This window comes from Streptomyces sp. NPDC039736 (assembly GCF_055596485.1).
This window is the reverse complement of record NZ_JBVIUQ010000001.1, coordinates 344,656-401,020: the sequence shown is the minus strand read 5'-3', so window position 1 is coordinate 401,020 and position 56,365 is coordinate 344,656. Positions and strand designations below refer to the sequence as shown.

Genomic DNA, 56,365 nt, shown 5'->3' with positions numbered 1-56,365 from the left:
GCCCGCTCCCGGCCGACCCGCAGGCGCAGCGCGCACTCGTCGGGGTCGGCGGCGCCGGGCGAACGGAGCCCCGGCCGCGCCTCCACGAGCGCGGTGAGCCTCGGGTCCGCCCCGAGCCGTTCGTCGACGGCGTACGGGTCGGCGTCCAGGTCGAACAGACGGCGCAGGCGCTGCACGGCGGTGGTGAGGTCGCGCAGGTCGGAGAGGCTGACCCGGGCGTCGAGCCAGCCGGGGCGCGGAGCCTCGTCCACGGAGACGACCCCGGTGCCGTGCGGCAGCCGCAGGGTGCGCCGGTAGGTGCGCGTGCCCGGCTCGCCGAGTACCTCCTCGATCCGGGGCACGGCCTCCGCCGCGAGGAGGTCGAAGGTCTCGCGGGCGGCACAGGGGCCCCGGTAGGCGAGCCGGAGGGGGACACCGGCGACGAGGGGGTGGCCGGGAGCCGTGCCGTCGGGGGCGGGGCAGGCGAGCCGGGTGCCGCGTTCGGCGCGCAGTTGGGTGGGCGTACGGGCGTAGATCCCGCGCACCGTGTCGTTGAACTGGCGCACGCTCCCGTAACCCGAGGCGAAGGCGATGTCGGTGACCGGGAGCCGGGTCGTCTGAAGGAGGACGCGCGCGGTGTGCGCCCGCTGCGCGCGGGCCAGGGCGATCGGCCCCGCCCCCAGTTCCGCCGTGAGCTGGCGCTGGACCTGCCGGGAGCTGTAGCCCAGCCGGGCGGCGAGGCCCGGGACGCCTTCCCGGTCGACCACTCCGTCGGCGATCAGCCGCATCGCCCGGCCGACGGCGTCCGCGCGGACGTTCCACTCCGCCGACCCCGGCACCGCGTCCGGGCGGCAGCGGCGGCACGCCCGGAAGCCGTGGCCCTGGGCGGCGGCCGCCGTGGGGAAGAAGCGCACGTTGGCCCGCTTGGGGGTGACCGCCGGACAGCTCGGGCGGCAGTAGATGCCGGTGCTGGTCACCGCGAAGAAGAACACCCCGTCGAAACGGGCGTCCCGGCTGCTCACGGCCTCGTAGCGGGTGTCGTCGGCGGCGTTCATGCCCCCAGTGTGCGCCGCCCCGGCCCCCCGGGCTCGCGGGATTCGGACATCGAGTCCGGGGAGCCGGGGAGGGCGGGGCGGTCGCGTCGTACGGCCGGAAGAACCCCCGGGGCGGGCGCTACCGGATGCGCTGCCCGCGCTTGAGGGCGCCGTTGGTGCGGCCCTCGGCTCCCATCTGCTTCCAGTTCTTCAGCATCTCCTGGCGCAGCCGGGCGTCGGTCTTGGCGACGATGCGCCGGTTCTCGCGCATCAGCTTGCGCCAGCTCTCCAGCCGGCGCTCGGGCAGCGAGCCGTCCTCGATGGCGGCGAGCACGGCGCAGCCCGGCTCGGAGACGTGCCCGCAGTCGTGGAAGCGGCACTCCTCGGCCAGTTCGCCGATCTCGGAGAACACCTGGCCGACCCCGGCCTCGGAGTCCCACAGCCCGACCCCGCGCAGCCCGGGGGTGTCGATGAGGACTCCCCCGCCGGGCAGTGCGAGCAGGTTGCGGGTGGTGGTGGTGTGCCGCCCCTTGCCGTCGACGTCACGGGCGGCCCGCACCTCCATCACGTCTTTGCCCAGCAGGGTGTTGGCCAGCGTGGACTTGCCCGCGCCGGACACGCCGAGCAGCACGCTGGTGCCGCCGGCGACGATCGCCCCGAGGACGTCCAGGCCCTCCCCGGTGGCGGAGCTGACGGCCAGCACCTGGACGCCGGGCGCGGTGGTCTCCACGTCCTCGACCAGGTAGGAGCGCCCGGTGGCGTCCGGGACGAGGTCGCTCTTGGTGAGGACGACCAGCGGCTGCGCGCCCGACTCCCAGGCCAGGGCGAGGAAGCGTTCGATGCGCCCGAGGTCCAGCTCGACGGCGAGCGAGACCGCGATGACCGCGTGGTCGACGTTGGCGGCGAGGATCTGCCCCTCGGACCGCTGGGAGGAGGTGGACCGTACGAACGCGGTGCGGCGCGGCAGCAGCGCACGGATCAGTTGCGGATCACCGGCGGGCTCGACGGCGGCCCAGTCGCCGGTGCACACCACGCGCAGCGGGTCGTGCGGAGTGACGAGCGCGGTGTCGGCGCGGACGAGTCCGCCGGCGGTGACGACATCGGCCTGCCCCCGGTCGACCCGCACGACACGGCCGGGCAGCAGGCCCTGCTCGGCGTACGGGGCGAACTCGGCCTCCCACCGCGCGTCCCAGCCGTACGGCGAGAGCGGGTGCGAGGACGCGGAAGCGTGGAGCGGGGAAGCGGAAGCAGACTGCGGGAAAGCAGCAGAAGACAAGGTGGGACCCTTCAGGGACGGCCCCGGCACCGCGTTCACGGACGCGGAAGGTGAAGCAATTCAGCCGGTGGCCACGGAGGTGGTGGGGAGAACGGGCTTCCGGGTGCGCGCGGCACCCATGACGACGACGGCAGCCATCGGGCCCACCTCCTGCCTTGTTGCGACCGGCTGACCGGCAGCGCTTGAGCACCACCGGAGGAACAGGCTGAACCATAACCGCACCCTCCGGCGGCGCGCCACAGGTTTTCTCCCGGGTTCCGTCACGGCCGCCCGGCGGGCGGCTGCCCCCGGCGGTGGGCGGCGACGCGTTCGCGGGTGGCGCAGCGGCGGGAGCAGTAGCGGCGCTCCGGGCCGCTGCCGTGGGCGAGGTAGACGTGCGGGCAGCGCGGGGAGGCGCAGAGTCCGCCCGGGGGCGCCTGCCGGTCCCACAGGAGCACGGTCAGGGCGAGCACGGAGGAGGCCAGGAACCATTCGCCCCAGGGTGCTTCGTCGTCGCTGTCCAGGTGCGGATGCCATCCGGTGCCGCCGTCGTGCGAGGTGAGCCGCAGCCGGCCCCGGACCTCGCCCAGCAGCCCGTTGAGGGTGGCGGCCGCGGTGTCTGCGTCGGTGGCGGCGAACACCTCCCGCAGGGACAGGGCCGCCGCGCGGAGGCCGGCGAGGTCTCCTTCGTCGAGGCCGAGCGGCTCCGTCTCCCCGTACTCCAGGAGGACTTCCGCGACCGCGTCCACCGCGGCGGCGTCCTGCCCCCGTTCGCTCAGGACATTGATCAGGGCCACGGTCCGCCGGGCGGTGCGCATCGTCAGCATCCGTCGAATGTAACGCTACTGGTGCGTCTTTGCGTTACCGACGTAACGTGCCCGCCATGCCGAAGCGTTGCTCCCTGGAGTTCTATGCGGCCGGGGCCGTCCTCGCCCGCACCGGTGACGAGATGTCAGGCCCCGCCCTCCTGCTGCTCGCCCTCGCCGTCACCGGTTCGTCGTCCACCGCCGCGTCCCTGCTGGCGGCGCTGACGGTCGCGGCGGCGCTGGGCGGACCGCTGTTCGGGGCCCTGCTCGACCGGGCCCGCCGGCCGGGACGGCTGCTCGCCGGATCGCTCGCGCTGTACGCCGCGGGGTTGGCGGCCGTCCTGCTGACGCTGGGCCGCACCCCCGCCCCGGTTCCGCTCCTGCTGGCCGCCGGGGCCGGGCTCCTCGGCCCGGCGCTGTCCGGCGGCTGGTCCTCCCGGCTGCCCGACGCCGTCCGGCGGTCCGGGCTTCCCCGGGCCGGCGCGCTGGACGCGATGACCTTCGACGCGGCCGCGCTGGCGGGTCCCGTCCTGGCCGCGGGAGTCACGGCGGCCGCCGGGGCGGAGGCCTCCGTCGTCGTGGCGGCGGCGCTCGTCGCCGCGGCGCTCCCGGTGGCATGGCGCTTCCCCGCCTCCCCGGACCGCACGAGGACCGGTACGTCCGTGGCGGCGGGCCTCGCCGCCGGATTCCGCGTCCTGCTGCGCCGCCGTCCGCTCGCCCGGGCGACGGCCGCCTCCGTGCTGTCCTGCGCGGGCGAGGGCGTGTTCGTCGCGGTGACACCGCTGCTCGGGGCGTCGGCGCTGGGCGGAGCGCACCGGGGCGCCCTGCTGCTCTCGCTGTCCGCCGGCGCCGCGCTCGCCGCCAACGCGTCACTGGCCCGCCGCCCGCTCCCGCCGCGGCCGGACGCCGTGCTCGGGCCGAGCGCGGCCCTGCTCGCGGTCGCGATGCTCCTCGCCGCGACGCGGCACCCGGGGCTCCTCGTCGCCGCCGCCGTACTGGTGGGCTGCGCGACGGGGCCGCAGCTCACCGCACTCTTCGCGATACGTCACCGGGAGGCCCCCGAAGGGCTGCGCGGCCAGGTGTTCACGACCGGGGCCAGTCTGAAGATCACCGGGTTCGCGCTGGGCGCGGCGCTCGCCGGGCCGGTGGCCGCACGGTCCGTCCCGGCGGCGCTGCTGGCCGCGGCGGTGTTCCAGGCACTGGCCGCGCTGGTCTGCCGACGGCGGGCCCTTCAGTGATGGCCGGTGAAGACCTGGGCCATCATGTCCAGCGCGGTGTGCAGTTCGAGCAGTTCGGCGGCTTCGATCACCGGGTCCAGCGCCGGGTCGCTCGACGTCACCGTGATCCTCTTGTCGCCCTCCCCGATCTCCATCCGTACGTCAACGGACCGCCCCGTGGGGAGGGCGAGGGTGACGGTGGCGGCCGTGGCGATCGGCCGCAGGAAGGTGATCTCGGAGTCGGCCCGCTTGATCTGCTGGGTCAGCTCGTGGGCCGTGTTGCGCGAGGCGCGGTACACGTGCGAGTGGTGCAGCGCGATCTGGAGGAAGTCGGAGAGCTCCTCCCCGGTCTCCAGCCGGGCCTCGGCCGGCAGGTCGTCGAGCAGGAGGGCCGCGATGCTGCGGTAGGCCCCGGACAACTGGTGGGCGACCGTGCTGAGCGGTCCGGGGTCGGCGGTGTCCTCGACGAAGGGTTCGGTCAGCTCGTGTGTCGTACGGGCCGCCTTGTCGGCGGCTTCGGCGGTGAGCGCGTCCGGGCGCGGGACGGGGGCGGCCTCCCAGTCGTTCCAGTCGATGCCGCGTGCCGCGAGGACCTCGTACACGGCGTCGCGCGAGAGCTGCGCGTGCGATCCCAGCTGGGTCGCGTTGCGGACTCCGGCGCGCCAGGCGGCTTCGATCAGGTCCTCCCGGTTCTCCGGGGTGCTGTGCGCGAGGGCCTGCACCGCGTCGAACCGGGAAATGTGCGATTCCTGTCCATTCTTGGTCATAACGGCCAAGGTAGGGCCAATCGCCCAGCGGGTCCGGCACCCACACCGCGCCGCCCGTGCGGCGACCACCCCGGTGCGCGCGCCGGCGCCGCCACGGCACGGCCGCAGCGCGTGCCGGGGCGGCGCCGGTCACCCGTCGCCGCCACGACGGGTCACCGCGGGGCCCTCCCGGAGGCCCCGTCGCCCGCACCCCGCAGGAGGTGCGGGCGGGTCCACGGGTGCGGACGGAACCGAAGCCCGGGAGCACGCCCGACCGCCCGCGCGCGGGCGCACCGGAACGCCGGGGCTCAGCCGCGCGAGCCCTCGTCCGCCCCCACCGCGTGCAGGAAGGTCCGGAACTTGGCCCCCGTCTCCGCCGTCTCCGCCTCCGGCTCGGACGCCGCGACGACGCCCGCGCCCGCGTACAGCCGCAGCATGCGCTCCTCGGCCTCGGCGCACCGGATGGTCACGACCCACTCGCCGTCCCCGTCCGCGTCGCCCCAGCCGATCATCCCGGTGAAGAACCCCCGGTCGAACGGCTCCGTCTCCGCGATGACCTGACGTGCCGTCAGCGTCGGGGTGCCGCACACGGCCGGCGTCGGGTGCAGCGCCGAGGCCAGCTCCAGCGCGGAGGCCGCGCCCTCCTCGGGAAGGGTGCCGGTGACCGTCGTCGACAGGTGCCACATCGTGGCGGTACGGATCAGCGTCGGCTTGGCCGGCACGTCGAGCGACGTGCAGTACGGAGCCAGCGCCCCGTGCACCGCGTCGACGACCACCGCGTGCTCGTGCAGGTCCTTCGCGGAGGCGAGCAGCGCCGCCGCCCTGCGCACGTCCTCCGCGAGGTCCTCGCTGCGCGGGGTGGACCCGGCGAGCGGGTTGGCGACGACCTTGTTCCCGCGCCGCGAGACCAGCAGTTCGGGGCTGGCCCCCAGGAGCGTGCGCCCCTCACCCGTACGGACGGCCCCGTCGGCCTCGACGCCGGTCGGCAGCGCGAAGGTGTACCCCGAGGGGTCCCGCCGCGCCAGCCGCTGGAGCATCACCGGCAGGTCCAGCGGCGCGTCCGCGGTCAGCTCCAGCGTGCGCGCCAGCACCACCTTGCTGAACTCGCCCCGCCACATCCGTTCCACGACGGCTGCGACCCCGGCCCCGTACACCTCGGGCTCCGGCACCGGCCGCACCTGCCACGTCGCGGCGGTGGGCAGGTCGGCCGGGAGGGCTATCAGCGGGTCGTTGGCGAGCGGCGGCCCGTCCTGGACGAACTCCGGCACCGCGAGGGCGGCGGGCGCGCTCTGGTCGAACGGCACCGCGCCGATGACGACCGGCCGGGGCTGCCCGTCGCGCCGGGCGGCCGCCAGGGTCTCCGCGACCCGCTCGCTCAACGGCGCTTCCCCGTGCGGGACTTCACGCGCGGGACCGTCGGACAGCAGGGTCCTGGTGGGAGTGGCGAGGAAGCGCGCGCCGGGGGTGTATGCGTCCAGCAGCGCGGTGGCCGCACCGACGGCGGGGTGTGCCGCACCGGCGGCGGGGAGTGCCGTCCCGGCGGGGCGGCCGGGGCGCGGGGCGGGAACCGCAGCGGTGGCGGAGGCGATTTCGGGGGCCGTCGACACGGTGTCCACGGGTTCTCCAATGCTCGTGAGGATGTGGGGGCGGGAGCGAGAGAAGGGCGCAACCAGGAAGAACCAGGAAGAGGGAGGGAGCGGGCGGGCCGGTCAGCGCAGGGTCGCGCCGCCGTCGACGTAGATGTCCTGCATGGTGATGTGCCGCGCCCGGTCGGACGCCAGGAAGAGCACCGCGTCGGCGATGTCCTCGGGCTGGGCGATCCGCCCGAGCGGTATGCCGTTCTTGTACGAGGCGAGGTCGCCGTCGATCAGGGCGCGTTCGGCGTCGGGCCGCCCCTCCCCCATGCCGCGCAGCATGGGCGTGTCGGTGGAGCCGGGCGCGACGACGTTGCAGCGCACCCCGCTGCGGGCGACCTCCAGGCCCAGGCACTTGGTGAACATGGCGGCCGCGGCCTTGGAGGCGGCGTACGCGGCCATGCCGGTGCGCGGTATCCCGGCGGCGTTGGAGGCGACGGTGACGACGCACCCCTTGCGGCGCTCCGCCATGCGGGCGGCGGCGGCGCGCGAGGTGTGGAAGACGCCGGTGGTGTTCACGGCGAAGGTGTCGGCCCAGTCCTGGTCGGTGAGTTCGGTGGCGGGCGCGGTGCGCAGGATTCCGGCGACGTTCACCAGCAGGTCCAGCGGCCCGAGTTCGTCCTCGGTCCGGGCGACGACCGCGTCCACGGCTGCCGCGTCGGTGACGTCGAGCCGGTACGCCACCACCCTCCCCGGGCCGCCCGCACCGGCCAGCTCCGCGGCCAGGGCCTCGACGCCCGCCGCCGCGCGGTCGGTGGCGGCGACTGTCGCACCCCGCGCCGCCAGGGCCCGCACCACCGCTTCACCGATGCCCTGTCCCGCGCCGGTGACGAGCGCGACACGGCCGGCGAATTCGCCGTGGCCCGCGAACTCACCCGGGGCGGACGGCGATTGCGACGGTATGTGCTCAGGCATGCAGAATCCTTCCGGGGTTTTGTTAGGTGAGCCTAACCTAATGCATGATGAAGATCGACAATACTCGACCCAGTGAAACTTAGGCTAGCCTCACCTTACGATCACCCGACACGGGGGTGCCACCGTCGTACCCGCCACCCCTGGCCGCCGCGCGGCCGAAAAACCCCGGGTGAGCAAAGCGGTCAGAACCACCGCAGACCGGAACAGACCTCCCCGTCGGCCCTGTTCGGGCGGGCCGCCCCGACCGGGGTTTGCCGTTCCGGCAAGAACCTTTGCCGCAGCGGCGGAGGCGGGCGGAGGCTGTGGGCACGCAGACAGCGACCCCACTTCACTTCGCGGAGGCACCCGATGACGACCCCCGACAACACCCAGGACCCGACGCGCACGGACTCCACGGAATTCTGGGACGGCCGTTACGCGGAGAGCGACCGTGTCTGGAGCGGCGAGGCGAACGTGGTCCTGGTCCGGGAGGTCGCCGGGCTGACCCCCGGGCGGGCCCTGGACCTGGGCTGCGGCGAGGGCGCGGACGCGGTGTGGCTGGCCCGGCGGGGCTGGCGGGTCACGGCGACGGACATCTCCCGGGTGGCCCTGGACCGGGCCGCCCGGCACGCGGCGGAGGCGGGCGTCGCCGACCGCGTCGAATGGCAGCGCCACGAACTCGGCAAGACCTTCCCCGAAGGCGAATTCGACCTGGTCTCCAGCCAGTTCCTGCACTCCCCGACGGAACTGCCCCGCGAGGAGATCCTCCGCCGGGCGGCGCGGGCGGTGGCCCCCGGCGGCCACCTCCTCGTCGAAGGCCACTCCGGCTGGCCCTCCTGGCAGCCGAACCCGCACCCGGAGGTGCACCTGCCGTCCCCGCATGAGGTGGTGGAGTCGCTGCGCCTGGACGAGGACGCCTGGGAGATCCTGATCTGCGCGGAACACGACCGCGTGCAGCTCACCCCGGACGGCGAGGAGGCCATCCGCACGGACTCGACGGTCCTGGCCCGCCGCCGCTGACCGCCACCGGCCGCACCCCTCGGCGCCGGCAGGCGCGCGGCCGGGGCGAGGCCGCCCCTCGCCCCGGCCCGGCGTCAACCCGCCGCCCGGTACCGCCACAACCGCCCGTGCACCCTCCCGGATGAGCAAAGCTGGCTCCATGGAACTGTTGCCGCACGGATACACCAACCACACCACCCATCACGCGGGAGTCGTCACCAAGACGTACAAGGGCAGGGACGCCCAGCGCCGGATGGAGCGGGAGGCCGCCGCCCTGTGCGGCCTGGAGACGCTCGGGGCGGTCCTGCCGGTGCCCCAGTTGATCGGCTGCACCGGGGAGAGCCTCAGCATGACCTTCCTGGAGGGCGTGCACGGCCAGGACCTGATCGACGCGGGCTGGGGGGACGCCGTACTGCGCACCTGCGGGGCCGCGTTGCGGGCGGTGCACTCGGTGGACGCCGTGGAGGTGTTCCCCCGGGCGCGGCCCGGGTCGGTGCTGGTGCACGGCGACTTCGGGCCGAACAACATGCTGCTGACCGACGACGGCTCCCACCTCACCGGCCTGCTCGACTGGGAGTGGGCGCACGCGGGCGACCCGGTGGAGGACCTGGCCTGGTGCGAGTGGATCGTCCGCACCCACCACCCGCGGTGGGTGGCCGCGTTGGAGGGGTTCTTCGACGCGTACGGGGCACGGCCCCCCTGGACGGCGCGGCACCGGGCGATGACCGCCAGGTGCCGTGAGCTCGTCGGCTTCCAGCCGCACCGGGTGGACCTGCTCATCGCCACGGAGAACTGGACGGAGTGACGCGCGGCTCCCCACCGCCCGTCAACTCCCCTCCACCGCGGACGCCTTCGCCTCGATGTCCGGACCGAGACGGCACCGCGGCCCCGCGGCGGGCGTCCGGTGGCAGCGGTCCCGTGCGGGGCGTAGTGGTCCGCACCCGGCGGCCGTCAGGGCCTCGTAGGTGGCGTCCACGTCGGCCGCGTCCGGCGTCCACACCGCCGCGTCCCGGGCGTCCACGTACTGGAGCGGACGGTCACGGGACACCGGCGCCGGGCCGCCACGGGCGACGCGGTCCAGCCGGCCGGTGTCCTGGCCTGGCCCGGGACCGGCCCGGACGCCGCACCCGCGGCGGAACGGGAGTTCCACGTCCGATTTCTTCAAGATCCGCGCGGGCCGCCCGGGATACGTTCCGCGCATGACTCCTCGCTTCGACTGCATCAGCCTGGTCACCGCCGATCTCGCCGCCTCCCTCGCCTTCTACCGCCGCCTCGGCGTCCCGGTGCCCGACGGCGCCGAGTCCCTGCCGCACGTGGAGGCCCCGCTGCCCGGCGGGCTGCGCCTCCTGTGGGACACCGAGGACGTGATGCGCTCCGTCGACCCCGCCTGGCAGAGGCCGACGGGCGGTGACCGGACCGGCCTCGCCTTCCGCTGCGACGACGCCGCCGACGTGGACGCCACGTACGAGGCCCTGACGGCCGCCGGACACCCGGGCAGCAGGAAGCCGTGGAACGCGGAGTGGGGCCAGCGCTACGCCGTGGTGCTCGACCCGGACGGGCTCGGGGTCTCGCTCTTCGCCGACGACCTCGCCTGACGCGCCGCCAGCGCCGCGTAGGCGCGCAGCGTCATGCCCGCCAGCTCCCGGGTCTCGCGCGCCAGATGGGCCTGGTCCGCACAGCCCGAGCGGTGCGCCGCCTCCGCGAACGGCGTTCCCTCCCGTACGAGGCCGAGCGCACGCCGCAGCCGCAGCACCCGGGCGAGGGTCTTGGGCCCGTACCCGAAGGCGTCGAGGGAGCGGCGGTGCAGTTGCCGGGTCCCGAGACCGACGGCCTCGGCGGCCGCGCCGACCGTGGCCCCGGCCTCCAGTGCGGCCGCGACGGCCCGCATCACCGGGTCCGGGGGTCCGGCGCCGGCGGCCCGCCGCAGCGCGAACTCCTCCAGCGCCCCCGCCGGATCGGCCGCGCCGGCGATCCGGTCGCCCGCCTGCCGTGCGTCGCCCCGCGCCCACACCGCGTCGAGCGGCACCCGCCGGTCCCGCAGGGTGTGCGCGGGTACGCCGAGGAAGGCGGCCCCGGTGCCCGGCGCGAAGCGGATTCCGGTGTAGCGGCCGCCGGGGCTGTCGGACGCGGCGTGGGCGCGGGTGTCGGGGCCCGCGACGATCAGGCGTCCGTCGATGAGGATCAGGTCCATGCAGCCATCGGGCAGCACCGGGTACGCCGCCGCGCCGGGTGCGAGGCCGGAGGCGGGGGCGGGGTCGGCTTCGCGTCGCCAGAGGACCGCGCCGTCCAGCCGGGACGGGCGTTCCCGATAAATGCCGGGCATGCCCCCAGGCTACGTCGCACCCCTGTGCCCCGTCGGCCGGTGCGCCGGCCCGCTGGCACTCGTACCCGCCCTCGGGGACAATGTGCGGCCACTGGCGGAACACGACTGACGTGGTGGCGGGGGCTGTTGTGAGTGAGCTGATGCAGTTCGAGACGGCGGACGGCGGGCACGTGGTCGTCGAGATCGACCATGCTCCGCGCGGGGCCACGCTGGTCTCGCGGCGGGACAACCTGCTGGACGCGGGGCGCAGCTTCGACGGCGCGCTGGAGGGCATCCGCGCGGCCGCCGAGTCCGCGCTGCGGACGTTCCGGGACGGCGCGCTCAGCCCGGACGGCGTGGAGCTGGAGTTCGGCGTGAAGCTGACGGGCGAGGCGGGGGCGGTGATCGCGAAGAGCTCGATGGAGGGTCACATCACGGTCAAGCTGGCATGGGGCTCGAAGGTGGCGCCGCCGGAAGCCGCGGCGCCTGCCACGGCCGCCCCCGCGGCCACGCCCCCCGCCACGACCGCGGCCCGCGCCCCGGGCACGGTCCCCGGCCCCGCGTCGCCGCCCGGCGCGCCCGGAGCCGCCGCTCCGTGAGGTGCCACGCCTCCCGGCGCGCCCGGCCCGGAGCGGGGCCGCCCCGGTCTCTCCGGGCGCTACCGACCCCGCTCCTTCTCCGCCGCCCGCTCCCGCTGCGCGTGCAGCCGCGCCTTCAGGTCGTCCGGCGGCAGGAAGCGCGACCAGCGTTCCGGGAACTCCGAGGGCATGTCCGGGTTGGCCCCCGTCCACTGGCCCTCGCCGTCGTCCCCGTACACGTCCTCGTCCTCGTCGCCGGTCCAGCCCGCCTGCGCCTCCAGCTCCGCCGCCCGCGCCCGCGCTATCACCGCGGCGGCCTGCGCGGTCCGCAGCCGGTCGTTGTCGGCGCGGGCGGCAGCCGTGGCGACCGAGGGCCAGACCCGGTCGATGGCCGCGTTCACGGCGGCCCCGACCAGGACGGCGAAGGCGGACACCCCGATCCAGAGCAGCACGGCGATGGGCGCGGCCAGCGAGCCGTAGATCGTGCCGCCCTCGACGGTGCTCGTCACGTAGATCCGCAGCAGGAAGCTGCCCAGCACCCACATCCCCAGCGCTATCAGCGACCCGGGCACGTCCTCCACCCAGGGCGAGCGCACGGGAACGGACACGTGGTACAGGGTCGTCAGGAAGACCACCGACAGCACGGTCACCAGCGGCCAGTACAGGACGGAGATGACCTCCGTGCCGAACGGCACCAGCTCCACCACCCGGTCGGGGCCGACCACCATCAAGGGCAGCACCACCGCCCCGATCAGCAGGGCCACGATGTACAGCAGGAACGCCAGCAGCCGGGTCTTCACGATCCCCCGGTGCCCGTCCAGCCCGTACATGACCGTGATGGTGTCGATGAAGACGTTGACGGCCCGCGAGCCCGACCACAGCGCGATCGCGAAGCCGATCGAGATGACGTCCGGGCGGCCCTCCCGGGTCACGTCCTCCAGCAGGGGGCGGGCGAACTCGTTCACGCCGCGGTCCGACAGCACCGCCTGCGAGGCGTTCAGGATGTTCCGCTGGATGGACTGGACGGTCTCCGTGGCCGTCCAGTCGTCGATGTAGCCGAGCAGGCCGATCAGGCCCAGCAGGAGCGGCGGCAGCGAGAGCAGGGTGAAGAAGGCGGCTTCGGCGGCGAGGCCGAGGATGCGGTACTCGACGCAGGAGTTGACGGTGTCCTTCAGGAGCAGCCAGGCCAGCTTCCGCTTCGACACGTTCCGGTAGAGGGCCCGGGCACGGTGGAGCCGGTTCTCCTTGCGGTGTTTCCGCGGCCGTCCGGGTGTTTCTTTTGCTGGCTGCACCTCCTTACCGTATCCGCATGGCAGCCACCACCCACACAGTCACCAATCAGGCCCCGCCCCTGGTGGGGTACGACGTCTACGGCGCGGACCACGCCCTCACGGAGGCGGTCGAACGGCATGTCGAACCCGCTCTCCTGGACGGTGTGCGGGAGGAACTGCACGCGCTCGGACAGGCCACCGGATCGGCGCAGGTGCAGGAGTGGGGAGCGCTGGCGAACGAGAATCCGCCGAAGCTGCACACCCACGACCGGTACGGGAACCGGATCGACGAGGTCGAGTTCCACGCGTCCTGGCACCGGCTGCTGGGGCACGCCGTCTCGTCCGGGCTGACGAACGCCTGGGGTCGCCCGAACGGGCACGTGCGGCGGGCCGCCGGGTTCCTGGTGTGGACGCAGGCGGAGGGCGGGCACGGGTGCCCGGTGTCGATGACGCACGCCGCCGTGCCCGCGCTGCGGACGGACCCGGCGCTGGCAGCCGAGTGGGAGCCCCGGCTCACCTCCACGGTGTACGGACAGGAACTGCTGCCCGCGGCGCTGAAGCCCGGCGCCCTCTTCGGCATGGGCATGACGGAGAAGCAGGGCGGCAGCGACGTACGCGCCAACACGACCCGGGCGCTGCCCACGGACGTCGACGGCGAGTACGCGCTCACCGGGCACAAGTGGTTCTGCTCCGCGCCGATGTCCGACGGCTTCCTGGTGCTGGCGCAGGCGCCCGGCGGGCTGAGCTGCTTCCTCGTACCGCGGGTGCTGGTGGACGGGACCCGCAACACCTTCCGCATCCAGCGCCTGAAGGACAAGCTCGGCAACAGGTCGAACGCGTCCAGCGAGGTCGAGTTCGACGGGACGTGGGGACGGCTGGTCGGCGAGGAGGGGCGCGGGGTGCGCACCATCATCGGGATGGTCGCGGCGACCCGGCTGGACTGCGTGGTCGGCTCGGCGGCGCTGATGCGGCAGGCGGTGGCGCAGGCCGCGCATCACGCCGCGCACCGGCGGGCCTTCGGCGGCGAGCTGATCGACAAGCCGTTGATGCGCAACGTCCTGGCCGACCTGCACCTGGAGTCGGAGGCGGCGACCACGCTCGCGCTGCGCCTGGCGGCGGCGTACGACAGCGACACCGAGCAGGACCGCGCGCTGCTGCGGCTCGCGGTGCCGGCGGCGAAGTACTGGGTGACCAAGCGCTGCACCCCGGTCGCGGCGGAGGCCCTGGAGTGCCTGGGCGGCAACGGGTACGTCGAGGAGTCCGGGATGCCGCGCCTGCTGCGCGAGTCGCCGCTGAACTCCCTCTGGGAGGGGTCGGGGAACGTTCAGGCGCTGGACGTGCTGCGGGCGCTCCAGCGGGAGCCGTCGGCGCTGAACGCCTTCCTCACCGAGGTCGGGCAGGCGCGCGGCGCCGATCACCGCCTGGACGGCGCGATCAAGAACCTGCTGACCGAGCTGGCCGACCTGGACGGGATCGAGGGGCGGGCACGGCGTCTCGTGGAGCGGATGGCCCTGGTGCTCCAGGGTTCGCTGCTGGTGCGCTGGGCCCCCTCGGAGGTCGCGGACGCGTTCTGCGCCTCGCGGCTCGGCGGCGACTGGGGCTCCGCGTTCGGCACGCTGCCGAACAGCCTGGACCTGGGGGCGGTGGTGGAGCGGGCGCGGCCGCAGGTGTAGGCGCGCGGGGGGATGGGCGCGGGCTCGCGTGGGGGCGGGCCCGTGCGTCGGCGGCTGCGGAGTGCGTGGTTCCCTGGCTCCCATGAGCACCCTGACCGTGACCACCTGGTCCCTCGAACAGACCTCCCCGGACGATCTGAACCCGGTCCCGGCCCCGCCCGGCGGCGGCCTGCGGATCGTCCGGGCCGAGGTCCCCTCGCCCGAGTTCAGCCGCTTCCTCTACACCGCCGTCGGCGGCGACATCCGCTGGACGGACCGCCTGCCGTGGTCGTACGAGCAGTGGCGGCGGGCCGTGGACCGGCCCGGGGTCGAGACGTGGGTCGCGTACGACCACGGCACCCCGGCCGGCTACGTCGAGCTGCACGCCCAGGACGCCGGCGTGGTCGAGATCGTCTACTTCGGGCTGATCCCCGCCTTCCGCGGCCGGGGAATCGGCGGTCACCTCCTGTCCTACGGGGTCCAGCGCGCCTGGGACCTCGCCGAGCGGCACCCGGGCCGGGACGCCACGAAGCGGGTGTGGCTGCACACCTGCTCCAAGGACGGGCCGCACGCCATGGCGAACTACGAGCGGCGCGGGTTCCGGCTGTTCGACACGAAGGTCGAGCAGGAGCCGGAGGTGGCGAACCCGGGCCCGTGGCCGGGCGCCCACCCCGCCTGACCGACGCCCGCGCCGCGCCCCGCACAGCGTGACCCGGACCACACCGTCCCACCTAATGGGACGATGTGGTCCACATGGTGGATAGTGGTGGACTGGCCCGAGATCCCCGTGCCACGCTTCCCTCATGTCTGCAGCTGGAGTTGCCTTGATCAGTCGGCGTCACGTCGACCTCGGCCGCATGTCCAGCGCCATCTGTCCGGCCTGCTGACAGCTCAGCACTGCCGCGCCCTCCCCTTCTTTTCCGAGCTCTTCGCTCCCCGCGCCCCGCACCGTTGCGCGCCCGTGCCCTTTCTGCGCGAGTGTGCAGGTCAGAGCCGCCTGCCCGCCCGTCAATGCCACGCAGCCCCCGCTTGCCCGAAGGACGTACCGCCATGTCTGCCACCCCAGAGAAGCCCGCAGCGGGTGCCGCCGTCACCGCCCGCCGCAAGGCCGGACGCCACCGTGGCGAAGGCCAGTGGGCCGTTGGGCACCACACGCCCCTCAACGGCAACGAGCAGTTCAAGAAGGACGACGACGGTCTCAACGTACGGACACGTATTGAGACGATCTACTCCCGGCGCGGTTTCGACTCCATCGACCCCAACGACCTGCGCGGCCGCATGCGTTGGTGGGGGCTCTACACGCAGCGCAAGCCCGGGATCGACGGCGGCAAGACCGCGATCCTGGAGCCGGAGGAGCTGGACGACGAGTTCTTCATGCTGCGGGTGCGGATCGACGGCGGGCGGCTGACGACGGAGCAGCTCCGCGTCATCGGCGAGATCTCGCAGGAGTTCGCGCGCGGCACCGCCGACCTCACCGACCGGCAGAACGTCCAGTACCACTGGATCCGCATCGAGGACGTACCGGAGATCTGGCGGCGGCTGGAGGCCGTCGGGCTGTCCACGACCGAGGCCTGCGGCGACACCCCGCGCGTCATCCTCGGCTCGCCGGTCGCCGGGATCGCGGTGGACGAGATCATCGACGGCACGCCCGCGATCGAGGAGATCTACCGCCGCTTCATCGGCAACCCGGACTTCTCCAACCTGCCGCGCAAGTTCAAGTCGGCGATCTCCGGTTCGCCCCAGCTCGACGTGGCGCACGAGATCAACGACGTGGCGTTCGTCGGCGTCGAGCACCCCGAGCACGGTCCCGGCTTCGACCTGTGGGTGGGCGGCGGGCTCTCCACCAACCCCAAGCTGGGCGTACGGCTGGGGGCCTGGGTCCCGCTGGAGGACGTGCCGGACGTGTACGGCGGCGTCATCGGGATCTTCCGTGACTACGGCTACCGGCGGCTGCGCAACCGCGCCCGGCTGAAGTTCCTGGTCGCCGACTGGGGCCCGGCGAAGTTCCGGCAGGTCCTGGAGGAGGAGTACCTGAAGCGCGAGCTCGTCGACGGACCCGCGCCGCAGCAGCCCCGGGGGACCTGGCGGGACCACCTCGGCGTGCACCGGCAGAAGGACGGACGCTTCTACGTCGGCTTCGCCCCCCGGGTCGGGCGCGTCGACGGCTCCACGCTGACGAAGATCGCCGAGCTGGCCGAGACGCACGGCTCCGGGCGGCTGCGCACCACCGCCGAGCAGAAGATGATCGTGCTCGACGTCGCCGGGGAGCAGGTCGATTCCCTGGTGGCGGGCCTGGAGGCACTGGACCTCAAGGTGACCCCCTCGCCGTTCCGGCGGGGCACGATGGCCTGCACCGGCATCGAGTTCTGCAAGCTGGCCATCGTCGAGACGAAGGCGCGCGGCGCCTCGCTGATCGACGAACTGGAGCGCCGCATCCCGGAGTTCGACGAGCCGCTCACCATCAACATCAACGGCTGCCCCAACGCCTGCGCCCGCATCCAGGTCGCCGACATCGGGCTCAAGGGCCAGCTCGTGCTGGACGCCGACGGCAACCAGGTGGAGGGCTACCAGGTGCACCTGGGCGGCGCGCTCGGGCTGGAGGCCGGCTTCGGCCGCAAGGTCCGCGGCCTGAAGGTCACCGCCGCCGAGCTGCCCGACTACGTGGAGCGGGTGCTGACCCGCTTCCAGGAGCAGCGGGAGGACGGCGAGCGTTTCGCCGCCTGGGCGACGCGCGCGGCGGACGGGGACCTGTCGTGAGCGAGCGCGCGGCCCCGTTCCACTGCCCGTACTGCGGCGACGAGGACCTGCGGCCCAACGAGACCGGCCACGGCGCGTGGGAGTGCCACTCCTGCAACCGGGCCTTCCAGCTGAAGTACCTGGGCCTCCTCGCCCGGGGTGTCACCGCGAGCAACGCGAGCGAAGGGGAAGGGATATGACAGTCGTTCAGGAAGACCTGCGCGCGCTGGCCGAGCAGGCCGGACACGACCTCGAGGACGCCTCCGCGCTCGACATCCTGGCCTGGGCGACCACCACCTTCGGCAGCCGTTTCTGCGTGACCTCCTCCATGGAGGACGCGGTCGTCGCCCACCTCGCCTCGCGCGCCCTGCCCGGCGTCGACGTCGTCTTCCTCGACACCGGCTACCACTTCGAGGAGACCATCGGCACCCGCGACGCCGTGGCGGCGGTGATGGACGTCAACGTCATCACGCTCACCCCGCGCCAGTCCGTCGCCGAGCAGGACGCCCAGTACGGCCCGAGGCTGCACGACCGCGATCCCGACCTGTGCTGCGCGCTCCGCAAGCTCAAGCCCCTTGAGGACGGCCTGGGTCCGTACGACGCGTGGGCGACCGGGCTGCGCCGCGACGAGTCCCCGACCCGGGCGGGCACCCCGGTCGTCGGCTGGGACGAGAAGCGCCGCAAGGTGAAGGTCTCCCCGATCGCCCGCTGGACCCAGGACGACGTCGAGGCGTACGTCGCCGAGCACGGCGTCCTCACCAACCCGCTGCTGACGGACGGTTACGCGTCCGTCGGCTGCGCCCCGTGCACGCGCAGGGTCCTGGCGGGCGAGGACGCCCGCGCCGGGCGCTGGGCCGGACGCAACAAGACCGAATGCGGGCTGCACGGATGACGAACAGTCAGGAGAGTCCTGAGATGACCGGAGCCACCGTCTGGCTCACCGGCCTGCCCAGTGCGGGCAAGACCACCATCGCGTACGCGCTCGCCGGGAAGCTCGGCGAGCGGGGCCGCAAGGTCCAGGTGCTCGACGGCGACGAGATCCGCGAGTTCCTCTCGGCGGGCCTCGGCTTCAGCCGCGAGGACCGGCACACCAACGTCCAGCGGATCGGCTACGTCGCCGAACTCCTGGCCCGCAACGGCGTGCTGGCCCTCGCCCCGGTCATCGCGCCGTACGCCGACAGCCGGGAGGCGGTCCGCAAGCGGCACCAGGCACAGGGCACCGCGTACCTGGAGGTGCACGTGGCGACGCCGGTCGAGGTGTGCGCCGTACGCGACGTGAAGGGCCTGTACGCCAAGCAGGCGGCCGGGGAGCTGTCCGGGCTGACCGGCGTGGACGACCCCTACGAGGCGCCGGCCGACCCGGACCTGCGCATCGAGTCCCACACGCAGTCCGTCGACGAGTCCGCGGCGGCCCTGCTGGCGCTGCTCACCGAAAGGGGTCTGGCATGACGACCACCGCCACAACCGCCGACGAGGCCGTCGACGGCTCCTTCGCGCTCAGCCACCTCGACTCGCTGGAGTCGGAGGCGGTGCACATCTTCCGCGAGGTGGCGGGCGAGTTCGAACGGCCGGTGATCCTCTTCTCCGGCGGCAAGGACTCCATCGTCATGCTGCACCTGGCGCTGAAGGCCTTCGCCCCCGCCCCGATCCCCTTCTCCCTGCTGCACGTCGACACCGGGCACAACTTCCCCGAGGTCCTGGAGTACCGCGACCGCGCCGTCGCGCGGCACGGGCTGCGGCTGCACGTGGCCTCGGTGCAGGACTACATCGACCGCGGGGTGCTCCGCGAGCGGCCCGACGGGACGCGCAACCCGCTCCAGACGCTGCCGCTCACGGAGAAGATCCAGGCGGAGCGCTTCGACGCGGTCTTCGGCGGCGGCCGCCGCGACGAGGAGAAGGCACGCGCCAAGGAGCGGGTGTTCTCCCTGCGCGACGAGTTCTCCCAGTGGGACCCGCGCCGCCAGCGCCCCGAGCTGTGGCAGCTCTACAACGGCCGGCACGCCCCCGGCGAGCACGTCCGGGTCTTCCCGCTGTCCAACTGGACCGAGCTGGACGTGTGGCAGTACATCGCCCGCGAGAAGATCGAACTCCCGGAGATCTACTACGCGCACGAGCGCGAGGTCTTCGCCCGCAACGGCATGTGGCTGACCGCCGGCGAGTGGGGCGGGCCCAAGGAGTCGGAGCAGGTCCAGACGCGGCTGATCCGCTACCGCACTGTCGGCGACATGTCCTGCACCGGAGCCGTCGACTCGGACGCGACGACGCTGGACGCCGTCATCGCCGAGATCGCCGCCTCCCGGCTCACCGAGCGGGGCGCGACCCGCGCCGACGACAAGATGTCCGAGGCCGCGATGGAAGACCGCAAGCGCGAGGGGTACTTCTAACCATGACCACAGTTGCCGAGCAGTTGAGCACCACCACCCTTCTCCGCTTCGCGACCGCCGGGTCCGTCGACGACGGCAAGTCCACGCTGGTCGGGCGGCTGCTGCACGACTCCAAGTCGGTGCTGACCGACCAGTTGGAGGCCGTCGAGCACGCGTCCCGCAACCGGGGCCAGGAGACGCCGGACCTGGCGCTGCTGACCGACGGGCTGCGCGCCGAGCGCGAGCAGGGCATCACCATCGACGTGGCGTACCGCTACTTCGCGACCGCGCGCCGCCGGTTCATCCTGGCCGACACCCCCGGGCACGTGCAGTACACCCGGAACATGGTGACCGGCGCCTCCACCGCCGAACTCGCGGTCGTCCTGGTCGACGCCCGCAACGGGGTGGTCGAGCAGACCCGCCGGCACGCCGCCGTGGCCGCGCTGCTGCGGGTGCCGCACGTGGTGCTGGCCGTGAACAAGATGGACCTGGTGGACTACGCGGAGCCCGTCTTCGCCGCCATCGCGGAGGAGTTCACCGCGTACGCGGGCGAGCTGGGCGTTCCCGAGATCACCGCGATTCCGATCTCGGCTCTCGCCGGGGACAACGTGGTCGAGCCGTCCGCGCACATGGACTGGTACGGCGGCCCGACCGTGCTGGAGCACCTGGAGACGGTGCCGGTCGCCCACGACCTGACCGCCTGCCACGCCCGCTTCCCGGTCCAGTACGTGATCCGCCCGCAGTCCGCCGAGCACCCCGACTACCGGGGGTACGCGGGCCAGATCGCCGCGGGGGCCTTCCGGGTCGGCGAGCGGGTGACCGTACTGCCGTCGGGGCGCACCAGCACGATCGAGGGCATCGACGCGCTCGGTACGTCCGTCGACATCGCGTGGGCGCCGCAGTCGGTGACGCTGCGGCTGGCCGACGACATCGACGTCTCGCGCGGCGACCTCATCGCCCCGAGCGCGGACGCGCCCGAGCTGACGCAGGACGTCGAGGCGACCGTGTGCCACGTCGCGGACCGGCCGCTGTCGGTGGGCCAGCGGGTGCTGCTCAAGCACACCACCCGCACGGTCAAGGCGATCGTCAAGGAGATCCCGTCGCGGCTCACGCTGGACGACCTCTCCCAGCACCCGGCGCCCGGGCAGCTCGCCGCCAACGACATCGGGCGGGTCGTCGTACGGACCGCCGAGCCGCTGGCGCTCGACGCGTACGCGGACTCGCGGCGCACCGGCTCCTTCCTCTTGATCGACCCGGCGGACGGCACCACGCTCGCCGCGGGCATGGCGGGCCGCTCCTTCGCCTCCGCCGCGGCCGTCAACACGGTCGCCGACGAAGAGGGCTGGGACTTCTGATGACCGTGGTCGACGTCTACGCGACGTTCGCGAAGGAGGGCGGCCGGATAGGCAGCGGCACCCTCGGCAGCGGACAGGGCGGGGTCGGGCGATGTGCGCGATGACGTACACCCCCGGCTCCCGCGCACCCTTCCGCACCTCCCTCAGCACGCACGCACGCGTGCACAGACGAAGACCCGAGGACCCATCACCATGACTGCCCCCCGCACCACCCTGCGCCGTTCTCTGGCCGCGGCCGCCGCGCTGCCCCTGCTGATCGCCGCGCTCGGCGCCTGCGGCTACGGTTCCCAGGCGAAGAAGGACGACCCGGGCAAGGCCGCCCCCGTCGCCAAGGGCGAGAAGATCGGCGGCCTCGACGAGGTGAAGGTCGGCTACTTCGCCAACGTCACGCACGCCACCGCCCTGGCGGGACTTCAGGAAGGCATCTTCCAGAAGGAGCTGGCGGGTACGCGGATCAAGACCCAGGTCTTCAACGCGGGCCCCTCCGAGATCGAGGCGCTGAACGCGGGCGCGATCGACATCGGCTGGATCGGCCCCTCGCCCTCCATCAACGGCTACACCAAGTCCAAGGGCCAGAACCTGCGCATCGTCGGCGGCTCGGCCTCCGGCGGCGTCTCGCTCGTCGTGAACTCCGACAAGATCACGTCGCTGGACGACCTCAAGGGCAAGCGCATCGCGACCCCGCAGCTCGGCAACACCCAGGACGTGGCGCTCCTGAACTACCTGTCCGAGAAGGGCCACAAGGTCGACGCGAACACCGGCAAGGGTGACGTGACCGTGGTCCGCCAGGACAACAAGGAGATCCCCAACTCCTTCAAGTCCGGTGCCATCGACGGCGCCTGGGTGCCGGAGCCGACCGCCGCGCGCCTGGTGGACGCGGGCGGCAAGGTGCTGCTCGACGAGAAGAAGCTGTGGAAGGACGAGAAGTTCGTCATCACGAACATCATCGTCTCGCAGAAGTTCCTCACGGCGCACCCGGCGGCCGTGGAGGCGATCCTGCGCGGTTCGGTCAGGACCAACGTCTGGATCAAGGCGAACCCCGACAAGGCGAAGGCGAGCATCAACGCCCGCCTCAAGCAGGACTCGGGCAAGGAACTGCCCGCGAGCATTCTCGACCGGGCGTTCGCGAGCGTCGACGTGACCGACGACCCGCTGGCCGCGACCCTGCGCGACGAGGCCCAGCACGCGGTGAAGGCGGGCCTCCTCAAGGACCCGTTGCTGGAGGGCATCTACGACCTGCGCCCGCTGAACAAGGTCCTCCAGGCCGAGGGGAAGCCCGAGGTCTCCGACGCCGGTCTCGGCGTCAAGTAGACGCGCCCGTAGCGCAGTTCAGCCCGTAGCTACCCCCCGCCCCCAGGAGGTGAGACCCATGGCCAGCACACTCGTCAAGGACGGCACGGCAGCCGCCCCGGTCGCCGACAAGGCATCGGCTCCGGCGTCGTCCTACGCCGCGCGCCTCGACCACGTCTCGAAGTCGTTCGGCCGGCCCGGTGCGGCCCGCCAGCTCGTCCTCGACGACATCAGCATCGATGTCGCCCCGGGCGAGTTCGTGACCCTCCTGGGGGCTTCCGGCTGCGGCAAGTCCACCCTGCTCAACCTGGTCGCCGGGCTCGACAAGCCGTCGGCCGGCACCATCGACGTACCGGGCGGACGACCCGCCCTGATGTTCCAGGAGCACGCCCTGTTCCCGTGGCTCACCGCGGGCAAGAACATCGAACTCGCCCTCAAGCTGCGGGGGGTGGCGGCCTCGGACCGCTGCCCCGAGGCGGAGCGACTGCTGGAACTCGTACGGCTGAAGGGTGCGTACGGCAAGCGCGTGCACGAACTGTCGGGCGGCATGCGCCAGCGCGTGGCGCTGGCCCGGGCGCTCGCCCAGGACAGCCAACTCCTGCTGATGGACGAACCGTTCGCCGCGCTGGACGCCATCACCCGGGATGTCCTGCACGAGGAGCTGACGCGCATCTGGGCCCAGACCTCGGTCTCGGTCCTGTTCGTCACGCACAACGTCCGCGAGGCGGTCCGGCTGGCGCAGCGCGTGGTCCTGCTGTCGTCGCGGCCCGGACGGATCGCCCGCGAGTGGCAGATCGGCCTGCCGCAGCCGCGCCGCATCGAGGACGCGGCGGTCGCCGACCTGTCCGTAGAGATCACTGAACAGCTGCGTGGGGAGATCCGCCGACATGGCCAGCACTGAGACGACCCGGGCCGCGGGGGGTACGGAAACGGCTCCGGCCGCCGGTGGCCCGGAGGACACCCCGGCCTCCGGGGGCACGGAAGCGGCTCCCGCCGACGGGGTCGCTGAGACCTCCCAGGCCGCCGAGGCCGCCGACGGCAGGAAGCCCGCTGCCGAGCCCGCTGACGCGCGGACGCCCGTCGAAGGCGCCGCCGCACCGGAGGCTCCGGGCGCGCAAGCCGACGCCGCCGAGGACTCCAGGTCCGGCACTCGGCACACCGCTGCCGCCGACGCGACGGAGGACTCCGCCCGTGACCCGGAGGGCTCCGCCCGGAAGCAGGAGTCCGATGCCGAAACCCCGGCCCCGCGGGCGAAGGGCACCTCCCCGGCCCCGCGGGCGAAGACCACCGCCCCGGCTCCCGCCGCCCACCCGCACCACACCTCCGAGAGCCTCGCCGGACTCGAAGCCGGGCTCGACGCGCTCGACACCGCTCCTGCCCGCGAACGCGTCGGTCTCGGCCGTGTCGTCCTGGCCAAGCTCGTACCGCCGCTCGTCGCCGTCGCGCTGGTCCTCACCGTCTGGCAGCTCGCCGCGGCCTCCGACCTCAAGCCGGACTACGTCCTGCCGGGCCCCCTCGACGTCGGGAGGTCCGTCCACGCGATGTGGCTCGACGGCACCCTCCTCGGCTACATCTGGACGAGCATCTCGCGCGGCGCCCTCGGTTTCGTGGTCGCCGTCGCCATCGGCACGCCGCTGGGCCTGCTGGTGGCCCGGGTCAAGGTGGTCCGGGCGGCGATCGGCCCGATCCTCTCCGGTCTCCAGTCGCTGCCCTCCGTGGCCTGGGTGCCGGCCGCGATCATCTGGTTCGGCCTCACCGACGCGACGATCTACGCGGTCGTTCTGCTCGGCGCGGTCCCCTCGATCGCCAACGGCCTGGTCTCCGGCGTCGACCAGATCCCGCCGCTGTACCTGCGCGCCGGCCGCACCCTCGGCGCACGCGGCCTGGACAGCATCCGGCACGTGCTGCTGCCCGCCGCGCTGCCCGGATACCTGGCGGGACTCAAGCAGGGCTGGGCGTTCTCCTGGCGTTCGCTGATGGCCGCCGAACTGATCGCCAACTCGCCGGACCTGGGCACCGGCCTGGGCCAGTTGATGGAGAACTTCCGCATCAACAGCGACATGTCCGGCGTCCTCGCCACGATCATCCTCATCCTGATCGTCGGCATCGGCATCGACCTGCTGTTCTTCTCACCCCTGGAACGCCGGGTGCTCCGCAGCCGCGGCCTCCTCGTCAGGAGCTGACGCACCGTGTACGCCGCCCCCTCCCCCGCCCTCCTGCTCATCGCGCACGGCAGCCGCGACCCGCGCCACGCGGCGACGGTGCACGCGCTGGCGGAACGGCTGCGGGAGCGCCGGCCCGGGACCCGGGTGGAGGTGTCCTTCCTGGACTTCGACGCCGCGTCCGTCCCGGCGGCCCTGAACCGGCTCGCCCGTTCGGGGGTGCGTGACGTCGTCGCCCTCCCGCTCCTCCTCACCCGTGCCTTCCACGCGAAGGCCGACATCCCGGCGGTGCTCGACGCGGCCTCGGCCCGGCTGCCGCGGCTGCGCGTCGTGCGGGCGCGGGTGCTGGGCCCGTCCCCGCTCCTGCTCGCCGCCGTGGAGCGCCGTCTGTACGAGACCGGGCTGCGGCCCGAGGACAAGAGCTCGACCGGGGTCGTCCTGGCCTCGGCGGGCTCCACCGACCCGGAGGCGATCGCAGTGATCGCTGACATGGCGCGGGAGCTGAGGGACGCCGGCTGGCGTTCCGTGCGGCCTGCGTTCGCCTCCGCTTCCCTTCCCCGTACGGAGGACGCGGTAGGGGCCCTCCGCAGTGCGCCGGGCGTGTCCCGGGTGGCCGTCGCCCGGTACGTCCTGGCCCCCGGCTTCCTGCCGGACCGCATCGCGCGGGGCGCGACGGAGGGCGGAGCCGACCTGTTGGCTCCGGTCCTGGGCGCCTGCCCGGAGGTGGCCCGCCTCGTCCTGCTCCGCTACGAGGAGGCCGCCGGGTCCGCCTGGACGGCCGCGGCGGCGTAACCGGACGGGCGGGGAGGGCCGGCGCCGGATGCCCGCCGCCGATCAGCCCGCCTCCAGCACTTCCAGCGCTCGCTGCATCTCCGTCACCGGCAGCGACCCCGCCTCCCGCCGCTCCCGGGCGAACTCGTTCGCCAACCGCCCCAGCAGGTCGTTCACCGGCGTCGGCACGCCGTGCAGCCTGCCCAGCAGGGAGATCTCACCGTTGAGGTAGTCGGCCTCGATGCTGCCGGTGCCCCGCACCAGGCTCTGCCAGGACGACCCGGCGTTCGGCTCCTCGCCGTCCAGCTCGGCCATGGCGATCCGGCCGTCCCGTGCCTCGGCCTGCTCCTCCGGGCTCGCCACGGCGATGCCCGCGGCCGCCAGCGCCGCCCGCCCCTCGGCGACCGCGCGGCCGACGAGGTCCCGGCCCGCCGGGGAGGCCGACGCCTCCGGACCCGACACCGCGCCGAGCGCGTTCGCGAGGTTGCTCAGCAGCTTGCCGTACTTCCAGCGCATCACGTCCGGCACGACCGGTGCCAGGAAGCACGCCTTTGCCAGGTCGTCCCCGATCCGCCGCGCCGTGTCGTCCACGCCCCCGGGGCAGCGGCCCAGGTGCAGGATTCCGGTCACCGGCTCCCCCGCCGCCGACACGGCCCCCGCCTCCACGAAGGTCGCGGGCAGGTACACGCACATGGCGTACACCCGCCGGAAGCGCCGCAGTGCCAGCCGCTCGTTCTCCACCCCGTTCTGCGCGCAGACCAGCGGCAGCAGCTCCCCCGCCGTGCCGCCGCCCTCGACGGGCCGTCCGCTCCAGGCGTCCAGCGCGGCGACGCTGTCCTGCGTCTTGACCGCCAGGACCAGGACGTCGTCGGCGCGCAGCTCGACGTCGTCCGGCCCTGCCGCGGACGGGAGCCGCAGCGTCCGGGTCCCTTCGGGGGTGGTGAGCCGCAGCCCCTTCGCCCGCAACGCCTCCAGGTGCGCGCCGCGCGCCACGAGGACCACCTCGTGCCCCGCCTCGGCCAGCCTCCCGCCGACCACTCCGCCGATCGCTCCGGCTCCGATGATGACGTACCGCATGAGGTCCTCCCCGTCCGTCGTGCCGATCACGTCGATCATGCCCTCGCCGTCGCGGGCCCGGGACGGCGGGTGTGACAGGGCGGCTCCGCCCGTACCGCGGGCGGCCGGGACCGGAGATCTCGCGGACCCGGCCGCCCGCCGACGCCACGCGGGTCGGGGCGGAGCTGTGGATTCCGGAGGAGCGGGAGGAGACCGGAGCCGGGTTCAGGCGGTGAGTTCGACCAGTTTCACCACCGTGTTCCAGTTGCGGCTGGTGACCGTGAGGCCCTTGTTGAGCGCGGGCTTGGCGAGGGCCTCGGCGAGTTTCGAGCGGCCCAGGCCGTCGGGTGCGTAGAGGTAGAGGACCCGGTCGCCGAGGCGGAACTCCTCGGGGAGGTGCGCGGCCGGGTCGATGCCCGCGAAGCGCTCGGCGTCCAGGGGGGCCGAGGAGAAATTCGCGTGCAGTTGTCTGCCTTCCAGCTCGGCGGCCGGGAAGGGGCAGGCGTCCACGACGGCGCGCAGATAGGCGTGGTCGCGGACCAGACAGGCGACGCTGAAGCCGAAACGCTTCTCGACGGCGGCCTCCAGGTCGTGCGCGAGCGCGTCCTCACCGGCGGCGGAGTCCGTGGTGAGGGCGGCGTTCCCGCTGGCGAGGAGGGTGCGCACGTCCGAGTGCCCCAACTCGGCCAGCAGCTCGCGCAGTTCCGCCATGGGGAGCTTCTTGCCGCCGCCCACGTTGACGCCCCGCAGGAGGGCCGCGTACCTCTTCGTCGTCATGGAACGACGATAGGCGGTGCCACTGACAACCGGCCTGCCCGCCGGGGCCGGGATGGAGGTGCGGCCCGGACAGCGGTCGGCCGCCGCGCCCCGTGGGGGAAGGGCGCGGCGGCCGGCGGCGGGCGGTCGAGGTGGGGCTCGCCCGGCCCACCGGGAGGAGCGGGTGTTACCCGACGACCTTCAGGAGCTTGTTCGCCGTGCCCGGGGAGGCGTTGGAGATCTTGTCCGGGGTGGCCGCGCCGGTCAGCGCCGCCGCGACCTGCGCCGGGGTGGCGTCCTGGTGTCCGGCCAGGTAGACCGCCGCCGCGCCGACGACGTGCGGGGTCGCCATCGACGTGCCGGAGATGGTCTTCGTGCCGTCGTCGCTGTCGTTCCAGGACGAGGTGATGTCCGAGCCGGGGGCGTAGAGGTCCACCGGGGCGCCGAAGTTGGAGAAGTCGGACTGGGTGTCGCCCTCGGCGGACGAGGCGACCGTGATGGCCTCCGGGACGCGCGCCGGAGAGTGATCCTTGGCGTCGCCGGCGTCGTTTCCGGCGGCGACCGCGAAGGTGACGCCGGAGGCGATGGCCTTCTGGACGGCCGCGTCGAGGGCCGGGTCGGCGCCCCCGCCGAGGCTCATGTTGGCCACCGAGGGGCCCTTGTGGTGGGCGGTCACCCAGTCGATGCCCGCGACGACCTGCTCGGTGGTGCCCGAGCCCGAGTCGTCGAGGACGCGGACGGCGACGATCTTCGCCTTCTTGGCGACGCCGTGCGCCGCGCCGGCGATGGTGCCCGCGACGTGCGTGCCGTGGCCGTTGCCGTCGTCGGCGTCGTCGTCGTTGTCGATGGCGTCGAAGCCGGAGGAGGCGCGGCCGCCGAAGTCCTGGTGGCTGACGCGGACCCCGGTGTCGATGACGTACGCGGTGACGCCCTCGCCCGCGCTGTCGGGGTAGGTGTACTTCTTGTCCGGGGCCGTGTCGGCCTGGTCGACGCGGTCGATGCCCCAGGACGGCGGGTTGTCCTGGGTGGCGTCCGCGTGGAACTTCTTGTTCTGGACGACCTTGGCGACCGCCGGGTCGGCGGCGAGCCGCTTGGCCTCGGTCGCGGTGAGCCCGGAGGCGGAGAAACCGTTGATGGCGGCGGTGTAGTTCCGCTTGAGTTCCCCGCCGTAGGTCTTGGCGAGGGCCTTCTTGTCGGCCTTCTGGTCGAGCATGACGATATAGCTGCCCGCTACCGCGCCTTCGGCGTTCGCACCGTGAACGGTGCCTTCGGCGGGAGCCGCACCCGCCACGGGGGCGGAGAGGGCGGACATGCCCGCCACGGCGGCGACGGTGGTTATCGCCGCGATCAGCCTGGTCCTGCCGGTCTTGTGTGAGGCCATGAAGAGGGGTCTCCTCGCCATTCTGCTGTGGGGGGAAATGTGGGGGGTAAACCCCCAAGGACCGGAAGTCCTCCGGGGGTTGGGTCGAAACACTGGTCGATTGACGGCGTCAGATCAAGAGTTCCCCGCCGCCGTAATGTGTTCCACACAAAAAGCCCGCCTCTTGCGAATGTCGCGAGGGGCGGGCTCCTTCGTTTCTTCAGATGTTCTCCGCATACGCGTCGGTGAAGGGCGGGATTCGCAGAGCGGGAAAGCGGACCGGGCGGGAATTCACCGCGTCATGCCGGGAGTTCCGCCTCGATGAGGTCGGCGGCGCGCCGGGTGCCGCCCTCCTGTGCCATCTCGGCCGCGATGCCGGCCAGCTTTCGCGCGACGTCCGGGTCCGACACGAGCGACTCGGCGGTGGTGCGCAGGAGTTCGGCGGTGGCGTCCTCGGTGTCGATGCGCCGGGCGACGCCGAGCCCCTGGAGCATGTCGGCGTTGCCGAACTGGTCGACGGCCTGCGGGACCGCGATCATCGGGGTGGCGGTGGCGAGGCCCTCCTGGCTGCCGCCCGCACCGGCGTGCGTGACGAACAGGTCGGCCTGCTTGAGGATGGCCAACTGCGGTGCCCAGCGGGTCACTTCCACGTTGGCGGGGATCTCGCCGAGCTCGGCCTCCTCGACGAACCTGCCGATCTGGAGCACCAGGTGCCAGCCGGGCAGATCACCGAAGGCCCTCAGGCACTCGCGGTAGAAGGCGGGCTGCTTGGTGAAGGAGGAGCCGAGGGAGACCAGGACGACCTTCCCGGCGCCGGCCGGACGGTGCCACTCCCCCTGGTCGGCGCGCTCGCCCTGGCAGGCGCCGACGAAGGTGTGGACGGCCGTGTCGACCCGGTCGGCGTTCGGCTGGAGCGCCCTGGGGATGAGGACCAGGGAGCGGGTGGGGGCGACGAAGGAGAAGAAGTCGTCCGCCGGCATGTCGTTCTCCCGCAGCCAGTCGCGGAAGCGGTTCAGGTACGCCTGGCCGCGCTCGGACGCCAGGAGGCCCTCGTACATGGGCTTCATGACCTCTTCCTCGTAGCCCTGCCAGGCGACCATGTTGGGCGACAGCGAGATGGCCGGGACGCCCCAGCGGCGGGCGAGGATCGGGGCCGGGTAGCCGGTGATGTCGTGGATGACGAGATCGGGCCGCTCCCCCTCGAAGGCCTTGATCAACTGCGGGAGGGCGTGGATGCCGTTCTCCAGGAAGGGCTCCAGGTTGTCGACGAGTTCGGTGCCCCAGACCTCGGGGTCGGCGCCCTCGTCGGGGAGGGTCGAGGTGTAGATCACCGGCTCGGCGCCGGTCGCGGCGATCTTCTCCGCGTAGGTCTCCGGGATCGCGTAGCTCACCCGGTGGCCGCGGGCGACCAGTTCACGGATGACTTCGAGGCTCGGGTTGACGTGGCCGGGGAAGGCGACGGAGAACATGACGATGTGCGCGGCGGCGCGCGGCGTGGCGGTCATGCTCCGGACCGTACGCGAGACGATACGTCTCGTGCAAGTGATATCGAGGGCGCGCGGCCGCTTCTTGTGCGGGAAGGGTCAGCGCTGGTAGCGGGCGAGCACCAGGTTGCCGTCCCTCTCCAGGCGTTGGCGCAGTTGCGCCTCGTCGATCGCGCCGCTGTAGAACTCCTGGTAGGCGGGGGTGGCGACCTTGTCCTTCCATTCCGGGTAGCCGCGCACGGACTGCGCGGGGGCCGACCGCAGGTGGGCGGCGAGGGCGGCTCCGGTGGCCCAGCCGTCCTCGGGCGTGCGCAGGGACGGGTCCTTGAGGGCCTTTTCGCCGGTGGGGAGCATCCAGTCGCCCTTGGCGAGGCGGGTCATGTTGTCCGGGGCCAGGAAGAAGTCGATGAACTCCACCGCCTGCTTCTTGAACGGACTGTCCTCGGCGACCGACAGCGTCTGCGGGCTGACGCCCTGCGCGAGCCCGTCCCGGCCCGCCGGCGCCGGGAGCACCTTCCAGGAGAAGCCCTCGGGGGCCTGCTGCGCGATCTGCTGGCGGTAGGAGAAGCCGAGCGGGACCATCGCGTACTTGCCGCCGAAGAAGCCGGGGAGGGTGTCGGAGCCGCCCATGCCGAGGGTCGCGGCGGAGGCGGAGCCGTCCGTGTTGACCTGGGCGCGAACGGTGCCGGGGACGACCGCGTCGGCGTCGGTGAAGCGGATCTTCACCTTGCCGTCCGCGCCCCTGCCGAAGAGTTCGCCGCCTGCCGACAGGCCCAGGTTGAGGGCGGCGGAGACCGGTTCCTTGAGCGGCCAGGCGACGCCGTACCTGCCCCTGCCCATGTCGGCGGTGAGCTTCTTGGCCACCTGGCGGAACTCCGCCCAGCTCCACGGCTGTTCGGGGGTGGGCACGCGGACGCCGGAGGCCTTGAGGAGCTTCTCGTTGGCCATCAGGACGCGGGGTTCCTGGAGGAAGGGGACTCCGTACACCTTCCCGTCGAAGGTGGTGGTGTCCCAGCTCCGCTGCGGGATGTCGGCCTTGAGGCGGGCGGGCAGCAGCTTCGTCAGGTCGGCGAGGTGGCCGCCGTAGGAGAAGTCGGCGAGGTCGTCGGACGCATCGTGGATGATGTCGGGCGCCTCGCCGCCCTCGAAGGAGGTGAGGAGCTGGTCGTGGACACTGTCCCAACTGCCCTGGACGTAGTCGATCCGGACCTTGGGATGGGCCGCGTTCCACTCCTTCACCAACTGCTTGTTGATGTCGACGGACTCCTTCTGCCAGGCCAGCGACTGGAAGCGGAGGCGGACCACGCCGTCCTTGTCGGGCCCGCGCTCGGCCTGCGCGCAGCCGGTGAGCAGCAGGGCGGACGCCGCCAGAACCGCGAGCGTACGGAAGGTGCGCATCAGCTCTTCACCGCCCCGGCCAGCATGCCGCCCGTGATCCGCTTCTGGATGACCGCGAAGACCACCAGGGAGGGGAGGGTGGCGAGGAACGCGGCCGCGGCCAGCGGTCCGAGGTCGGCCGCCCCCTCCGCGCCGATGAAGTGGGTGAGGACGACCGGCAAGGTCTGCTTCTCCGGGGACTTGAGCAGGACCAGCGCGAAGAAGAACTCGTTCCACGCGGTGATGAACGCGAACAGCGCGGTGGCGACCAGCCCGGGCATCAGCAGCGGCGCCGTGACCGAGACGAGCGTACGGAAACGGCTCGCGCCGTCGACCGCCGCCGCCTCCTCCAGCTCGCGCGGAACGGCACGGACGTATCCGACGAGCATCCACAGCGCGAAGGGCAGCGACCAGACGACGTACACCATGACTAGGCCGGGCAGCGAGTTGACCAGGTGCAGGTTCTTCAGGATCAGGAACAGCGGGATGATCACCAGTACGAACGGGAACGCCTGGCTGACCACGACCCACCCGGTGGCGGCGGCGGTGAGCCGGGAGCGGTACCGGGCCGTCACGAAGGCCATCGGGGTGGCGACGACCACGGCGATCAGGGCGGCGGCGAGCGCGGCGAGCAGGCTGTTCCCGGCGGCCTCCAGCAGCGGCTGCTCCTCGAAGGCCTGCCGGAAGTTGTCCAGGCCCGGGTCCTTGGGGATCCAGGTGGGGTGCAGGTCGCCCAGCTCTCGGGGCGACTTGAAGGAGGTCGAGATCAGCCAGAGGAACGGGAACGCGAGGAAGACCAGATAGGCGAGGAGCGCGAGGTACTGGCCGGCGCGGGCGGGCCCGCCGGTGCGCATGGGTCCCGAGGAGAGGCTCATGTGTCGTCGCCTCCCTTGAGTCGGCCCACCAGGAACACGGCGAGGAGCACGGAGACGACCGCGACCATGACGCAGCCCATGGCCGCGGCATAGCCGAACTGGCCGTAGCGGAACGCCTGCTCGTACGCGAAGAGCATCGGCAGCCGGGTGCGGCCGCCGGGCCCGCCGCTGGTCAGGACGTAGACCAGGGCGAAGGAGTTGAAGTTCCAGATGAAGTTGAGCGCGGTGATCGACAGCGCGATCGGCTTCAGGGCGGGCCAGGTGACGGCGCGGAAGCGGCGCCAGGCGCCGGCTCCGTCGAGAGCGGCGGCCTCGTGGAGTTCGTGCGGGGTGTTCTGGAGTCCGGCGAGGAGGGCGACGGTGGTCTGCGGCATGCCGGCCCAGATGCCCACGAGGATCACGGCGGGCAGGGCGGTGGCCAGACCGGTGAGCCAGTCGCGGCCGTCCCCCAGGCCCAGGCCGCGCAGGGTCTCGTTGAGGATGCCCGCGTCGGGGTTGTAGACGAGCCGCCACATGATGCCGACGACGACCTCGGGCATCGCCCACGGGACGATGGCGAGCGCCCGCGCCAGCCAGCGGAAGCGGAGGTTCTGGTTGAGCAGCAGGGCCAGGCCCAGGGCCAGCAGGAACTGCGGGACCGTGACGCCGACCGCCCAGAGCAGGCCGATCCGGAAGGAGTCCCAGAAGAGGGTGTCGTGCAGCAGGTCGGAGAAGTTCAGCGTGCCGGTCCACTGGGTGGGGGCGGTGCGGCCCGACTGGGAGTCGGTGAAGGCGAGGGCGATGCCGTAGAGCAGCGGGCCGACGCTGAGGACCAGGATGGGGATCAGCGCGGGCAGGACCAGGAACCAGGTCCCGAAGTCGGTCCCCCGGCCGTCGCCGCCCGGCCTCCGCCGCCCCCTCCTGTCCCGGCTGTCCCGGCTGTCCCGGTTCCCGTGGCTCCCCCGGTGCGGTTTCCCGGACTGCCCCTGCACGGTCGGCAGTGACACGGATGCGGCTCCTTCGGGCAGTCTGCTCACTTCGGGCTCTTTGTACGGTTCTGACCGTCGAGCGGCACCCGTCATCGTGCTGTCGCCCCGTGGGTTCGTCAAGCCAACCTGCACGGATGCGAGACTTTGTCGGATTCGCCGCCGCGGGAAGGCGGGCCGAACGGACACCACCGGGCACACGGGAGAAGCACGACGATGGACGAGAAGCGCGCACGCGAGGTGCTGGAGGCCACCGGCCTCGGCGCGGGGGCGGAACTGGTGTCCCTGGGGGAGAACGCGGTGTTCGCGGTGGAGCGTCCCGAGGGTGCGGGCGGGTCCTTCGTGGCCAAGGTCGGCCGGGGCTCCCCCGACCTGGCCGCCCGTGCGAAGCGCGAACTGGCGGTCGGCGCCTGGCTGGCGGACGTCGGCGTTCCGGCCGTGCGGCCCGCCGCCGGGAAGCCGTGGCTGGTGGACGGCCACCCGGTGACGCTGTGGCACCGGCTGCCGGACGCCGTACGGCCCTCGGAGCCGCGGGACGTGGCCGAGCTGCTCAACCTGGTGCACGCGCTGCCCGCCCCGCCGTTCGCGCTGCCGCCCCGGGACCTGCTGGACGGGGTCGAACGGTGGCTGCGGCTCGCGGGCGACGCCATCGACCCCGAGGACGCGGTGTACCTGCGGGGCCGCAGGGACGGTTTCGCCGCCTCCGCCGCGGCCCTCGTGCCGCACCTGCCGCAGGGGCCGATCCACGGGGACGCGCTGCCCCGCAACGTCATGGTCGGGCCCGACGGCCCGGTCCTGGTCGACCTGGAGACCTTCTCCTCGGACTTCCGGGAGCACGACCTGGTGGTGATGGCGCTGTCCCTGGACCGCTACGGGCTGCCCGAGGAGCGCTACGACGCCTTCGTCGCCGCCTACGGCTGGGACGTGCGCGAGTGGGACGGCTGGACGGTGCTGCGCGGCGCCCGGGAGACGGCGAGCTGCGCCTGGGTGGCCCAGCACGCGCCCACCAACCCGAAGGCGCTCGCGGAGTTCCGCCGCCGGGTGCGCTCGCTGCGGGACAACGACCCGCAGGTGCGCTGGTACCCGTTCTGAGGGGTCCGGCGGCCGCGCGGCCCGGTCAGCTCCGCGCGGGGGGCGGGCCCGGCGCGCGCAGCGGCCAGGCGGGATCGATGACGGCATCGGCGGTGCCCTTCTTCCGGAGGAACTCCTGGAAGCCGACGGCCCAGTCCGCGTACCACCGCACCTGTTCCTGGTGCAGTTCCGGCAGGGCGAGTCCGGCGATCGTGGGGTGCCGCTCGGCTATCGCGATCGCCACCCGCACCGCGGCGAGGGCGTCCGCCGACGCCTCGTGCGCCCCGGCCAGCTCCACCCCGTACTCCACGCAGACCGCTTCGAGGGTGCGCTTGCCGCGCCGGTAGCGGTCGACGGCGCGGTCGATGGTGAGCGGGTCGACGACCGGCCCGATGCCCTGCTCCCCCGTGTGCGCGGCGAGCCGGTCGCCGAGCGCGGGCAGCCCGTGCCGGGCCAGTTCGGCGGAGAGCAGCGTCAGGTCGAAGGCCGCGTTGTACGCGACGACCGGCACGCCCTTGGCCCAGTGCCCGACCAGGACGTCGGCGACCTCGTCCGCGACTTCACGGGCCGGGCGGCCGTCCGCGCTCGCGCGCTCGTTGCTGATGCCGTGTATCGCCGTCGCCTGGTCCGGAATCCGGATGCCCGGATCGGCCAGCCACAGCCGCCGCTCCACCACCTCCCCGCCCCGCACCTCCACCACGGCCGCGGTCACGATGCGTGACTCCAGCGGTTCCGTACCCGTGGTCTCCAGGTCGAAGCCGACCAGCGATTCCCCGTGCCATCCCATGTCCTGGGCCTCCTTGAGTGTTCTCCCCCGACGGAGAACCACCCTCGCACGCAGCACTGACAACGCGGCCCCGGAGATCGTTCCCGCGGGCCGCGCCGGACGGGGAGCGCGCCCGGGGCGGAGCACCGGACGGGGCGTACGCCGAACGGGATCAGGAGACCGGCCGCGAGTCCGTCCAGACCGACTCGAACTCCTCGCGGTACGTCTCGAAGAGCCCGGCCTCGGTGTCCTGCCCGTGCCGCACCACCCCGTCGCGCCCGCCCCGCCCGCCGCCGCGCAGCACCAGCACGGGGGCCTCCATGCCGCGCGCCCGCCGCAGGTACGACTGCACCACCGCGAGCCCGCCGGGCCCGTCCCCGTCCACCAGGTAGGCGGTGAAGCGCGGCGTCTCGTCGAAGACCTGGATCTGGAAGGCCCCGGGGTCGCGCAGACTGGCCCGCACCCGCCGCATGTGCAGGATGTTCATCTCGACGGAACGGCTCAGCTCGCCCTTGCGCAGCCCCAGTTCCCGCTCGCGGCGTTTCACCGAGCTGCTGGCCGGGTTGAGGAACAGCAGCCGCACCCGGCAGCCCGCCTCCGCGAGCCGCACCAGGCGGCGCCCGGAGAAGTTCTGCACCAGCAGGTTGAGGCCTATCCCGATGGCGTCGACCCGCCGCGCCCCGCCGAAGAGGTCCTCGGCGGGCAGCTGCCGCTGGAGCCGCACCCGGTCGGGGTGCACGGAGACGACGTCCGCGTACCGGTCGCCCACCAGGTCCTCGACCGCGTCGACGGGCAGCCGGTCCGCCGCCGGCGCGCCCGAGCCCGCGCCGAGGATCTCCAGCAGCCGCGCCGAGGCCCGTTCCGCCTGGGCGAGGACGGTCTCCGACAGGGCGCGGTTGCGGGAGACGACGTTGCGGGTGACCTCCAGCTCGTCCAGCGCCAGCTCGACGTCGCGCCGGTCGTCGTAGTACGGCTCGAAGCACGGCCAGTGCTGCACCATCAGCTCGCGCAACTGCGGCAGGGTCAGGAAGCTCAGCACGTTGTCGTCGGCGGGGTCCAGCAGGTACCCCTTGCGACGGCTCACCTCGCGCACCGCGACGGCGCGCTGCACCCACTCCTGTCCGGCGGGCCCGGCGGCGGCCACCACCCACTCGTCGCCGTGCACGGGTTCGTACACCGGGCGCAGGACGGCGGCGACGACGGCGCGCATGCGCTGCTCGACCAGGTTGAGCCAGATGTAGGCGCGGCCGGCCCGCTGCGCGCGCGTACGGACCTCGCTCCAGGCGTCCGTGCCCCAGTCCAGTTCCGCGCCGATCTCCATCGGCCGCGCGAGCGAGACCGTACCGGGCGGGATGTCGCCCGAGCCCCCCTCGTGACCCGTGTCACCTGGGGGTAGCTCCAGCTCTCCCGAGCTCACCCACGCACCGCCTTCTGCCTGCCTTCGACCGCTGTCCGCCCGTCGTCCGGCACTCCGCCGACGATCAAGGAAGGGTACTCCGGGAGGGGCACCCGGTGCAGCCGTTCCCCCAGACGGCCACAACCACCCTCCGAATGAGCCGCATTGCGGCACGATTCGGGGGAAGATCTGACGCTACGGCACCTCGTTCGTCACTCGCTCGTCCGTCCCCCCGTTGTTCCGCACCACCCGGATCAGAAGTGGAAGAGTCGATCGCATGCAGGTCTGGCCGGGAGAGGCTTATCCCCTGGGCGCCACTTATGACGGCGCCGGAACGAATTTCGCGGTCTTCTCGGAGGCCGCCGAACGCATTGAACTGTGCCTGTTGCACGACGACGGTTCGGAGACCGCCGTCGAGCTGCGGGAGAGCGATGCCTTTGTACGGCACGCCTATCTGCCCGGCATCATGCCGGGCCAGCGCTACGGCTACCGCGTCCACGGCCCGTACGACCCCTCCCAGGGGCAGCGGGCCAACTCCGCGAAGCTCCTGCTCGACCCGTACGCGAAAGCGATCAGCGGGGAGATCGAGTGGGGCGAGGCGGTGTACGGCTACCACTTCGGCAAGCCGGACGACCGCAACGACCAGGACTCCGCCCCGCACACCATGACGTCGGTGGTGGTCAACCCGTACTTCGACTGGGGCGACGACCGGCCGCCCCGTACGGCGTACCACCACACCATCCTGTACGAGGCGCACGTCAAGGGCCTCACGATGCTCCATCCGGACCTGCCCGACGAGCTGCGCGGCTCCTACGCGGCGCTGGCGCACCCGGCGATCATCAGCCATCTGGTGGAACTGGGGGTGACGGCTCTGGAGCTGATGCCGGTGCACCAGTTCGTCAACGACCACCGGCTCGTCGACGCGGGCATGAACAACTACTGGGGCTACAACACCATCGGCTTCTTCGCCCCCCACAACAGCTACGCGTCCTGGGGCGACCGGGGCGAGCAGGTGCTGGAGTTCAAGACGGCGGTCAAGGCGCTGCACGAAGCGGGCATCGAGGTGATCCTCGACGTCGTCTACAACCACACGGCGGAGGGCAACCACCTGGGGCCGACGCTGTCCTTCCGGGGCCTGGACAACGCGCAGTACTACCGGCTCGCGGACGACCCGAAGTACTACATGGACACCACCGGCACCGGCAACTCGCTGCTGATGCGTTCCCCGCACGTCCTCCAACTGATCATGGACTCGCTGCGGTACTGGGTGACCGAGATGCGGGTGGACGGGTTCCGCTTCGACCTGGCGGCGACCCTGGCCCGGCAGTTCCACGAGGTGGACCGGCTGTCCTCGTTCTTCGACCTGGTGCAGCAGGACCCGGTGGTCAGCCAGGTCAAGCTGATCGCCGAGCCGTGGGACGTCGGCGAGGGCGGCTACCAGGTGGGCAATTTCCCGCCGCTGTGGACGGAGTGGAACGGCAAGTACCGGGACACCGTGCGTGACATGTGGCGCGGCGAGCCTCGGACGATCGCGGAGTTCGCGGGCCGCCTGACGGGGTCCTCGGACCTCTACCAGGACGACGGCCGGCGACCGCTCGCCTCGATCAACTTCACCACCTGCCACGACGGCTTCACCCTGCACGACCTGGTGGCGTACAACGACAAGCACAACAGTGCCAACGGCGAGGGCAACCGGGACGGCGAGAGCCACAACCGGTCCTGGAACTGCGGTGCGGAGGGCCCCACCGACGATCCGGAGATCCTGGCGCTGCGGCAGCGGCAGATGCGCAACTTCATGGCGACGCTGATGCTGTCGCAGGGCGTGCCGATGCTCAGTCACGGCGACGAGTTCGCGCGCACGCAAGGAGGCAACAACAACGCCTACTGCCAGGACAACGAGATCTCCTGGGTGCCGTGGCCGGGCCCCGACGAGGAGGGGAACAAGACCGAGGACGGCACCCTGCTGCAGTTCACGCGCGCCATGGTGGCACTGCGGCGCGACCATCCCGTCTTCCGGCGCCGGCGCTTCTTCCACGGGCGTCCGGTGCGCGGCACGCAGGACGAGCTCTCCGACATCGCGTGGTTCACGCCGGAGGGCGAGGAGATGACGCACGAGGACTGGGAGGCCGCGCACGCCAAGGCGCTGACCGTGTTCCTCAACGGCGAGGCGATCTCGGAGCCCGGCCCGCGCGGCGAGCGCATCTCGGACGACTCGTTCCTGCTGATGTTCAACGCCAGCGCGGAGACCCTGGAATTCCGGGTCCCGGTCGACCACGGGCAGCAGTGGGAGGTCGTGGTGGACACCGCGCGGGAGGACGGGGTGCCGCCCGGCGCCGGCGCGAAGCTCGACGCGGGCGAGCACCTCACGCTCGTCGGCCGGTGCCTGACGGTGCTTCAGCGCCCCGCCTGACGGCTCCTGTCGCCCGCGGTACGCCCCCGGCCCGCCCGGGGGCGTACCGCCCAGGACAGGGCCGCGCACAGGACCGCCGCGCCGGTCACCACCGCGAAGGCGGCGGGCGGCCCGCTGGACTCGGCGAGGCGGCCGGAGAGCGCCAGGGCGAGCGCCTGGCCGCCGACGATGCCGCTCATCAGGTACGCCATGGACTCGGCGAGCCTGCCCGCCGGGACGGCGCGTTCGGTGAGCCCGAAGATCGTGATCATGTTGGGGGCGCAGGCGACCCCCAGGACGACCACGACGGCGTACAGCGGCCACAACTGCGACACGAACAGGAGCGGCACCGAGAGCACCACCAGGGCTGCGGTGGCGGTCCGCCAGCGGGTGCTCAGGCCCACGCTCGCCGGGACGGCGGCCATGGAGAACCCGGCGACGGCGCTCATGACGCCCATCGCGGCGTACACCAGCCCGGCCTGTTCGGGCTTGCCGAGATCCTCCGTGAGGGCGGTGATGCCCGCCTGGGACGCCCCGAACACGGCGCCCTGGAGGGCCATCGCGAGCCGCAGGGCGTACACCGTTCCGGTGATCTTCGTACGTTCGCCGGAGGCGGTGTGCGCGGCGGGGCGCAGCAGGGCCGCCGTCGGATGCAGGGCGAACCACGTACCGCAGACGGCGAGGAGCGCGGCCGCGCCGAGCAGGGCGGCGGCGGGGTGCGCGACGGCGACGGCGAGGCCCACCAGGGCCGGGCCGAGGACGAAGGTGACCTCGTCGAGGGTGCCCTCGAAGGAGAGCACCGTGCCGACGAGGCGGTCGTCCGCGCCCTTGCGGCGGGCCAGGGCCAGGGTGCGGGTGCGGGACATCGGGCCGATCTGCGGCACCGAGGCCCCCGTCACCACGGCGACCAGCGCGAGCGGCCAGGTGCCGGTCCCGGCGAGCGCGGCGAGCACCAGCGCGGTGACGGCGACGGCGTTGACGAGGGTCGCGCAGAGCACCACAAGCCGCTGTCCGCGCCGGTCGGCGGCCCGGCCGAGCAGGGGCCCGCCGACGGTCTGTCCGGCCGCCAGGGCGCCGCCGACGAGTCCGGCGGTGCCGAGGCTGCCGCTGGTCTCGGCGACCAGCAGGAGCGTGCCGAGCTGGCACATGGCCAGCGGGAGCCTTCCGAGGAAGGACACCAGGGGCAGTACAGGGCCGGTGAGCGCCATCGCCTCGCGATAGCTCCTCCGGTACGTCCGCAGAGCGCCTGAACCTTCCCTCTTCTTCGGTGTCTCGGTCTCTGAAGCCATCAGGTGAAATTAGCCCCGTGCACCCAAGTGGACGCATGGGTCGATGACACAGAAGCTCCGAATCCGGGTACGTACGTTCGCATGACGCCGACCTCCACCTATCGCCTCCAGTTGCAGCCCGACTTCCCCTTCTCGGCCGCCGAGAAAGCGGTGCCGTACCTGGCCGCCCTCGGGGTCTCCCACCTGCACCTGTCCCCGGTGCTGGAAGCAGTGCCCGGTTCCACGCACGGGTACGACGTGGTGGACCACGCGCGCGTGCGCGCCGAGCTGGGCGGTGAGGAGGGCCTCAGGGCGCTCTCCCGCACGGCCCGCGCGCACGGGCTCGGCCTGGTCCTGGACATCGTCCCCAACCACATGGCCGTCCCCGCACCCGAACGGCTCAACGTGCCGCTGTGGGAGGTGCTGCGGGAGGGCCCCGCGTCGCCGTACGCGGGCTGGTTCGACCTCGACTGGGAGGGCGGCGACGGCAAGATCCTGCTGCCGGTCCTGGGCGGCAGGCTCGGCGAGGAGCTGGAGCACCTGTCCGTGACGGACGGGGAGCTGCGCTACCACGACCACGCCTTCCCCCTGCGCGAGGGCACCGGGAAGCTGCCGCTGCCGGAGCTCCTCGACGCCCAGTGGTACCGGCTCGGCTGGTGGCGGCTGGCGCGCACCGAGCTGAACTACCGCCGCTTCTTCACCATCTCCGACCTCATCGGGGTGCGGGTGGAGGACCCCGAGGTGTTCGTCGCCTCGCACGCGAAGATCCTCCAGCTCGTGCGCGACGGCGTCGTGGAGGGGCTGCGGATCGACCACCCGGACGGCCTCGCCGCGCCCGGCGACTACCTGCGCCGGCTGGCGCGGGCCACGGAGGAGGGCCTGGAGGGCCCGGTGTGGACGGTGGTGGAGAAGATCCTCACCGGCGACGAGCGGCTGCCCGCCGACTGGCCGGTGGCGGGCACCACCGGTTACGACGCCCTGCACCGGATCGACGGATTGTTCAACGATCCCACGGGCGCCGACGAACTGACCGAGCTGTACCGGGCCTTCGCCGACCCGCCCGGCGACCGGGGCGGCTACTGGGCGGCGACCGTGCGCCGCGCCGCGCACCGGGTGCTCACGCACGAACTGGCCGCCGAGTCCGCCTTCCTGGTGCGGGCGGCCGGCCGGATCTGCGCCGCCGACCCCGCCCTGCGGGACCACGCCCCGTGGGCACTGCACACCGCCCTGCACGAGCTGTTGGTACGGATGCCCGTGTACCGCCCCTACGTGGCGGCGGGCGGCCCCACCCCCGAGGAGGCGGAGGCGACGCTGCCGCCGGAGGCGGTGCGCGAGGCGAAGGCGGCGTTCTCCGTGCCGGAGGAGGCGACGGCGGTGGACGTCGTACGGGAGCTGGCGCTGGGGCGGCTGGGGTCGGGGCCCGACCACCGGGCCTTCTGCGCCCGGTTCGCGCAGACCTCGTCGGCGTTGCGCGCCAAGTCGGTGGAGGACACCGCCTTCTACCGCTACACGCCGCTGCTGTCGGCGGCGGAGGTGGGCGGGGACCCGGGGCGGCCCGCGGTGTCGCCGGACGAGTTCCACGCGTTCTGCGCGCGCCTGGCCCGCGACTGGCCGGCCACCGGCACCGTGCTGTCCACGCACGACACCAAGCGCAGCGCGGACGTACGGGCACGGCTCGCGGTGCTGACCGAGTGCCCGCAGCGCTGGGCGGGCCTGCTGCGGCGCTGGGCGCAGACGGCCGTCGCACCGGACCCGCACGCGGCGTGGACGGCCTGGCAGACGGCCGCGGCCGTCCCGGACGCGGGCCCCGACCGGCTCGTTCCCGCCCTGCTGAAGGCCGCCCGCGAGGCGGGCCTGCACACGAGCTGGACCGAGCAGGACGCGGGCTACGAACAGGCCCTGGAGACGTTCGTGCGCTCCGGGCCGTGCGGGAGCGCGCAGCACGAACTCGCGCTCTTCTCGCGCGAGCTGGCGCCCCACACGCGGGCGAACGCGCTGGGCGCCGCGCTGCTGCACCTGACGATGCCGGGGGTGCCGGAGCTGTACCAGGGCACCGAGCGCGAGTACCTGGCCCTGGTCGACCCGGACAACCGCCGGCCGGTCGCCCTCGACCCGGACGCCCTCGCGGACGCGCCCACCGGCGGCACCCTCGACGACGAGAAGCTGCACCTGACGACGACCGCCCTCACGCTGCGCCGGGAGCGGCCCGAGGTCTTCGGCGAGAGCGCCACGTACACCCCGCTGCCGGTCTCGGGCGCCGCGGCCCGGCACTGTGTGGCGTTCGCCCGTTCCGGGGAGACGGTAACCGCCGTGACGCGTCTGTCGCTGCGGCTCGCGGAGGCGGGCGGCTGGCGGGACACGGTGCTGTCCCTGCCCGCGGGCCGGTGGGCCGACCGGCTGGGCGGCGGCCGGGAGTTCGAGGGGGCGGTGCCGCTGCGGGAGCTGTTCTCGGAGCGGCCGGTGGCGCTGTTGGTGCGGGCGGCGGGCGGCGCTTCCTGAGGCATGCGGACGGCGGGGCCGGGGGTGCGTCCGCCCCGGCCCCGCCGCCGGTCGTCAGAGCCGGACGGGCTTCTCGTACGGGACCGGTCGCCGCGGCTCCCGCACGCCCCGGGCCGGGACCCGCACCGGCCACCAGGTCCGCTCCCCCAGCAGCGCCAGCGCCGACGGCAGGATCAGGGCACGCAGCACCACCGCGTCGAAGAGGACCGCCACCGTCAGGCCCACGGCGAGCTGCTTCATCTCGATGCGGTCGATGAACAGGAAGCTGACGAACACCGACACCATGATCACGGCGGCGCTGGTCACCACGCCCGCCGAGCCCGCGATGCCGTCCACCACCGCCTGCCGGGTGGGCGCCCCGCGCAGGACGGCCTCCCGGATCCGGCTGACCACGAAGATCTGGTAGTCCGTGGAGAGCCCGACCAGGATGGCGAACACCATCAGCGGGGTGCGCGAGCCGACGAACCCGAAGGACTCGAAGCCGAGCAGGCCCTCGGCCCAGGCGCCCTGGAAGACCAGGGTCAGCACGCCCCAGGAGACCAGCACCGCCGCCAGGTTGAGCACGACGCCCAGCACCGCGAGGACCACGGAACGGAAGGCCGCGTACATCACGGCGAGGCAGGCCAGCGACACGAAGACGATCACCCGGGGCAGGTGTTCCGACTGGTGCTCGGCGTAGTCGACGCCACCGGCGATCTCACCGCTGACGGCGACCTGCGCGCCGGGCACCGCGCCGACGGTGGCCGGGATCAGCTCGGCGCGCAGCCGCTCCAGCGAGCGCAGTCCCGCGGGCGAGTTCTGGGCGTGCGGAACGGGCAGTTCCAGCAGCGCGGTCCGCCCGTCCGCCGCGGTCCTCAGGAGCGGGGGGCCCTGTCGTACGAACAGGGGGTCGCCCTGGGTCCGGTCGGCGAGGGCGCGCAGGGCCTGCGCGGCGGCGTCGGCGTGCGCCGGGTCGGTACGGACGACGACGAGGTGGGCGGCGCCCTGGCCGGGGAAGGCCGCGGTGAGCCGGTCGTAGGAGGCGACGGCGGGCACGCTGTCGGGGAAGGTCTCCTTGCCCTCGGTGCCGAGCTTCATGTTCAGGGCGGGCAGGGCGAGCGCCGCGGTCGCCGCGAGGCCGACGAGCAGGGTGGCGAGGGGGCGGCGCAGCACGGGGCGCAGCAGGGCGGTCCAGGCCCTGCTGTTGCCGGAACGGCGGCCGGCGCGTCCCTTGCGGCCGTCGACCCGGGGGCCGAGCCCCGCGAGCAGGGCGGGCAGGATCGTGAGCGAGCTGCCGACGGCGACCAGGGTGACGAGGATGGCGCCGGTGGCGATGGACGAGAAGATCACGTCGTCCATCAGGTAGAGGCCGCCGAGGGAGAGGGCGACGGCGAGTCCGGATTCGACGACGGCGCGGCCCGAGGTGGCGGCGGCCAGCTCGACGGCGGCGGCGTGGCTGAGGGTTCCGCCGGACCTTTCGCGTTCCTCGCGGACCCGCTTGAGGTAGAAGAGCGAGTAGTCGACGCCGACCGCCATGCCCAGCATGAAGATCACACTGAGGGCGGCGCCGCCCGCGTCGGGGAAGAGCCAGGAGGCGGGTCCGTACAGGCCGACCGCCCCGGCGAAGGCGAGCAGGGCGAGCAGGACGGGGATTCCGGCGGCGAGCACCGCGCCGAAGACGACGAGCAGGATCAGGAAGGTCACCGGGAGGCTGATCATCTCGGTGCGCTGGAGGTCCTTGCTCTGCCGGTCGTTGATCCCGTCGGAGACAGAGGCGCTGCCGGTCTGCTCGACGCGGAGCCCGGGGTGGGCCTTCTGGACGGCGGCGGTCTGTGCCAGCAGTGCGCCGACGTCCTTCTTGGCGGTCTCCCTGTCACCCCTGAGGGTGACGGTGATCAGGAGGGAGTCGCCGTTCGCGGAGCGGACCGGGGCGGCCACGCCGATGACCGCGGGCAGGTCGCGCATCCGGCGGTCCAGGTCGGCGGCGGCGGGCTCGCCCCCGTCTCCGGTGATCAGTAACTTCTCCACCGGCGCCGGGGTCAGCTTCGCGTCCGCCGCGAGTGCCTCCGCCCGGCCGGCCTCGCCGACCCGGAAGTCGGCGAAGGTGCCCTTGTCGGTGCCGGTCAGGAAGCCGAGGCCGACGCACAGGACGACGAGGAGGACCCAGCCGACGACGGCGCGCCAGGGGTGCGCGGCGCACCACCGTGCCGTGCGGACGGTGACCGGTTGTCTGCTGCTGCCCCGCATGAGGGCTCCTCCCGTGGAAGCGTGATCGTCGTGCTCAGCTTCGTCGCGGGGGTGGTGCTGCGTCACTGGCAGTACCTCCAGGGCCCTGCGGGGGACAGCCCCCGCCGGGCCCCGGGGGTCAACTCCCGTACTGGTGGCCCGTCGTGAAGACGGCGCCGGTGGAGGCCCGCAGGACGCAGGGATTGGGGTAGGTCTTGGCGAACGCCATCCGGCGGCCGTCCCAGTTGCCGTACGCCATCGCCGTCACCGGCTGGTAGATCATCGGGCAGACGACGTCGGCGCGCTCGATCCTGGCGATGTCCCCGTCGACGGCGTCGAGCCGGCGGCAGGCCTCGGCGGCGTTCTCGTGCCCGGGGACCGTCGCCGACGGGCACCTCAGCAGGACGCCCCGCACCTCGCTCAGGGCGTCCTCGCCCTCGACGACCGCCACGTGCATCCAGTTGCCGGAGTGCCGGTCGGCGGCCGTCCGGGCCGGGGTCTCCTGGGCCGGGGTCTCGTGGGCGGTGGCGCCGCCCGCGGAGGCGAAGAGGGCCGCGGAGGCGGCGGCCGCGACGAGGGCCCTGCGTGCTGCGTTCCGTACTGCCGACATGGGTGTCACCGTTCTGTGCACGGGTGCCGCGCGGACGGTCGCCCGCACCGCTGCGTGCATCGGCACCGGGGCGCCCGGCGTTGAACCCGCGCTGGGCCGAACGGCCCACGGCGGCGCACCCGCGCGGTCCGTACGGCGGTGGGGTCCTGCCGTCAGCTCGCCGAGAGCCGGAAGGACATGCGGCCGAAGCTGACCTGGTCGCCGTCGTTGACGACCGCGGTGCCGGTCACCCGGCGGCCGTTGACGCAGGTGCCGTTGGTCGAGCCGAGGTCGCGCAGGATCCACAGGCCGCCCTGGCGCAGCAGTTCCGCGTGCCGGCGGGAGACCGTCTCGTGGCTCAGCCGCAGCCCGTTGCCGACGTCGCGGCCGATCAGCAGCGGAGTGGGGCCGGGTTCCGGCAGCAGCAGCTTCGGCAGCCGTTCGGTGGTCCAGGCCCGGCGCAGGCGCACCGTGAAGGCGGAGGCCCGGCTCACCGCGCCGAACATCCGGCGGGAGAAGCGGCCCTCGGTGTCCAGGTCGGAGGTGAGCAGCGCGAGGTCGGCGGACTGCCGGGCCGCGAGGGCCAGTTCCATGCGGCGGACGAAGGTCTCGTGCGAGAGCTTGCCCTGGGCGGCGCCCTCGCGGAGCACGGCCAGCGCACGGTCCCGTTCGGCGTCGGAGAGCCGCGCCGGGTAGGTGTGGGGCTCGTAGGAGGGCGTCACAGGGGAGATTGTCGGGCCGACACGGCCGAGGTGTCCAGCGGGCCGGGGATTCCGGCGTCGCGCACCGGCCGCCGCCGCGAGCCCCGCGGAGAGCGCCGGAGAGCGCCGGAGGAGGTCGCCCGCCCGGGCCGGGCGCCCGCGGGCGGCCCGCCGGGACGCACCGCGCGACCGCGCCGTGAGACCGCGCCGTGACGGGCCCCGGCGACATGCCGTCGGCTGCGGCGTTCGCGCGCGCCGGTTGTGTCACCTTCGAACGGGCACTGAAATATGACCCGGGGCGAGCGAGCTCCCCCGGACAGAGCCGTCTTCGACCAGAGCTCGCCGACGAAGAGGAGCCGCCAGTGCTGTTCGACGTGTGGGCGCCGCACGCACAGGAGCGGGTCACGCTGCACCTGCCGGACGCCGAGGTGCAGACGTACCCCATGGAACGCGATCCGGACCGGGACGGCTGGTGGTCGGCGCGGGTGCAGGCCACGCACGGCAGCCCGTACGGCTTCTCGCTCGACGGCGGCCCGGTCCGCCCCGATCCCCGCTCGCGCCGCCAGCCGGAGGGCCCCGACGGCCACAGCGCCGTGGTGGACCACGCGGCGTACGCATGGGCGCGGGAGTGGCGCGGAAGGCCGCTGTCGGGTGCGGTGCTGTACGAGCTGCACATCGGCACGTACACCGCCGAAGGCACCTTCGACGCGGCCGCGAAGAGGCTCGCGCACCTGGCGGAGCTCGGGATCACGCACGTCGAGCTGATGCCGGTGTGCCCGTTCCCGGGGACCCACGGATGGGGGTACGAGGGGGTGTCGCTGTGGGCGGTGCACGAGCCGTACGGGGGCCCGGACGGGCTCAAGCGGTTCGTGGACGCGGCGCACGCCGCCGGACTGGGGGTGGTGCTGGACGTGGTGCACAACCACCTGGGCCCGTCCGGCAACTACCTGCCGGTGTTCGGCCCGTACTTCACCGACACCCACCACACGCCGTGGGGCTCGGCGGTGAACCTGGACGCGCCCGGCTCCGACGAGGTGCGCGCCTACCTGCGCGAGAGCGCCCTGTCGTGGCTGCGGGACTACCGGATCGACGGGCTGCGCCTGGACGCCGTGCACGCCCTCGTCGACACCCGGGCGGTGCACTTCCTGGAGGAGCTGTCGGCCGCCGTGGACGGGCTGGCCGCGGAGACCGGCCGGCCGCTGTTCCTGATCGCCGAGTCGGACAGCGGCGACCCGCGCACCACCGCCCCGCGCGCGGCGCACGGGCTCGGTCTGCACGCCCAGTGGAACGACGACTTCCACCACGCCCTGCACACCGCCCTGACCGGTGAGTCGCAGGGCTACTACGCGGACTTCGCGCGAGCGCCCCTGGAGGCGCTCGCGAAGACCCTCACCCGGGCGTTCTTCCACGACGGCACGTACTCGTCGTTCCGGGGGCGCGCGCACGGGCGGCCGGTCGACCGGGCGACGACGTCCGCGCACCGCTTCCTGGGGTACGCGCAGACGCACGACCAGGTCGGCAACCGGGCCGTGGGCGACCGGCTGTCCGCTTCGCTGCCCCCCGGGCTGCTGGCGTGCGCGGCGGCCCTGGTGCTGACGAGCCCGTTCACGCCGATGCTGTTCATGGGCGAGGAGTGGGGGGCGCGCACCCCCTGGCAGTTCTTCACCGACCACACCGATCCCGAGCTCGCGGAGGCGGTACGCACCGGCCGCCGCCGGGAGTTCGCGGCGCACGGCTGGGCGGCGGAGGACATTCCGGACCCGCAGGACCCGCGCACCCGGGAGCGCTCCTGCCTGGACTGGTCGGAGCCGGACCGCGAGCCGCACGCCCGGCTGCTGGCCTGGCACCGGGAGCTGATCGCCCTGCGCCGCTCGCACCCCGACCTCTCCGACCCGGACCTGGCGGCGGTCCGCGTCGCGCACGCGGCACACGGAGCGGGGAACTGGATCGCGTACCGCAGGGGCGACGTCAGGGTGGCGGTGAACCTGGCGCCGGACCCGGCGACCATCGGACTCGGCCGCAACGGACGCACCCGGGTGCTCGCGGCGTGGGAGCCGGTGGAGGCGCCGGGACGCGACGGGGTGCTGGTGCTGCCGGCGCACTCGTGCGTGGTGCTGGGGAGCTGAGCGGCCCGCCGCGCCGCACCGGCGCTTGACCTGGAGCGCGCTCCAGCCCCTACGGTCCCTCCCCAGGGACCACGGAGGGGAATCTCATGGAGCAGCGGAATCTGGGGCGCACCGGTCTGCGGGTCAGCGAACTGTGCCTGGGCACGATGACCTTCAGCGACGGGGACGGCGAGAGGGAGGCGCACCGCGTCCTCGACACGTTCGTGGAGGCGGGCGGCACGTTCATCGACACCGCCGACATGTACGGGCGGGGCGTCTCGGAGGAGGTCCTCGGGCGCTGGCTGAAGGGCCGCCGCCGGGACGACCTGGTGATCGCCACCAAGGTGTGGGCGCGGACGGGCGAGGGCGCCAACGACAGCTCCCTGAGCCGCAAGCACGTCGTCCCGGCGGTGGAGGCCAGTCTGCGGCGGCTGGGCACCGACCACATCGACCTCTACCAGACCCACATGTGGGACCGGACGACGCCGGTCGAGGAGACCCTGTCGACGCTGGACTCCCTGGTGCGGGCGGGCAAGGTCCGCTACCTGGGCGCGAGCAACATCGCACCGTCCCGCCTGCAGAAGGCGCAGGACGTGGCGCGGGCGCACGGCTGGGAGCCGTACAGCTCCCTCCAGCCGCTCTACAACCTGCTGCACCGGGAGGTGGAGTGGGAGCTGGGCCCGCTGTGCGCGGAGGAGGGGCTGGGGATCATCCCGTTCAGCCCGCTGGAGGGCGGCTGGCTCACCGGGAAGTACCGGCGCTCGATGCCGGCCGCCCCGGAGGGCTCGCGGGAGGCCCGGCGGCGCGACGCGGCGGGTGACCAGTCGTGGGGCGAGCGGGACACCGAGGAGACCTGGCGGGTCGTGGACGCCCTGGTCGCGGTCGCCGAGGAGGCACGGCGCACGCCGGGGCAGGTGGCGCTGCGGTGGCTGATGGACCGGCAGGCGGTGGCCGCGCCGATCGTGGGGGCGCGCACGGCGGAGCAGCTCACCGAGAGCCTGGGGGCGAGCGGGTGGGCGCTGACGGCGGAGCAGGTGGCGAGGCTGGACGCGGCGAGCGCGCGGCCGGTGCCGTATCCGTACGACTGGATCAACAGCGTGGAGGGGCGTGTCTAGACCCCCGGACGCGGGGCGGCGGCGCCCGGCGGATCACTCGCCCGGCGGCGGTCCCGTGCTCTCCCTCGGCTCCAGGTGCGGCAGTTCGCCCTGGACGCTGCGTACGGGAGCGCCGTCGAGGACGGCGAGGAGCTCCTGCGCGGCGAGCCTGCCGAAGCCGGGGGTGTCGCGGACCAGGGCGGTGAGCCGGGGGTGGGTGACGCGGCAGAGCGCCGAGTCGTCCCAGGCCACGACGGACAGTTCCGCGGGTACGGAGACACCGCGTCCGGCGGCCACGGACGCGCCCGCGACGGCCATCACGTCGTTGTCGTAGACGATCGCCGTGGGCCGGGTGCGCGCGGGTTCGTCGAGGATGCGGCGGGTGGCCTCGGCGCCCTCGGCGTCGGAGTAGTCGGTGGCCACCGAACGGACCTCGTCCTCGGTGAGGCCGCGGCGGGCGGCCTCCGCCCGCAGGGACACGATGCGCCGTTCCGTGTGCGCGAGGCCGCGCATTCCGGCGACGTGCGCGATGCGGCGGTGCCCGAGGGAGTACAGGTGGTCCAGTACGGAGGCCATGGCCCCCGCGTCGTCGGCCCACACGTTGGAGACGGGCAGCGGGGTGTCCGCGTGGTGCCGGTCCGCCTCCAGGCCGCCGATGACGACGGCGGGCAGCCCCAGGGAGGCCAGCAGGCCGGGCCGGGGGTCCTCGGTCCTGGGGTCGACCACCAGGACGCCGTCCACGCGCCGCTCCGCCCACCAGCGGCGCAGCACCGCCAGTTCGGTGTCCAGGTCCTCCACCACCTGGAACAGCAGCGCCACCCGGCGCGCGGACAGCGCCTCCTGGATGCCGGAGACGAGCTGGAGGAAGAACGACTCGACGCCGAGGGTGTGCGCGGGGCGGGCCAGCACCAGTCCGGCGCACCCGGAGCGTTCGCCGGAGAGCGCGCGGGCGGCGCTGTTGGCCTGCCAGCCCAGTTCCTCGGCGACCCTGCGCACCCGCTCGCGGGTGTCGGAGGAGACGCCGGGGCGGTCGTTGAGGGCGAAGGACACGGCGCTCTCGGAGACTCCGGCGCGGCGGGCGATGTCCTTCATGGTGGGCCTGCGCGCCGGACGGGGCCGGGCGCCGTCACCGGACGCGGCAGCAGCGGTCATGGGGCGGGGGTCCTCTCGGGGGCGGGGTGCGGTGCGCCGGGGGCGGGCGCTCCCACCCGTACGTCGACGGCCGCGCTGTACGCGACGCGGCCCTGTCCGACCGCCTTGACCAGCACCCAGTACCTGCCGGGTGCGGTGGTGACGGGCGGGCGCAGGGTGAAGCGGGCCTCGGCCGAGCCGTCCGCGGGGACGTCGACGACGCACGAGCGGGGACCGGCCAACTGCCAGCCACCGTACGGCGAGACCAGGACGGCTTCGCACCGGAGCGCGCTGCGCAGCGTGTTCGACAGGCGGACGGGCAGGGGCGCGCTCGCGCCCGCAACGATGCGGACCGGGCCCTCGGGCACCGTCACGGCGATCCCGGGCACGGGGCCGCCTCGACCGGGGCCGGGTGCCGGGGCCCCGCCGTCGCCCATGCCGGGCGCGGGCCCGCTGTCGCCGGTCACGGTGATCGTGAGGCTGTCCTCCACGGCCGTGCCGTCCTGGAACTCCGCCGTCACCCGCACCACGTAGTCGCCCCCCGGCGCCCCGTGGGGCGGTTCCACCGAGAGCGGCAGCCGTTCGTGGCCGCCCGCCTCCAGGGCGACCGTCCGCGTCGCCCAGGAGGTCTCCCAGCCGGCGGGCGCGTGCACCGTCACCGTGGCATCGCCCGCCGGGCCGCCGGAGGCGACCGTCACCGCGTCCGGGGTCACCGTCACCGCGTACGGCGCGTCGCCCAGCGGGGCGGTGCCGGTGTTGTGCAGCCAGTACCGGCTGAAGCCCGGCCGCAGCGGCTCGCGGTGCACGGCGGTGGGGCGCGGGCCGTCCGGCAGGGCGAGGTGCAGGGTGGTCCACCGGTTCCCGCCGAGGGTCACCCGGTACGCGCCGTCGCCCGCGTCCGCCGCCAGTGCCTGCCGGGGTACGTCGAGGAGGTCGGCCCGGGCCGCGGCCGTCACCGGGAAGGGCGCCCGCACCGTACCGGTGGCCGTCCGCCCCCGTGCCTCCCTGAGCCGTACCGCGAGCCCTCCGTCGGCCGCCCGCTTCACCGTCTCGACCAGCAGCCCCTCCACCGCCAGGAAGCGCCGGGTTCCGGGCTCCGCTCCCGTCGGCCGTGCCGGCATCGGGGAGTTGAACTCCCGTCCCCTGCGCACCAGGTCGAGGTCCCGCCAGTCGCCCGCGCCCGCCACCAGGGCGTGGGCGAACTCGTGCGTCCAGTGCTGGAGCTGGAAGGAGCTGCCGTCGGGGGCGGTGCGGCGCGGCGGGTCCATCCACGCGCCGCTCGGCCGGCCGGTGCACGACCGCAGCAGCGAGCTGTGCAGGCGGCCCCGGGTGTCCACCGCGCAGCCCGGCGTGCCGCGCACGAGCAGGGCGACCGTGCGGTCCGCCGCCGCGGCGCACTCCCGGGCCCCTTCCCGCGGCAGCGGATGCAGCGCCGCCACGCGGTGCTCGCGCACCAGCGCGTCCGTGAACTCCGTGAGGGAGCCCGCGAGCACCAGCACCGGCAGGTCCCGCACCCCGGTGAGGTCGCACCCGGGCCGCCAGGTCTCCCGCAGCGGCCGCAGCGCGGGCACCCACACCACCGGCGCGCCGCTCCGCACGGCGTCCGCGTACCGGGGGTCGGCGGCGGCCAGCACGGCGGTGGTGAAGGCGTTGGCGTCGGGGCCGCCGACGGCCAGCCGGAAGTCGGGCAGGCTGCTGTCGACCGCGAGGTCGCCCCAGCGCGGCCCGCCCGGCCGGGTGGGCGTCGTCGTCACGCCGAGCGCGCCCAGCGCCGTGACGCACTCCCGCAGCCCCTCGGGCGGCCCGGTGTCCGGCAGGACGATCTCGCCCGCGCCCAGCGCCCGCGTGCCGGCCGCCGATCCGTCGGGGCCGCTCAGCACCGCCCGGGTCATGGTCGAGAGGCCGAACCAGTTCAGGCACGGGGCGTCGAGCGTCCACGGGGCCCGGGTGCGGTCGGCGCCCGTGTCGGCCTCGGGGAACGCGAAGCCGCGCCCGACCGCCGCCGTGGCCGTCTCGGCGACGGGCTGCGCTCCCGGCACGTCCACCGGCACGCGCAGCCGGACGAGCTGGTCGCTTCCGGTGAAGTCGCGCACGAGGGTGCCCAGTTCGACCCTGTCCACGCCGTCCCACAATGTGGTCGTACGGGTCCACTCCACCGGGCCGGTGCGCCCCGAGGCCACGATGCGCCGTCCGATCGGGCAGCGCTCGACCCGCACCGCGTCGGCGGGCGCGGACTCCGAGGACTCCCCCGGCCCCTTGGGCAGCAGGTGCCAGGGTCCCTCCTCGAAGAAGGGATGGGCCGGGTACTCGTCCTGCACGACCAGCCCGTCCACCTCCCCCGCCGTCAGCACCTCGCACGGGGAATCCAGTCGGGTCACCCGGCACAGGCCGCCGCCCCGGGCGGGGTCGGCCTCGACCTCGTACGCCTGGTTCCGCACGACGGGTGCGGCCCCCTCCTGGACGGTCCACCCTCCGGACAGTCCCGTCCCGTCGGTGACCACCGACCAGGTGCGCTGCCCGAGCCCCGGCACGTCCACCGCCAGGAAGGCGATGCCGACCGCGCCCTCCGGGGAGACGCCTTCCACCAGCACCGGCGCGAGTCCGCCGGCCTCGTCGCGCAGGGCGAGCCGGTCCGCCCGCGCGGCGAGTCCGGGAAGTTCCACCCGTACGACGTCCGTCCGCGCCCACGACAGCGCGTTGACGACGGTGACGGAGGTTCCCGCCGGCTCCCCCGCCAGCGCGAGGAGCGCCGACTCCCGTACCTCCTCGGCGAGTTCATGGGCCTCGCGCCAGGTCGGCAGCAGGTCCAGGTAGACCTGGTCGGAGAAGGTGCCGGTGACCGCGTCGTGGTGGGCGGCGTGCAGCAGGTGCCGCCAGGCCTTGTCGAGGGCGTCCTGCGGGTACGGAAGCCCGCTGTGCGCGTGCGCGAGGGCGGCGAGGGTCTCGGCCTCCTGGAGGAGGTTCTCGGCGGCGCGGTGGGCCTGTTTCACGTCCGCGTACGAGACGTCCTTGCCGGTGTAGACGGGCCCCATCTCGCGCGTCACCGGGAGCGGACGCTCGCCCCGGGACGCCAGCTCGGCCCGCACGGCGGCGAAGTGCTCGCGCGGAGTGGCGTGCTCCAGCTTCGGCCAGGTGTAGCGCGCGGCCCAGTCCCGCTGGACGGCCGGGCCCCAGGGGTGCGGCCAGGAGAAGTCCGTGCCCATCGGGATGAGGACGTTGCGGGTGGCGGCGGACTGCTTGAGCAGCTCGAAGAGTTCCAGGAGCCCGGCGGCGGCGGCGTCCGCGTCGGGTTCGGCGTGCGAGAACCAGCCGGCGGAGTAGTGCGCCGGGAGGTAGTGCAGGAGCAGCCCCGGGCCGCCGCCGGGGCCGATCCACTCGAACTCGGCGGGGAGCTGCATGGCGGTCGGGGGGCGCAGCGCGGCGCCCCAGGTGTCCGTCATCGGCCCCCACTGGTGGTACGGGCCGCGGGCCAGGACCGCCGAGTCCAGGCCCGCGCCCGCCATCAGCGAGGGGAAGCCGGGGTCGTGGCCGAAGACGTCGAGCTGCCAGGCGGTGCGGGGGTCCGCGCCGAGGACGTCCCGGTGGAAGCGCAGGCCGTGCAGGGCGCTGCGGACGGTGGTCTCGGCGGAGGTGAGGTTGGTGGCGGGCTCGTTGTAGGTGCCGCCGACGATCTCCAGGCGGCCCTCGGCGATCAGACGCCGCAGCTCGTCCCGGTATGCGGGATGCGTGTCCCAGAACGGCTTGAGGTAGTCGATCTCCGAGAGGACGAAGCGGTACGCGGGGTCGTCGCGCGCCTGCTGGAGGTGCAGCGGCACGAGGGTGAAAGCGGGCACTCCGACGTACTCCCAGCCCTTCTGCGGCTCGCCCTCCCGGGCGGGGGCGTCCCACTGGGAGGTGTAGGCGGCCTGGGTGTTCCACCAGAGCGGGTCGTAGTGGAAGTGCGGCACCAGGCGGACGGTCCAGCCGGGTTCGGCGGCGGTCAGTTCGCAGGAGCGGGCGGCGAGGACCGTGCCGCCCGGGGTGCTGACGCGGACGGTCGCGGGCAGGCGGCTGCCGGGGGCGGCCCCGCGCAGGTCGACGGAGACCTCGACGGTCTCGTCCCGGGCGAAGTCGCGCGACGTGCCCGGCAGTTCGGAGGCCGCGTCCACCCCCGCGTACGCCTCCACCGCGTCCGCACGCAGCCAGCGCGGATGAGGCGTCTCGACGCGTGGACCGGAGAGCGAGACGACGAGGGGGCCGACCGGCCGGCTCCGCCGCACTCCCACCCGCACCACCTGCAACGGGCGCTCCTCGGGGCCGGTGAAGAGACTCGGGAACCCGATCCCCGTGATCGTGACGCCGGTACGCCTGCCGTCCACCCGTTCCCCCAACTCCGGTCATTTCTGGGTGAGAAGAAGCTGAACCGCATGAGCGGTCACACGGCAAGAGGGGCGGCACACCCAGGGCGCACGACCGGCTGAACCGCGTTGGCGCGAAGAAGCATTACCGTGCCCACCATCGGCTGTCAACTCCCCGCTCAACCGCTTTAGTCCAGCTCAGCGCCGCGCAAAAACCCACGGGTACCTACCTGTTGACGAATGACTTCCGCCGTTCCATCGTGTGTTGCGCGATCCGGCAGCGCGGCCGGTGCGAAGAGGAGGAACGACGATGTCCCGTGGGCGACTGTCCCGCATCTCCATCGCCACCGCCACGGCGGCAGCCCTGCTGTCCACCGCCGCCTGCGGCCTGGGCGGCAGCGGCTCTGACAACGATGTCAAACAGCCCGAGAAGTCGGGCAAGGTGTCCGGCGAGATCAGCTTCCGCACGCTGCAGCTCAAGCCGACCTTCACCGCGTACGTCCAGGGCGTCATCGACGCGTTCGAGAAGAAGTACCCGGACGTGAAGGTGAAGTGGGAGGACGTTCCGGGCGACGGCTACAACGAGAAGCTCGTCGCGGACGCGCAGGCCGGAGCCCTGCCGGACGTCGTCAACCTCAACACCGACTCCTTCCAGCTTCTCGCCGACCGGGGCATGCTGGCCGATGTGGCCAAGCTGGACCCGGCGGTGCAGAAGGACTACGTGCCGGGCGCGTGGGACCAGTACAAACTGAACGGCAAGCAGGGCGTGTTCGCCTACCCCTGGTACGTGACGCCGGAGATCCTCACCTACAACAAGGACCTCTTCGCGAAGTCGGGGCTCGACGTCGACAAGCCGCCGACGACGGTGGAGCAGTTCTTCGACTACGCGGAGAGGATCACCGAGAAGTCCGGCGGCAAGTACGCGGCCTTCATGGCCGACCCGAAGTCCCGGCTGCCCGGCGACTGGCAGAAGATGGGCGTGCCGGTCCTCAACGCCAAGAAGGACGCCTTCACCTTCGACACGCCGAAGGCCGTCGAGTGGATCGAGCGGATGAAGGAGCTGTACGCCAAGGGCGCCATGCCCAAGGAGTCGCTGACGAAGTCCGACGACACCAGCCAGCTCTACGGCGCCGACAAGCTGGTCTTCGGCCCGGGCTCGCCGGGCTTCATCCGGGACGTGAAGGCGAACGCGCCGAAGGTGTACGCCAAGACGCAGGTGGCGAAGGCGGTCACCGGAGTGCTGGGCCACATCGGCATCTACACGCAGTCGCTGGGCGTCCGCAAGGACACCAAGTCCCCCGACGCTGCGGCCGAGTTCGCGAAGTGGGTGACGAACGGCCCCAACCAGGTCGCCTTCTCCAAGGAGGTCGCGATCTACCCCTCCAACGCGAAGGGCCTGGCCGATCCGTACTTCTCCGACAAGGGCGACGGCAAGGACCCGGAGACCCTGGCGCGGGCCCTGGGCGCGGAGGAGCTGAAGGAGGCGCAGCTCGACGCGAACACGCCGGTCGAGTGGACCAACCAGATCGGTGACGCGGTGGTGCGCGAGATGCAGAAGGCCATCAAGGGCGAGGTCGACGCGAAGACCGCGCTGACGAAGGCACAGGACGAGGCGAACAAGATCCTGGCCCAGCAGGCCGAGCAGAAGCAGAAGTAGGCGGCGGGCGAACCATGGCGCAGATCGCTGGTACGGAACGGGGCGCGGCCGCCGGGACGCTGGACGCCGGCCGCGTCGCGGGCCCGCCGAGCGCGCGGCGGGCGCGGCGGCCGAAGAAGGAGACGGGCCAGGAGCCGGGGCTGGTGCACCGGCGGTGGTGGACGCCGTATCTGTTCCTGCTGCCGGGGCTGGCCCTGGTGGTCCTGTTCAGTCTGTGGCCGTTCGTCAACACCGTCATCC

Annotated in this window: 47 protein-coding genes and 2 pseudogenes (2 of these 49 running past the window's edge); 25 read left to right on the top strand and 24 right to left on the bottom strand. The window is 73.3% G+C overall.

Annotation, left to right across the window (positions count from 1 at the left end; genetic code table 11):
- From ACZ56L_RS01685 to ACZ56L_RS01675, 3 genes are all read right to left on the bottom strand, one after another.
- Window positions 1–1,034, bottom strand: partial view of a bifunctional transcriptional activator/DNA repair enzyme AdaA gene (locus ACZ56L_RS01685; RefSeq protein WP_471060390.1) — the 5' portion only. 388 nt of this gene lie to the left of the window's left edge; 1,034 of the gene's 1,422 nt are visible here — the first part of the coding sequence; it begins with the start codon at window positions 1,032–1,034; its stop codon lies beyond the left edge, outside the window.
- A 118-nt stretch (window positions 1,035–1,152) separates the two neighbouring features.
- A complete protein-coding gene (gene rsgA / locus ACZ56L_RS01680) occupies window positions 1,153–2,289 on the bottom strand; it encodes a ribosome small subunit-dependent GTPase A (protein ID WP_471060386.1) in 1,137 nt (378 codons plus the stop codon).
- Between the two features lie 260 nt (window positions 2,290–2,549).
- Entirely contained in the window at window positions 2,550–3,095 is a 546-nt protein-coding gene (locus ACZ56L_RS01675) for a CGNR zinc finger domain-containing protein (RefSeq protein WP_468683144.1), read from the bottom strand.
- A 56-nt stretch (window positions 3,096–3,151) separates the two neighbouring features.
- Between ACZ56L_RS01675 and ACZ56L_RS01670 the strand changes: the two genes are divergently transcribed.
- Window positions 3,152–4,312: an MFS transporter gene (locus ACZ56L_RS01670; RefSeq protein WP_468683146.1), complete on the top strand. Its 1,161-nt coding sequence runs from the start codon at window positions 3,152–3,154 to the stop codon at window positions 4,310–4,312.
- On the opposite strand, the gene ACZ56L_RS01665 is transcribed toward ACZ56L_RS01670, so the two are convergent.
- The 3 genes from ACZ56L_RS01665 to ACZ56L_RS01655 all read right to left on the bottom strand — a co-directional run bounded on the left by ACZ56L_RS01665 (window position 4,306) and on the right by ACZ56L_RS01655 (window position 7,586).
- Window positions 4,306–5,058: a hypothetical protein gene (locus tag ACZ56L_RS01665; protein ID WP_401758608.1), complete on the bottom strand. Its 753-nt coding sequence runs from the start codon at window positions 5,056–5,058 to the stop codon at window positions 4,306–4,308. The genes ACZ56L_RS01670 and ACZ56L_RS01665 overlap by 7 nt on opposite strands.
- Before the next feature lie 287 nt (window positions 5,059–5,345).
- The gene (dhbC, locus tag ACZ56L_RS01660; RefSeq protein ID WP_401758864.1) at window positions 5,346–6,644 is read right to left on the bottom strand and encodes an isochorismate synthase DhbC; all 1,299 of its coding nucleotides are present in this window, start codon (window positions 6,642–6,644) and stop codon (window positions 5,346–5,348) included.
- Window positions 6,645–6,746: 102 nt separating this feature from the next.
- Entirely contained in the window at window positions 6,747–7,586 is an 840-nt protein-coding gene (locus ACZ56L_RS01655) for a 2,3-dihydro-2,3-dihydroxybenzoate dehydrogenase (RefSeq protein ID WP_345217818.1), read from the bottom strand.
- Between the two features lie 348 nt (window positions 7,587–7,934).
- Here ACZ56L_RS01655 and ACZ56L_RS01650 point away from each other — a divergent pair, with 348 nt between their 5' ends.
- Window positions 7,935–8,585, top strand: a complete 651-nt coding sequence (locus ACZ56L_RS01650; RefSeq protein WP_471060382.1) for an SAM-dependent methyltransferase — start codon at window positions 7,935–7,937, stop codon at window positions 8,583–8,585.
- A gap of 139 nt (window positions 8,586–8,724) precedes the next feature.
- On the top strand, window positions 8,725–9,369 hold the full coding sequence (locus ACZ56L_RS01645; RefSeq protein ID WP_380836580.1) for a phosphotransferase family protein: 645 nt from the start codon (window positions 8,725–8,727) through the stop codon (window positions 9,367–9,369).
- A 21-nt stretch (window positions 9,370–9,390) separates the two neighbouring features.
- On the opposite strand, the gene ACZ56L_RS01640 is transcribed toward ACZ56L_RS01645, so the two are convergent.
- Window positions 9,391–9,714 carry a hypothetical protein gene (locus tag ACZ56L_RS01640; RefSeq protein ID WP_471060379.1) on the bottom strand — a complete coding sequence of 108 codons (324 nt, stop codon included), beginning with the start codon at window positions 9,712–9,714 and terminating at the stop codon, window positions 9,391–9,393.
- Between the two features lie 49 nt (window positions 9,715–9,763).
- Between ACZ56L_RS01640 and ACZ56L_RS01635 the strand changes: the two genes are divergently transcribed.
- Window positions 9,764–10,159, top strand: a complete 396-nt coding sequence (locus tag ACZ56L_RS01635; protein ID WP_345217807.1) for a VOC family protein — start codon at window positions 9,764–9,766, stop codon at window positions 10,157–10,159.
- Here ACZ56L_RS01635 and ACZ56L_RS01630 read toward each other — a convergent pair.
- Window positions 10,096–10,887, bottom strand: coding sequence for a helix-turn-helix domain-containing protein (locus ACZ56L_RS01630; RefSeq protein WP_471060374.1), 792 nt, complete (start codon window positions 10,885–10,887; stop codon window positions 10,096–10,098). The two genes, ACZ56L_RS01635 and ACZ56L_RS01630, sit on opposite strands and share 64 nt — an antisense overlap.
- 128 nt (window positions 10,888–11,015) lie before the next feature.
- Here ACZ56L_RS01630 and ACZ56L_RS01625 point away from each other — a divergent pair, with 128 nt between their 5' ends.
- Window positions 11,016–11,465 carry a CU044_2847 family protein gene (locus ACZ56L_RS01625; protein WP_345217803.1) on the top strand — a complete coding sequence of 150 codons (450 nt, stop codon included), beginning with the start codon at window positions 11,016–11,018 and terminating at the stop codon, window positions 11,463–11,465.
- A gap of 59 nt (window positions 11,466–11,524) precedes the next feature.
- On the opposite strand, the gene ACZ56L_RS01620 is transcribed toward ACZ56L_RS01625, so the two are convergent.
- The gene (locus ACZ56L_RS01620) at window positions 11,525–12,736 is read right to left on the bottom strand and encodes a YihY/virulence factor BrkB family protein (RefSeq protein ID WP_345217801.1); all 1,212 of its coding nucleotides are present in this window, start codon (window positions 12,734–12,736) and stop codon (window positions 11,525–11,527) included.
- Between the two features lie 17 nt (window positions 12,737–12,753).
- Here ACZ56L_RS01620 and ACZ56L_RS01615 point away from each other — a divergent pair, with 17 nt between their 5' ends.
- The 13 genes and pseudogenes from ACZ56L_RS01615 (at window position 12,754) to ACZ56L_RS01555 (ending at window position 25,065) form a co-directional block, all read left to right on the top strand.
- Window positions 12,754–14,388 (top strand): acyl-CoA dehydrogenase family protein, encoded by a 1,635-nt coding sequence (locus tag ACZ56L_RS01615; protein ID WP_471060371.1) that lies wholly within the window; start codon window positions 12,754–12,756, stop codon window positions 14,386–14,388.
- An 82-nt stretch (window positions 14,389–14,470) separates the two neighbouring features.
- The gene (locus tag ACZ56L_RS01610) at window positions 14,471–15,046 is read left to right on the top strand and encodes a GNAT family N-acetyltransferase (protein WP_345217798.1); all 576 of its coding nucleotides are present in this window, start codon (window positions 14,471–14,473) and stop codon (window positions 15,044–15,046) included.
- Between the two features lie 124 nt (window positions 15,047–15,170).
- Window positions 15,171–15,254: a putative leader peptide gene (locus tag ACZ56L_RS01605; RefSeq protein WP_323188103.1), complete on the top strand. Its 84-nt coding sequence runs from the start codon at window positions 15,171–15,173 to the stop codon at window positions 15,252–15,254.
- 163 nt (window positions 15,255–15,417) lie between these two features.
- Entirely contained in the window at window positions 15,418–17,124 is a 1,707-nt protein-coding gene (locus tag ACZ56L_RS01600) for a nitrite/sulfite reductase (protein WP_471060368.1), read from the top strand.
- A complete protein-coding gene (locus ACZ56L_RS01595) occupies window positions 17,121–17,303 on the top strand; it encodes a hypothetical protein (RefSeq protein ID WP_345217794.1) in 183 nt (60 codons plus the stop codon). The genes ACZ56L_RS01600 and ACZ56L_RS01595 overlap by 4 nt, the downstream gene beginning before the upstream one ends.
- The gene (locus ACZ56L_RS01590) at window positions 17,300–17,995 is read left to right on the top strand and encodes a phosphoadenylyl-sulfate reductase (protein WP_471060365.1); all 696 of its coding nucleotides are present in this window, start codon (window positions 17,300–17,302) and stop codon (window positions 17,993–17,995) included. The genes ACZ56L_RS01595 and ACZ56L_RS01590 overlap by 4 nt, the downstream gene beginning before the upstream one ends.
- Window positions 17,992–18,552 carry an adenylyl-sulfate kinase gene (cysC, locus tag ACZ56L_RS01585; protein ID WP_345217790.1) on the top strand — a complete coding sequence of 187 codons (561 nt, stop codon included), beginning with the start codon at window positions 17,992–17,994 and terminating at the stop codon, window positions 18,550–18,552. The genes ACZ56L_RS01590 and cysC overlap by 4 nt, the downstream gene beginning before the upstream one ends.
- Window positions 18,549–19,487, top strand: coding sequence for a sulfate adenylyltransferase subunit CysD (gene cysD / locus ACZ56L_RS01580; protein WP_345217788.1), 939 nt, complete (start codon window positions 18,549–18,551; stop codon window positions 19,485–19,487). Before cysC ends, cysD begins: the two co-directional genes overlap by 4 nt.
- A gap of 2 nt (window positions 19,488–19,489) precedes the next feature.
- Complete coding sequence (locus ACZ56L_RS01575) at window positions 19,490–20,821, top strand: sulfate adenylyltransferase subunit 1 (protein WP_345217785.1); 1,332 nt, start codon at window positions 19,490–19,492, stop codon at window positions 20,819–20,821.
- Window positions 20,822–21,013: 192 nt separating this feature from the next.
- The gene (locus tag ACZ56L_RS01570; protein WP_401758576.1) at window positions 21,014–22,132 is read left to right on the top strand and encodes an aliphatic sulfonate ABC transporter substrate-binding protein; all 1,119 of its coding nucleotides are present in this window, start codon (window positions 21,014–21,016) and stop codon (window positions 22,130–22,132) included.
- Between the two features lie 58 nt (window positions 22,133–22,190).
- A complete protein-coding gene (locus ACZ56L_RS01565) occupies window positions 22,191–23,012 on the top strand; it encodes an ABC transporter ATP-binding protein (RefSeq protein WP_471060358.1) in 822 nt (273 codons plus the stop codon).
- Between the two features lie 403 nt (window positions 23,013–23,415).
- Window positions 23,416–24,294 (top strand): annotated as a pseudogene (locus tag ACZ56L_RS01560) (ABC transporter permease); the annotation flags it as partial.
- A 6-nt stretch (window positions 24,295–24,300) separates the two neighbouring features.
- Window positions 24,301–25,065 (top strand): sirohydrochlorin chelatase, encoded by a 765-nt coding sequence (locus ACZ56L_RS01555; RefSeq protein ID WP_471060355.1) that lies wholly within the window; start codon window positions 24,301–24,303, stop codon window positions 25,063–25,065.
- A 42-nt stretch (window positions 25,066–25,107) separates the two neighbouring features.
- Here the strand turns inward: ACZ56L_RS01555 and ACZ56L_RS01550 are convergent, their stop codons facing one another.
- From ACZ56L_RS01550 to ACZ56L_RS01520, 7 genes and pseudogenes are all read right to left on the bottom strand, one after another.
- A complete protein-coding gene (locus ACZ56L_RS01550) occupies window positions 25,108–26,121 on the bottom strand; it encodes a ketopantoate reductase family protein (protein WP_468683694.1) in 1,014 nt (337 codons plus the stop codon).
- Window positions 26,122–26,325: 204 nt separating this feature from the next.
- Entirely contained in the window at window positions 26,326–26,877 is a 552-nt protein-coding gene (locus tag ACZ56L_RS01545; protein WP_468683170.1) for a DUF1697 domain-containing protein, read from the bottom strand.
- Window positions 26,878–27,043: 166 nt separating this feature from the next.
- The gene (locus ACZ56L_RS01540) at window positions 27,044–28,237 is read right to left on the bottom strand and encodes a S8 family peptidase (RefSeq protein ID WP_468683172.1); all 1,194 of its coding nucleotides are present in this window, start codon (window positions 28,235–28,237) and stop codon (window positions 27,044–27,046) included.
- Between the two features lie 278 nt (window positions 28,238–28,515).
- Window positions 28,516–29,803 (bottom strand): annotated as a pseudogene (mgt, locus tag ACZ56L_RS01535) (macrolide-inactivating glycosyltransferase).
- Window positions 29,800–31,098, bottom strand: a complete 1,299-nt coding sequence (locus tag ACZ56L_RS01530; RefSeq protein WP_471060351.1) for an ABC transporter substrate-binding protein — start codon at window positions 31,096–31,098, stop codon at window positions 29,800–29,802. The pseudogene mgt and the gene ACZ56L_RS01530 overlap by 4 nt, the downstream one beginning before the upstream one ends.
- Entirely contained in the window at window positions 31,098–31,952 is an 855-nt protein-coding gene (locus tag ACZ56L_RS01525; RefSeq protein ID WP_471060347.1) for a carbohydrate ABC transporter permease, read from the bottom strand. Before ACZ56L_RS01525 ends, ACZ56L_RS01530 begins: the two co-directional genes overlap by 1 nt.
- Window positions 31,949–32,938, bottom strand: coding sequence for a carbohydrate ABC transporter permease (locus ACZ56L_RS01520; protein WP_471060344.1), 990 nt, complete (start codon window positions 32,936–32,938; stop codon window positions 31,949–31,951). The genes ACZ56L_RS01525 and ACZ56L_RS01520 overlap by 4 nt, the downstream gene beginning before the upstream one ends.
- A gap of 195 nt (window positions 32,939–33,133) precedes the next feature.
- Here ACZ56L_RS01520 and ACZ56L_RS01515 point away from each other — a divergent pair, with 195 nt between their 5' ends.
- On the top strand, window positions 33,134–34,009 hold the full coding sequence (locus ACZ56L_RS01515) for a phosphotransferase enzyme family protein (protein WP_345217765.1): 876 nt from the start codon (window positions 33,134–33,136) through the stop codon (window positions 34,007–34,009).
- A gap of 25 nt (window positions 34,010–34,034) precedes the next feature.
- On the opposite strand, the gene ACZ56L_RS01510 is transcribed toward ACZ56L_RS01515, so the two are convergent.
- Entirely contained in the window at window positions 34,035–34,775 is a 741-nt protein-coding gene (locus ACZ56L_RS01510; protein ID WP_345217763.1) for an exonuclease domain-containing protein, read from the bottom strand.
- 151 nt (window positions 34,776–34,926) lie between these two features.
- Window positions 34,927–36,171, bottom strand: a complete 1,245-nt coding sequence (locus ACZ56L_RS01505) for an SAV2148 family HEPN domain-containing protein (protein ID WP_471060339.1) — start codon at window positions 36,169–36,171, stop codon at window positions 34,927–34,929.
- Between the two features lie 256 nt (window positions 36,172–36,427).
- On the opposite strand from ACZ56L_RS01505, the gene glgX reads away from it, so the two are divergent.
- Window positions 36,428–38,560, top strand: coding sequence for a glycogen debranching protein GlgX (glgX, locus tag ACZ56L_RS01500; protein ID WP_401758551.1), 2,133 nt, complete (start codon window positions 36,428–36,430; stop codon window positions 38,558–38,560).
- Here the strand turns inward: glgX and ACZ56L_RS01495 are convergent.
- A complete protein-coding gene (locus ACZ56L_RS01495; RefSeq protein ID WP_471060335.1) occupies window positions 38,545–39,747 on the bottom strand; it encodes an MFS transporter in 1,203 nt (400 codons plus the stop codon). The two genes, glgX and ACZ56L_RS01495, sit on opposite strands and share 16 nt — an antisense overlap.
- A gap of 162 nt (window positions 39,748–39,909) precedes the next feature.
- Between ACZ56L_RS01495 and treY the strand changes: the two genes are divergently transcribed.
- A complete protein-coding gene (treY, locus tag ACZ56L_RS01490; protein ID WP_471060332.1) occupies window positions 39,910–42,306 on the top strand; it encodes a malto-oligosyltrehalose synthase in 2,397 nt (798 codons plus the stop codon).
- A 54-nt stretch (window positions 42,307–42,360) separates the two neighbouring features.
- On the opposite strand, the gene ACZ56L_RS01485 is transcribed toward treY, so the two are convergent.
- The 3 genes from ACZ56L_RS01485 to ACZ56L_RS01475 all read right to left on the bottom strand — a co-directional run bounded on the left by ACZ56L_RS01485 (window position 42,361) and on the right by ACZ56L_RS01475 (window position 45,822).
- Complete coding sequence (locus tag ACZ56L_RS01485; protein ID WP_471060329.1) at window positions 42,361–44,532, bottom strand: MMPL family transporter; 2,172 nt, start codon at window positions 44,530–44,532, stop codon at window positions 42,361–42,363.
- A 118-nt stretch (window positions 44,533–44,650) separates the two neighbouring features.
- Window positions 44,651–45,121, bottom strand: a complete 471-nt coding sequence (locus tag ACZ56L_RS01480; protein ID WP_401758539.1) for an SSI family serine proteinase inhibitor — start codon at window positions 45,119–45,121, stop codon at window positions 44,651–44,653.
- Between the two features lie 152 nt (window positions 45,122–45,273).
- The gene (locus ACZ56L_RS01475; RefSeq protein WP_345217750.1) at window positions 45,274–45,822 is read right to left on the bottom strand and encodes a DUF1707 and FHA domain-containing protein; all 549 of its coding nucleotides are present in this window, start codon (window positions 45,820–45,822) and stop codon (window positions 45,274–45,276) included.
- 341 nt (window positions 45,823–46,163) lie between these two features.
- Between ACZ56L_RS01475 and treZ the strand changes: the two genes are divergently transcribed.
- Window positions 46,164–47,927, top strand: a complete 1,764-nt coding sequence (gene treZ / locus ACZ56L_RS01470; protein WP_401758534.1) for a malto-oligosyltrehalose trehalohydrolase — start codon at window positions 46,164–46,166, stop codon at window positions 47,925–47,927.
- Between the two features lie 86 nt (window positions 47,928–48,013).
- Window positions 48,014–49,021, top strand: coding sequence for an aldo/keto reductase (locus ACZ56L_RS01465; RefSeq protein ID WP_471060323.1), 1,008 nt, complete (start codon window positions 48,014–48,016; stop codon window positions 49,019–49,021).
- A 33-nt stretch (window positions 49,022–49,054) separates the two neighbouring features.
- Here the strand turns inward: ACZ56L_RS01465 and ACZ56L_RS01460 are convergent, their stop codons facing one another.
- On the bottom strand, window positions 49,055–50,152 hold the full coding sequence (locus ACZ56L_RS01460) for a LacI family DNA-binding transcriptional regulator (RefSeq protein WP_471060320.1): 1,098 nt from the start codon (window positions 50,150–50,152) through the stop codon (window positions 49,055–49,057).
- Window positions 50,149–54,489, bottom strand: a complete 4,341-nt coding sequence (locus ACZ56L_RS01455; protein ID WP_471060315.1) for a glycoside hydrolase family 38 N-terminal domain-containing protein — start codon at window positions 54,487–54,489, stop codon at window positions 50,149–50,151. The genes ACZ56L_RS01460 and ACZ56L_RS01455 overlap by 4 nt, the downstream gene beginning before the upstream one ends.
- A gap of 289 nt (window positions 54,490–54,778) precedes the next feature.
- Between ACZ56L_RS01455 and ACZ56L_RS01450 the strand changes: the two genes are divergently transcribed.
- Both ACZ56L_RS01450 and ACZ56L_RS01445 read left to right on the top strand, forming a co-directional pair.
- Window positions 54,779–56,125 (top strand): ABC transporter substrate-binding protein, encoded by a 1,347-nt coding sequence (locus ACZ56L_RS01450; protein ID WP_471060312.1) that lies wholly within the window; start codon window positions 54,779–54,781, stop codon window positions 56,123–56,125.
- Between the two features lie 14 nt (window positions 56,126–56,139).
- Window positions 56,140–56,365 carry the start of a carbohydrate ABC transporter permease gene (locus ACZ56L_RS01445; RefSeq protein ID WP_471060309.1) on the top strand. The gene runs 776 nt beyond the window's last position, so 226 of the gene's 1,002 nt are visible here — the first part of the coding sequence; it begins with the start codon at window positions 56,140–56,142; its stop codon lies off the right edge, out of view.

Bases quoted from the DNA above. Each gene is read 5' to 3' on its own strand.
- ACZ56L_RS01675 (WP_468683144.1), bottom strand. From the start codon at position 3,095: ATGCTGACGATGCGCACCGCCCGGCGGACCGTGGCCCTGATCAATGTC.
- ACZ56L_RS01670 (WP_468683146.1), top strand. From the start codon at position 3,152: ATGCCGAAGCGTTGCTCCCTGGAGTTCTATGCGGCCGGGGCCGTCCTC.
- ACZ56L_RS01665 (WP_401758608.1), bottom strand. From the start codon at position 5,058: ATGACCAAGAATGGACAGGAATCGCACATTTCCCGGTTCGACGCGGTG.
- ACZ56L_RS01655 (WP_345217818.1), bottom strand. From the start codon at position 7,586: ATGCCTGAGCACATACCGTCGCAATCGCCGTCCGCCCCGGGTGAGTTC.
- ACZ56L_RS01650 (WP_471060382.1), top strand. From the start codon at position 7,935: ATGACGACCCCCGACAACACCCAGGACCCGACGCGCACGGACTCCACG.
- ACZ56L_RS01645 (WP_380836580.1), top strand. From the start codon at position 8,725: ATGGAACTGTTGCCGCACGGATACACCAACCACACCACCCATCACGCG.
- ACZ56L_RS01635 (WP_345217807.1), top strand. From the start codon at position 9,764: ATGACTCCTCGCTTCGACTGCATCAGCCTGGTCACCGCCGATCTCGCC.
- ACZ56L_RS01630 (WP_471060374.1), bottom strand. From the start codon at position 10,887: ATGCCCGGCATTTATCGGGAACGCCCGTCCCGGCTGGACGGCGCGGTC.
- ACZ56L_RS01615 (WP_471060371.1), top strand. From the start codon at position 12,754: ATGGCAGCCACCACCCACACAGTCACCAATCAGGCCCCGCCCCTGGTG.
- ACZ56L_RS01610 (WP_345217798.1), top strand. From the start codon at position 14,471: ATGAGCACCCTGACCGTGACCACCTGGTCCCTCGAACAGACCTCCCCG.
- ACZ56L_RS01605 (WP_323188103.1), top strand. From the start codon at position 15,171: ATGTCTGCAGCTGGAGTTGCCTTGATCAGTCGGCGTCACGTCGACCTC.
- ACZ56L_RS01600 (WP_471060368.1), top strand. From the start codon at position 15,418: ATGTCTGCCACCCCAGAGAAGCCCGCAGCGGGTGCCGCCGTCACCGCC.
- ACZ56L_RS01590 (WP_471060365.1), top strand. From the start codon at position 17,300: ATGACAGTCGTTCAGGAAGACCTGCGCGCGCTGGCCGAGCAGGCCGGA.
- cysC (WP_345217790.1), top strand. From the start codon at position 17,992: ATGACGAACAGTCAGGAGAGTCCTGAGATGACCGGAGCCACCGTCTGG.
- cysD (WP_345217788.1), top strand. From the start codon at position 18,549: ATGACGACCACCGCCACAACCGCCGACGAGGCCGTCGACGGCTCCTTC.
- ACZ56L_RS01575 (WP_345217785.1), top strand. From the start codon at position 19,490: ATGACCACAGTTGCCGAGCAGTTGAGCACCACCACCCTTCTCCGCTTC.
- ACZ56L_RS01570 (WP_401758576.1), top strand. From the start codon at position 21,014: ATGACTGCCCCCCGCACCACCCTGCGCCGTTCTCTGGCCGCGGCCGCC.
- ACZ56L_RS01565 (WP_471060358.1), top strand. From the start codon at position 22,191: ATGGCCAGCACACTCGTCAAGGACGGCACGGCAGCCGCCCCGGTCGCC.
- ACZ56L_RS01550 (WP_468683694.1), bottom strand. From the start codon at position 26,121: ATGCGGTACGTCATCATCGGAGCCGGAGCGATCGGCGGAGTGGTCGGC.
- ACZ56L_RS01545 (WP_468683170.1), bottom strand. From the start codon at position 26,877: ATGACGACGAAGAGGTACGCGGCCCTCCTGCGGGGCGTCAACGTGGGC.
- ACZ56L_RS01540 (WP_468683172.1), bottom strand. From the start codon at position 28,237: ATGGCCTCACACAAGACCGGCAGGACCAGGCTGATCGCGGCGATAACC.
- ACZ56L_RS01530 (WP_471060351.1), bottom strand. From the start codon at position 31,098: ATGCGCACCTTCCGTACGCTCGCGGTTCTGGCGGCGTCCGCCCTGCTG.
- ACZ56L_RS01525 (WP_471060347.1), bottom strand. From the start codon at position 31,952: ATGAGCCTCTCCTCGGGACCCATGCGCACCGGCGGGCCCGCCCGCGCC.
- ACZ56L_RS01515 (WP_345217765.1), top strand. From the start codon at position 33,134: ATGGACGAGAAGCGCGCACGCGAGGTGCTGGAGGCCACCGGCCTCGGC.
- ACZ56L_RS01510 (WP_345217763.1), bottom strand. From the start codon at position 34,775: ATGGGATGGCACGGGGAATCGCTGGTCGGCTTCGACCTGGAGACCACG.
- glgX (WP_401758551.1), top strand. From the start codon at position 36,428: ATGCAGGTCTGGCCGGGAGAGGCTTATCCCCTGGGCGCCACTTATGAC.
- ACZ56L_RS01495 (WP_471060335.1), bottom strand. From the start codon at position 39,747: ATGGCGCTCACCGGCCCTGTACTGCCCCTGGTGTCCTTCCTCGGAAGG.
- treY (WP_471060332.1), top strand. From the start codon at position 39,910: ATGACGCCGACCTCCACCTATCGCCTCCAGTTGCAGCCCGACTTCCCC.
- ACZ56L_RS01485 (WP_471060329.1), bottom strand. From the start codon at position 44,532: ATGCGGGGCAGCAGCAGACAACCGGTCACCGTCCGCACGGCACGGTGG.
- ACZ56L_RS01480 (WP_401758539.1), bottom strand. From the start codon at position 45,121: ATGTCGGCAGTACGGAACGCAGCACGCAGGGCCCTCGTCGCGGCCGCC.
- ACZ56L_RS01465 (WP_471060323.1), top strand. From the start codon at position 48,014: ATGGAGCAGCGGAATCTGGGGCGCACCGGTCTGCGGGTCAGCGAACTG.
- ACZ56L_RS01460 (WP_471060320.1), bottom strand. From the start codon at position 50,152: ATGACCGCTGCTGCCGCGTCCGGTGACGGCGCCCGGCCCCGTCCGGCG.
- ACZ56L_RS01450 (WP_471060312.1), top strand. From the start codon at position 54,779: ATGTCCCGTGGGCGACTGTCCCGCATCTCCATCGCCACCGCCACGGCG.